This window comes from Bacillus coreaensis, from assembly GCF_050586445.1.
In the GTDB taxonomy this organism is placed as follows: Bacteria; Bacillota; Bacilli; order Bacillales; family Cytobacillaceae; genus Robertmurraya_A; species Robertmurraya_A coreaensis.
The window spans coordinates 57672-115342 of the sequence record NZ_JBOCCY010000013.1; the positions used below are offsets into that span (position 1 = coordinate 57672).

Annotated in this window: 45 protein-coding genes, 1 pseudogene and 1 riboswitch (2 of these 47 cut by a window edge); of the genes and pseudogenes, 7 read left to right on the plus strand and 39 right to left on the minus strand. The window is 39.4% G+C overall.

Annotated elements, in window-relative coordinates:
* The 18 genes and pseudogenes from ACQ5H4_RS17615 to ACQ5H4_RS17700 form a co-directional block, all read right to left on the minus strand.
* A protein-coding gene (locus ACQ5H4_RS17615; protein ID WP_430776299.1) for a tRNA dihydrouridine synthase crosses the window boundary here: on the minus strand, positions 1–582 show its 5' portion. 384 nt of this gene lie to the left of the window's left edge; only the first 582 of its 966 coding nucleotides appear in the window; its start codon is at positions 580–582; its stop codon lies beyond the left edge, outside the window.
* Between the two features lie 758 nt (positions 583–1340).
* Positions 1341–3578 carry an alpha-galactosidase gene (locus ACQ5H4_RS17620; RefSeq protein ID WP_430776300.1) on the minus strand — a complete coding sequence of 746 codons (2238 nt, stop codon included), beginning with the start codon at positions 3576–3578 and terminating at the stop codon, positions 1341–1343.
* Positions 3579–3676: 98 nt separating this feature from the next.
* Positions 3677–6703, minus strand: a complete 3027-nt coding sequence (lacZ, locus tag ACQ5H4_RS17625) for a beta-galactosidase, LacZ type (RefSeq protein WP_430776301.1) — start codon at positions 6701–6703, stop codon at positions 3677–3679.
* A 34-nt stretch (positions 6704–6737) separates the two neighbouring features.
* Positions 6738–7556, minus strand: a complete 819-nt coding sequence (locus ACQ5H4_RS17630) for a carbohydrate ABC transporter permease (RefSeq protein ID WP_430776302.1) — start codon at positions 7554–7556, stop codon at positions 6738–6740.
* Entirely contained in the window at positions 7549–8445 is an 897-nt protein-coding gene (locus ACQ5H4_RS17635; protein WP_430776352.1) for a carbohydrate ABC transporter permease, read from the minus strand. Before ACQ5H4_RS17635 ends, ACQ5H4_RS17630 begins: the two co-directional genes overlap by 8 nt.
* Before the next feature lie 134 nt (positions 8446–8579).
* Complete coding sequence (locus tag ACQ5H4_RS17640) at positions 8580–9869, minus strand: ABC transporter substrate-binding protein (RefSeq protein ID WP_430776303.1); 1290 nt, start codon at positions 9867–9869, stop codon at positions 8580–8582.
* A gap of 179 nt (positions 9870–10048) precedes the next feature.
* Positions 10049–11806 (minus strand): sensor histidine kinase, encoded by a 1758-nt coding sequence (locus ACQ5H4_RS17645; protein ID WP_430776304.1) that lies wholly within the window; start codon positions 11804–11806, stop codon positions 10049–10051.
* 14 nt (positions 11807–11820) lie between these two features.
* A complete protein-coding gene (locus tag ACQ5H4_RS17650) occupies positions 11821–13335 on the minus strand; it encodes a response regulator (protein WP_430776305.1) in 1515 nt (504 codons plus the stop codon).
* Positions 13336–13710: 375 nt separating this feature from the next.
* Positions 13711–13806, minus strand: a pseudogene (locus ACQ5H4_RS17655) (hypothetical protein); the annotation flags it as partial.
* Positions 13807–13885: 79 nt separating this feature from the next.
* Positions 13886–15838, minus strand: a complete 1953-nt coding sequence (locus ACQ5H4_RS17660) for a DNA/RNA helicase domain-containing protein (RefSeq protein WP_430776306.1) — start codon at positions 15836–15838, stop codon at positions 13886–13888.
* A 118-nt stretch (positions 15839–15956) separates the two neighbouring features.
* Positions 15957–17534 carry a restriction endonuclease gene (locus tag ACQ5H4_RS17665; RefSeq protein ID WP_430776307.1) on the minus strand — a complete coding sequence of 526 codons (1578 nt, stop codon included), beginning with the start codon at positions 17532–17534 and terminating at the stop codon, positions 15957–15959.
* Between the two features lie 304 nt (positions 17535–17838).
* Positions 17839–18048 (minus strand): hypothetical protein, encoded by a 210-nt coding sequence (locus ACQ5H4_RS17670; RefSeq protein ID WP_430776308.1) that lies wholly within the window; start codon positions 18046–18048, stop codon positions 17839–17841.
* Positions 18049–18092: 44 nt separating this feature from the next.
* The gene (locus ACQ5H4_RS17675) at positions 18093–18218 is read right to left on the minus strand and encodes a hypothetical protein (protein ID WP_430776309.1); all 126 of its coding nucleotides are present in this window, start codon (positions 18216–18218) and stop codon (positions 18093–18095) included.
* A 212-nt stretch (positions 18219–18430) separates the two neighbouring features.
* Positions 18431–19438 carry an HD-GYP domain-containing protein gene (locus tag ACQ5H4_RS17680; protein WP_430776310.1) on the minus strand — a complete coding sequence of 336 codons (1008 nt, stop codon included), beginning with the start codon at positions 19436–19438 and terminating at the stop codon, positions 18431–18433.
* 93 nt (positions 19439–19531) lie between these two features.
* Entirely contained in the window at positions 19532–21223 is a 1692-nt protein-coding gene (locus ACQ5H4_RS17685; protein ID WP_430776311.1) for a methyl-accepting chemotaxis protein, read from the minus strand.
* Between the two features lie 289 nt (positions 21224–21512).
* Positions 21513–21600, minus strand: a riboswitch (cyclic di-GMP riboswitch).
* Positions 21601–21748: 148 nt separating this feature from the next.
* Positions 21749–22171 carry an ATP-binding protein gene (locus tag ACQ5H4_RS17690; protein ID WP_430776312.1) on the minus strand — a complete coding sequence of 141 codons (423 nt, stop codon included), beginning with the start codon at positions 22169–22171 and terminating at the stop codon, positions 21749–21751.
* Positions 22172–23399: 1228 nt separating this feature from the next.
* Complete coding sequence (rlmD, locus tag ACQ5H4_RS17695) at positions 23400–24773, minus strand: 23S rRNA (uracil(1939)-C(5))-methyltransferase RlmD (protein WP_430776313.1); 1374 nt, start codon at positions 24771–24773, stop codon at positions 23400–23402.
* Between the two features lie 98 nt (positions 24774–24871).
* The gene (locus ACQ5H4_RS17700; RefSeq protein WP_430776314.1) at positions 24872–25810 is read right to left on the minus strand and encodes a diacylglycerol kinase; all 939 of its coding nucleotides are present in this window, start codon (positions 25808–25810) and stop codon (positions 24872–24874) included.
* A gap of 232 nt (positions 25811–26042) precedes the next feature.
* Here ACQ5H4_RS17700 and plsY point away from each other — a divergent pair, with 232 nt between their 5' ends.
* The 4 genes from plsY to ACQ5H4_RS17720 all read left to right on the plus strand — a co-directional run bounded on the left by plsY (position 26043) and on the right by ACQ5H4_RS17720 (position 29792).
* Positions 26043–26660: a glycerol-3-phosphate 1-O-acyltransferase PlsY gene (gene plsY / locus ACQ5H4_RS17705; RefSeq protein WP_430776315.1), complete on the plus strand. Its 618-nt coding sequence runs from the start codon at positions 26043–26045 to the stop codon at positions 26658–26660.
* A 225-nt stretch (positions 26661–26885) separates the two neighbouring features.
* Positions 26886–28370 carry a sodium/proline symporter PutP gene (gene putP / locus ACQ5H4_RS17710; RefSeq protein ID WP_430776316.1) on the plus strand — a complete coding sequence of 495 codons (1485 nt, stop codon included), beginning with the start codon at positions 26886–26888 and terminating at the stop codon, positions 28368–28370.
* A gap of 255 nt (positions 28371–28625) precedes the next feature.
* Entirely contained in the window at positions 28626–29135 is a 510-nt protein-coding gene (locus ACQ5H4_RS17715) for a DoxX family protein (RefSeq protein WP_430776317.1), read from the plus strand.
* A gap of 147 nt (positions 29136–29282) precedes the next feature.
* A complete protein-coding gene (locus ACQ5H4_RS17720) occupies positions 29283–29792 on the plus strand; it encodes a DoxX family membrane protein (protein WP_430776318.1) in 510 nt (169 codons plus the stop codon).
* A 47-nt stretch (positions 29793–29839) separates the two neighbouring features.
* Here ACQ5H4_RS17720 and gatB read toward each other — a convergent pair whose 3' ends face one another.
* The 5 genes from gatB to aceA all read right to left on the minus strand — a co-directional run bounded on the left by gatB (position 29840) and on the right by aceA (position 35032).
* Complete coding sequence (gatB, locus tag ACQ5H4_RS17725; protein WP_430776319.1) at positions 29840–31267, minus strand: Asp-tRNA(Asn)/Glu-tRNA(Gln) amidotransferase subunit GatB; 1428 nt, start codon at positions 31265–31267, stop codon at positions 29840–29842.
* 11 nt (positions 31268–31278) lie between these two features.
* The gene (gene gatA, locus ACQ5H4_RS17730; protein WP_430776320.1) at positions 31279–32736 is read right to left on the minus strand and encodes an Asp-tRNA(Asn)/Glu-tRNA(Gln) amidotransferase subunit GatA; all 1458 of its coding nucleotides are present in this window, start codon (positions 32734–32736) and stop codon (positions 31279–31281) included.
* An 11-nt stretch (positions 32737–32747) separates the two neighbouring features.
* Complete coding sequence (gatC, locus tag ACQ5H4_RS17735) at positions 32748–33038, minus strand: Asp-tRNA(Asn)/Glu-tRNA(Gln) amidotransferase subunit GatC (protein ID WP_251522473.1); 291 nt, start codon at positions 33036–33038, stop codon at positions 32748–32750.
* 121 nt (positions 33039–33159) lie between these two features.
* Positions 33160–33585, minus strand: coding sequence for a YueI family protein (locus tag ACQ5H4_RS17740; protein ID WP_430776321.1), 426 nt, complete (start codon positions 33583–33585; stop codon positions 33160–33162).
* A gap of 163 nt (positions 33586–33748) precedes the next feature.
* Positions 33749–35032 (minus strand): isocitrate lyase, encoded by a 1284-nt coding sequence (gene aceA, locus ACQ5H4_RS17745; protein WP_430776322.1) that lies wholly within the window; start codon positions 35030–35032, stop codon positions 33749–33751.
* Positions 35033–35251: 219 nt separating this feature from the next.
* Between aceA and ACQ5H4_RS17750 the strand changes: the two genes are divergently transcribed.
* Positions 35252–35497 (plus strand): hypothetical protein, encoded by a 246-nt coding sequence (locus ACQ5H4_RS17750; RefSeq protein WP_430776323.1) that lies wholly within the window; start codon positions 35252–35254, stop codon positions 35495–35497.
* A gap of 494 nt (positions 35498–35991) precedes the next feature.
* On the opposite strand, the gene ACQ5H4_RS17755 is transcribed toward ACQ5H4_RS17750, so the two are convergent.
* From ACQ5H4_RS17755 to ACQ5H4_RS17805, 11 genes are all read right to left on the minus strand, one after another.
* A complete protein-coding gene (locus tag ACQ5H4_RS17755) occupies positions 35992–36645 on the minus strand; it encodes a DUF4352 domain-containing protein (protein WP_430776324.1) in 654 nt (217 codons plus the stop codon).
* A 63-nt stretch (positions 36646–36708) separates the two neighbouring features.
* Positions 36709–38109 (minus strand): alkaline phosphatase, encoded by a 1401-nt coding sequence (locus ACQ5H4_RS17760; protein ID WP_430776325.1) that lies wholly within the window; start codon positions 38107–38109, stop codon positions 36709–36711.
* Positions 38110–38374: 265 nt separating this feature from the next.
* Positions 38375–39880, minus strand: a complete 1506-nt coding sequence (gene putP / locus ACQ5H4_RS17765; protein ID WP_430776326.1) for a sodium/proline symporter PutP — start codon at positions 39878–39880, stop codon at positions 38375–38377.
* A 529-nt stretch (positions 39881–40409) separates the two neighbouring features.
* Complete coding sequence (pruA, locus tag ACQ5H4_RS17770) at positions 40410–41957, minus strand: L-glutamate gamma-semialdehyde dehydrogenase (protein ID WP_430776327.1); 1548 nt, start codon at positions 41955–41957, stop codon at positions 40410–40412.
* 299 nt (positions 41958–42256) lie between these two features.
* Entirely contained in the window at positions 42257–43426 is a 1170-nt protein-coding gene (locus ACQ5H4_RS17775) for a CamS family sex pheromone protein (RefSeq protein ID WP_430776328.1), read from the minus strand.
* Between the two features lie 10 nt (positions 43427–43436).
* On the minus strand, positions 43437–45443 hold the full coding sequence (gene ligA, locus ACQ5H4_RS17780) for an NAD-dependent DNA ligase LigA (RefSeq protein ID WP_430776329.1): 2007 nt from the start codon (positions 45441–45443) through the stop codon (positions 43437–43439).
* 135 nt (positions 45444–45578) lie between these two features.
* Positions 45579–47801, minus strand: a complete 2223-nt coding sequence (gene pcrA / locus ACQ5H4_RS17785) for a DNA helicase PcrA (protein ID WP_430776330.1) — start codon at positions 47799–47801, stop codon at positions 45579–45581.
* A gap of 52 nt (positions 47802–47853) precedes the next feature.
* Positions 47854–48546: a heptaprenylglyceryl phosphate synthase gene (gene pcrB / locus ACQ5H4_RS17790; RefSeq protein ID WP_430776331.1), complete on the minus strand. Its 693-nt coding sequence runs from the start codon at positions 48544–48546 to the stop codon at positions 47854–47856.
* Positions 48547–48998: 452 nt separating this feature from the next.
* A complete protein-coding gene (locus ACQ5H4_RS17795) occupies positions 48999–49313 on the minus strand; it encodes a YerC/YecD family TrpR-related protein (protein WP_066057816.1) in 315 nt (104 codons plus the stop codon).
* Between the two features lie 13 nt (positions 49314–49326).
* Positions 49327–50367, minus strand: coding sequence for a DUF3048 domain-containing protein (locus ACQ5H4_RS17800; RefSeq protein ID WP_430776332.1), 1041 nt, complete (start codon positions 50365–50367; stop codon positions 49327–49329).
* A 55-nt stretch (positions 50368–50422) separates the two neighbouring features.
* Positions 50423–52165 carry an adenine deaminase C-terminal domain-containing protein gene (locus ACQ5H4_RS17805; protein ID WP_430776333.1) on the minus strand — a complete coding sequence of 581 codons (1743 nt, stop codon included), beginning with the start codon at positions 52163–52165 and terminating at the stop codon, positions 50423–50425.
* A gap of 267 nt (positions 52166–52432) precedes the next feature.
* Between ACQ5H4_RS17805 and ACQ5H4_RS17810 the strand changes: the two genes are divergently transcribed.
* On the plus strand, positions 52433–52714 hold the full coding sequence (locus ACQ5H4_RS17810; RefSeq protein ID WP_430776334.1) for a YgaP family membrane protein: 282 nt from the start codon (positions 52433–52435) through the stop codon (positions 52712–52714).
* A 78-nt stretch (positions 52715–52792) separates the two neighbouring features.
* Positions 52793–52879: an EYxxD motif small membrane protein gene (locus tag ACQ5H4_RS17815; protein WP_377058742.1), complete on the plus strand. Its 87-nt coding sequence runs from the start codon at positions 52793–52795 to the stop codon at positions 52877–52879.
* Here ACQ5H4_RS17815 and purD read toward each other — a convergent pair.
* The 5 genes from purD to purF form a co-directional block, all read right to left on the minus strand.
* Positions 52851–54128, minus strand: coding sequence for a phosphoribosylamine--glycine ligase (gene purD / locus ACQ5H4_RS17820; protein ID WP_430776335.1), 1278 nt, complete (start codon positions 54126–54128; stop codon positions 52851–52853). The genes ACQ5H4_RS17815 and purD overlap by 29 nt on opposite strands.
* 23 nt (positions 54129–54151) lie before the next feature.
* A complete protein-coding gene (gene purH / locus ACQ5H4_RS17825; protein WP_430776336.1) occupies positions 54152–55687 on the minus strand; it encodes a bifunctional phosphoribosylaminoimidazolecarboxamide formyltransferase/IMP cyclohydrolase in 1536 nt (511 codons plus the stop codon).
* Positions 55665–56267 carry a phosphoribosylglycinamide formyltransferase gene (purN, locus tag ACQ5H4_RS17830; RefSeq protein ID WP_430776337.1) on the minus strand — a complete coding sequence of 201 codons (603 nt, stop codon included), beginning with the start codon at positions 56265–56267 and terminating at the stop codon, positions 55665–55667. The genes purH and purN overlap by 23 nt, the downstream gene beginning before the upstream one ends.
* Before the next feature lie 12 nt (positions 56268–56279).
* Positions 56280–57305, minus strand: a complete 1026-nt coding sequence (gene purM, locus ACQ5H4_RS17835; protein WP_430776338.1) for a phosphoribosylformylglycinamidine cyclo-ligase — start codon at positions 57303–57305, stop codon at positions 56280–56282.
* Between the two features lie 104 nt (positions 57306–57409).
* Positions 57410–57671: the final stretch of an amidophosphoribosyltransferase gene (purF, locus tag ACQ5H4_RS17840; protein WP_430776339.1), read on the minus strand. 1151 nt of this gene lie beyond the right edge of the window; only the last 262 of its 1413 coding nucleotides appear in the window; its start codon lies beyond the right edge, outside the window — the gene reads right to left on this strand; the stop codon is at positions 57410–57412.

Here is a 57671-nt window from a genome sequence, read left to right on the forward strand (position 1 = left end):
TTTTTTAATTTCCGGAATAAGCTCCCAATGCGCATCTACTTGGCTCATTTCTTTTCTTGTACGCAAGTGAATAGAAAGGTTCGCAATATCCTGTTTGAAAATATGCGGAAGCCACTCCTCCCACTCAGAAACCTCCTTATCGCCAAGTCGTGTCTTCACGCTGACAGGCAGACCGCCCGCTTTTGCTGCTTGAATCAGTTCTGCTGCCACGTCTGGACGCAGGATCAGGCCACTTCCCTTCCCTCTTGATGCCACATTCGGTACCGGGCAGCCCATATTAATATCGATGCCTTTAAATCCTAGCTCTGCCATGCCAATACTCATTTGACGGAAATATTCGGGATTATCTCCCCAAATATGTGCCACCATTGGTTGTTCATCTTCTGTAAAAGTCAAACGGCCACGCACACTTTTCATACCCTCTGGATGACAATAGCTATCCGAATTTGTAAACTCTGTGAAAAATACATCTGGTCGACCGGCCGCACTTACTACATGACGGAAAACAACATCTGTCACATCTTCCATCGGTGCAAGTACAAAAAATGGTCGTGGTAATTCACGCCAAAAATTATCTATCATTTTAAACTCAAATCCTCTCACTATAAATACACATTAAAATCTCGGTATAAACTCCAATGTTCTACTTCTTTTACACTTATATTTTGCTTAATTACTTATGATCAAACACAAGTACCTTTTGATAAAAAATCGGCCATGTATATTTTAACGAAAATCGGCCCTAAATGGTATTTTTATAAACAAAAAAGCAGCTGGTAGATTTTTTCTATATCAACTGCTATTCTATTATACCAACTACACTACCTTCTTCTTATTAATCAACATGTTCTCTCAATAGGATTTTAATGGTACGGTGGGTGAAACTTTAATCCTGAGTTTGCGCACGGACTGTACGCAACTTTATGCTGTTATGAGTTAGTGGTTCTTCCGATACTAATGGCGGTTTACCGCGACGCATCAAAATGAGGGTCTCAGCCAAGCAAAGGTAAAATAAACGGAGATTTTCCGGTTAAAGACAAAATGAAGCTCGTTTCGGGGCATATAAGGGGAGATTTTCCGGTTACGCAAAGAACCCCCGCCCATTTTCACGTTTTTCGAGCCAATAGGCGGAATTTTTACGTCTATTAAGACTATTTTTAATTTTATTTTCTACTTAAACGGAATTTTTACGTCTATTTTTTCATTAACAAACTCAACGAAAACGCCATTTCCTTACCATGCTTGTTAGGAATGTAGGAAAATTACAAATTCAACTTACTAATGCAGCAAAAAATCCCTCAAACTATGGTACGAGGGATTTTCCACCTTTAATCATTCCTTTAAAAATGATTGTTTTCTGTCCTTTTTAAGTAAAACACACAGGATTGGAAGTCTCCTCCGCGTTTGGCTGCCTGCCTATTAATACCATTAAATTCTGTTGGCAGTTGAAAACCGACTTGCATCAGTTCATCTCCAAAATACATCTGCCCCTCTACTTCATACACCCCATCTTCTACTAACCCTCTTAGCAATAAGGTCTGATGCTTTCGAGAATTCGGTGTGGCCAATACCTTATAGTATCCTACCAGTGCCTCTGATTGATCTGTACTCACCACCATCCAGGCAGTTTCATTTCCATCAAAAGGGCTCAGTAGCCTATAAAAATTCCCATCACGAATCAAACGTCGATGTTCTTTATAAAAGATCACCTGGTTCTTTATTTCATCCTTTTCTTCCTCCGTTAACGTTAGGGGATCCAATTCATAGCCAAACGTCCCAAAATAAGCGGTATTCGCCCTTGTTTCTATTGGTGTTACTCTTAATGTCTGATGATTTGGTGCAGCTGATACATGGGATCCCATACTGTACAATGGATAAGCAAAGGAGGTTCCATACTGTATCTTCAACCTTTCGACGGCATCCGTATCATCACTTGTCCATGCCTGTGGTGCATAATATATCATCCCAGGGTCAAATCGCCCACCTCCACCTGCGCAGGATTCAAACAATACATGCGGAAACTCCTTCGTTAACTTTTCATAAAGAGAATACACCCCTAAAATATACCGATGGAAAAACTCTCCCTGTTGGTTCGTAACTAATTTTTGTGAAAAAGCCTCCGTGATATTACGATTCATATCCCATTTACTATACGAAAGGTTAGTTTGCTTGATAATTCCAGCCATTTTCTCATAAATATCATCAACAATCTCCGGTCTTGAAAAATCAAGAACGAGCTGGTTCCTCCCCAATGTACGAGGCTGATTAAGCATTCCAACTGCCCAATCTGGATGCTCCCTATATAACTCACTGTTCGGGCTAATCATTTCGGGTTCAAACCAAAGACCAAACTTCATACCCGTTTCGGTAATTTTTTTGGACAAGCTTTCCAATCCATTGGGAAGTTTATTCAAGTCCACCTGCCAATCTCCTAGTGAAGAGGTATCGTCATTTCTTTTTCCAAACCAGCCATCATCGAGAACGAACAGTTCAATTCCTAATTCACTGGCTGATTTAGCAATGTTCACGAGCTTTTCTTCATCAAAATCGAAATACGTGGCTTCCCAGTTATTAATTAAAATCGGACGCTCTTCCCTTTTCCATCGCTCAGGTATTAGATTGTCACGGTAAAGATGATGGAAGGCCTGACTCATTCCATTTAGACCCTGGTCGGAGTATACCATCACCACTTCCGGTGTTTGAAAATGATCCTCAGGCGGAAGACTCCAGTTAAACCCAAATGGATGAATCCCGATGGTTACTCTCGCCATATCGTAGTGATCCACTTCTACCTGCATAATGAAATTGCTGCTATAAACAAAGTTAAAACCGTAAACTTCCCCAGTATGCTCTGTCGTATACGGTCTTCTTAATGCTAGGAAAGGATTATGATGGTGTGAGCTTGCCCCGCGTAAACTTGAAATCGACTGAATTCCCATTTCTAGCTCGCGCTCCTTAACATGCCTCTCGCGTGACCAAGTCCCTCCTAGATGGGTCATCATGAAATCTTTATCTGGTAGGTCAAGTACTGCTCCCATGAGCTGATCAATCATCAGATTTTCGCTGCCCTTATTTTTCAAGGTCGCACTTCTAGTAATAACGGGTTTGTCTCGGAAAATGGTGTAAGTAAGTGTCAATTCCGCTTCAAGAAACTCATCCTTTAGAAAAATTTGAAGGGTGCTGGCATCCTGGTGATCATTTGCATAGGTGGCCGGAAGTCCTTTTAGCTTTGGCTTTCCTTCTAAGATTTTAAAAGAGTCATAGGTGAAATTTGGTATATGGGGCTCTGATTCTTTCCTAACGATGATCGCTGGTTCCCTGAAGTCTGAGTTTCCGTACGCAGGATACTCTTGTCTTAATGTTTCTAAACTAAAGGCCGGATCATCCTCATACACATGACAACTGGCAGCGGTTGGGACATCATAGGTTTGTAAATGGGTAAAATCCTTCCTGTTCCGTAATGCCTTGCCGTAATAAAGATGACCTAACTGCCCATTTTTCATCACATGAAAAATATAGCTTATTTGCCCATTCGTTAAATGAAATTGCTGTTTTTCTAGATTTGTATGTATGAACATAATCTCACCTTCTCTTCTCCTAGTTCTAAGAATTCCTATGAAAGAAGGGAAGCTAAAAAAGCTCCCCTAATTTTGTTATACTACTACCTATTCATCTATTACACTCGTTGAATCATAAATTCAAATTCTAGATCCTGGTCTCCCTTGATCAAGTGCTCGTCATGAACTGGAGCACCCCAGCTGTCGTCTCCACCGACCCCCATTTGCTTGGCGGCGACTGTTACAACCGTATAGTGGACATTGGGCAATTCATAGATATGCTGTGCATTCTCCAGTTCCAATGCCGTATATGGAGAAAAATTACACTCCAACGGCTCAGTTACCGAAGAAATCTTTATTCCCTGACCGTTACGACTGGTCACGTTCACACGACGGACACCGGTTCGATTACCAGATTCCTGTGGCATAACATAATCTGATAGATTGTCAGATACCTGGTTTTTAAAGGTAGTTAGTTTTGTACCCATCGCACGGTCTGAGTAATTTTCTTCCGGTCCCATTGCATACCAGTCAAGCTGGTCATAATCCGCTGGCAGCTTGAAAGAAACTGCAAAAATCGGCATTTGTGGTAGATTTTCAGCTCCCTTATAGGCAGACTTCACACGAACGCTTCCATCTGGATAAACCGTGTAAATCGTCTTCACCTCAATGTCTTGGTTAATGGAGAATTTATAAGTAAAAGCAATGCTCACTTGGTTGCTATCTTCTTCAAGTTCAATATTTACACACTTTCGCGCAAGACTTGCCGCAAACCATAGCCCCGAATGGAAGCTTTGAGAAAAGCCACGGTCATTATCCGTTGTGGCTCTCCAGAACAATGGTGCAGGAGGCATGGAGATCATTTCTTTCCCCGCATAGTTTAGTGATACTAAGCTTCCGGCCTGCTTCGAGAACATCACGGAGAAGTCTCGACCATGAACGCCAATATTCACATCACCACGGACAACACGTAAATCCCCGCTTCCTAATATTATTTCTCTAGAACCCAACTGATACACATATTGACCAAAGGCAATCTCATATCCTACTTCAGCCCAAACGGTGCTTTGCTTCAATTTTAGTGAGGCTTGAATACAATACTCACCCGATTCATGAGTAACTTCCTCAGGGAATGTAAACTCAATTCGTCCCTCACTTTGCGGTTCAATGGCTGCTAGAAGAGTGTTTTTGTACAATTCCTTTCCTTCACGATATAACACATACTCGAGTTTGTAATCTGCTGCATTAGAGAACAAGCTTTCATTTTTTATCGTGACACCTGTCTGGTCTGGTACTAGTTTAAAATCTTGATATAAAAATTTCACTTCCTGCATTTTTGGAGAGAGCTCACGGTTTGCGTAGACAATCCCATTTGTACAGAACCCATAATCCGTTGGACGGTCGCCAAAATCACCGCCATAGGCTAGATATTCATTTCCATAACGATCCTTCTTATAAATGGATTGATCAATATAATCCCAAATAAATCCGCCCTGATACATCGGATACTTCTGCTCTAGTTCTGTATATTTGTACATCCCGCCAAGTGAGTTCCCCATTGCATGCATGTACTCGCAGCTAATGTACGGCTTCTCAGGGTTGTCATTTAAATACTTCTCAATATCGGCAGGCTTTGCATACATACGGCTTTCCATATCACTGGTGTCATTATAATTACGATTGTGGAACACACCTTCATAATGAACGAGTCTGCTAGGATCAGCCTGTTTGAAATATTTCGAGACATTCAAAATAACTTCACCCGCGTATGATTCATTCCCACAGGACCAAATTAAGATGGACGGGTGATTTTTATCTCGTTCCACCATGGATATCGCACGGTCCATGACAATCGGTTCCCATTCTGGCTTATTACCTGGAATATTCCATGAAGGCTCAACCGCCCCCATTTTTTGCCACGATCCATGGGTTTCAAGGTTCATCTCATCAATGACATACACACCATATTCATCACATAATTCATACCAATAGGTTTGGTTCGGATAATGTGACGTACGAACGGCATTGATGTTATGCTGTTTCAAGGTTTTAATATCCCAAAGCATGTCTTCCTTTGTAATCGCACGACCATGACGAGGATTGAATTCATGACGGTTCACACCCTTGAATACAATACGCTCTCCGTTAAGATGCATGATTTTATTCACGAGTTCAAATCTTCTAAACCCAACCTTCTGGGGAACAACCTCTACTAAACTTCCAGACTGGTTATAGATTTGAAGAAAACATTTATACAAATAAGGATTCTCTGCACTCCATAGGGTTGGATGCTCAACAGGCATCGAAATCAACCACTTGCCATCGAAATATGTAGCACTTGCTGTTTGAACTAGGCTCCCTTTTGCATCGACCAATTCAGCAGTTATTTTTGAAGGCTTCTCCCCTTGAAGCTTTAAATCAATCGAAAGTGTCCCTTTTGTAAAAGATGAATCTAGTTCAGGACGAACATGAAGGTCAGCGACATGAATTTCTGGAATGGTATAAAGATAGACATCACGGAAGATTCCTGAAAATCTCCAAAAGTCCTGATCCTCAAGCCAACTGCCGGTACTCCGTTGATAGACCTCCACCGCGAGTTTGTTCTCCCCCTCTTGTAAATAGGGAGTTAACTCAAATTCCGCAGGTGTAAAAGAATCCTCACTATAGCCAACAAACTTACCATTTACCCATACATAGAAGGCAGATTCTACTCCTTGGAAAGAAATATATACCGGCTTTTCCTGCATCGTAGCTGGAACATGGAAATACTTCACATAGCTTCCAACTGGATTATGATCCGTAGGAATTTCCGGTGGACGAAGTTCATGGTGTCCATCCCACGGATACATCGTATTCACATATTGAGGCTGTCCGTAGCCCTGGAGTTGAATATGCCCTGGAACGATAATGTCTCCCCAGCCAGCACAGAGATCATCTTTTTCAAAAAAGTTTACTGGGCGATGTTCGGGATTCATACTGTAGGTAAACTTCCAATTTCCGTTTAATTCGTGTCGCAATTTCATTGGTGACCCTTTACTTGCTTCTTCCATGGTTGTGTAGTACACATGGTCGGAATGAGCAGGAACACGATTAACCGCATACACATTTACATCTGTAAGCCAGCTTAAACTTGGTGTAGTTGTCATATCTATTACACTTCCTATCTATATTTTTAATTTCCTATTTAACAGAGCCCATCATTCCAGCAACAAAATGCTTTTGCATAATAAAGAAGATCAGTGCTGCCGGTAAAGTCGCAATAACAATAGCCGTCATAATCACGCCAAAGTCAGGAGAATAACTAGAACCAAGTACCGATATCAACAATGGAATGGTTTGATTTTCTGGTGACTGAAGCACAACTAGCGGCCAAAGGTAGCTATTCCAGCTGGCCATAAACGTAATAATGGCCGCCGCTGCATACGTGGTTTTCATCGTTGGAATATAAATTCTAAGAAAAACGCCTAGCTCCGTTAACCCGTCAATTCTTCCTGCCTCAAGAATGTCCTTTGGAAACATTTTCGTACTTTGTCGGAAGAAGAAGATGAGAAAAGCAGTTGTTACGGTTGGTAAAATAACCGCGGAAATGGTATCAATTCCAATCATCGGTGCCGTTTGCGAAATCGTTCCAAACATCCTGAATAACGGAACCATTAATGCGGCAAATGGAATCATCATGGAAAGGAGCAAGAAATTAAATAAATAGTCCTTTGCCTTGCTTTGGAAAATCTCAAACCCATAGCCAGCCAATGAAGCGATGAGCATTCCAAGTACAGTAGTAATAATTGAGATTTTCGCAGAATTAACTAGGGCAGGAATAAGATCAACTGTATTAAGAAGATTGGTTACATTTTCTATTAAATGACTTCCTGGTAATAATCTCCCTTTTGTGACATCCACTGATTTATTCGTTGCACTGATGATCATCCATAAAAATGGAAAGATAGAGACAATTGAAGCGATCGTAAGAAACCCATACCCGAAGACTTTTTTAAGCATTTTTATCACCTGCCACTTTAAACTGAATGATGGAGAAAATAACGATCAAAATAACAATTGCATAGGAAACCGTAGCTGCATACCCAAAGTCCGGCGTATATTTAAAGGACAGATTGTAAATATACTGAGAGATGGTCATCGTCGCATTCCCTGGTCCACCCACCGTTATATTCATGACTTCATCGAACAGTTGAAGCGTTCCAATCGTAGAGGTAATGCTAGTAAACAAAATGATTGGTTTTAACATAGGAATCGTAATTTTGAAAAAGGTTTGAATCGGTGAAGCACCATCGATTTTGGCTGCTTCATAAATAGAATGATCGATGTTTTGAAGGGCTGATAGATAGAAAATCATGTTATAGCCAGTCCAGCGCCAGGTAATGGCGATAATGATCGTGATTTTCGCCCAAAATGGATCCGTCAACCATTGAACCGGCTCTGAAATGAACGATAGCTTCATTAACATAATATTAATCAGACCATCTTGACCAAATAGATATTTGAAAATAACAGAATAGGCAACAAGCGAGGTGACACACGGTAAGAATATGGCCGTTCGGAAAAAGCCCTTAAATTTCAAAGCCTTATCATTCAGTAAAACCGATATAAACAATGCAAGAATAATCATCAATGGGACTTGAATGATTAAGTAAATCACTGTATTTTTTACCGTGGTTAGAAATACAGGGTCTTTTAATAAACGTGCATAATTTTCGAAGCCGACAAAGGTTAAGTTTGTTCCCCTACCGGATTGTAATGACATAATAAAAGCCTGAACCATCGGGTAAAAATAAAATAAGCAAATCAACACGGCGGCAATCGTTACAAACGACCAGCCAATGACTGTGTTTTTCAATCGATGCCCGCGAGTGGACTTTACTGTCTGGATGGATGGGTTGGCTTTTGCAGGTATCACATCAAGTCATCTCCTTATCTAGTTTTTTAAAAATAAAAGCCCCGACAATCTCGCCTGACACTAAATCGCTGAAGCCGACGAGTTACGAGGCTTTTACCCTATTTAAATTATTTCACCTGAGTTTCAGCTTGACCTTGAGCATCTTCTAATGCTTTATCAAGCTCTTTACCTTTAATAAAGTTTTGTGCTTCCACTGCAAGAATGTCCTCGATTGCGTATGTGTGTAAGCCAAAGTTTACTTGTGGAATCTCTGCTGTCCATTTTGCGAAATCAGCAATGATTTGTTGACCGCCAAAGAACTCGTCTGCTGCTTGGTATGCTTCACCTTCAGAAGCTGGCTTATACGTACCGATTGCGCCAATTTCTTTATTGATCGTCTGGTAGAACTCAACGTTTGAACCGAAAGTTTTTCCAAGGAACTCAGCCGCTTTTTCTTTACCTGGTACGTTAAGAACATACCAAGAGCTTCCGCCTAAGTTTGAAGCGTTTACAGAATCAGCTACACCTGGAAGTTTCGGGAATGGAACAACTGCCCATTTGCCAGATTGTGAAGCTTCCGCCTTCACAGATGGAGTAATCCAGTTACCTGTTGGTACAGTTGCCACATCACCGCTGTTAAATCCTGCTAAGAATTGACTCCAGTCAGATACTGGTTTCACTAAATCGGCATCTAATAGCTTCTTATAGCTTTCAAATGCCACTTTAAGTGCTTCATTATCAGCCAAGTTAGGTGTGACACCATCTTCTTCTAAGTACCATGAACCAGCTGTTTGAATCATCATACGAATTAATCCAAGGTCATTAGGATCTTGTGTTAACATTTGTTTCCCAGTTGCTTCTTTTACTTTTTTACCGATTTCAATGTACTTATCCCAATCGATGTTTTGTAGATCTTCAACTTTATAACCAGCTTGCTCTAAATAATCGGTTCTTACATATAGACCTGTAACGCCCGTATCAAATGGCAGACCGTAGTTCTTTCCATCTAAGCTTGTTGGAGCAATTTTATAATCAGCAAAATCTTCGGCTTTAAATGTGCCTGTTAGTTCGTGGAACATATCTGGATATGCCTGTAGGAAGCCTTGTGCACGATAATCTTCAATAAGAACAATATTCGGCATCCCTTTCGTTGTACCAGAACTTAAGCTCGTATTTAACTTTTGAATAATGTCATCTTGTGCGTTTTCGATAATATTAATCTTTAGTTCCGAATCCTCTGAAGCATAAGTTTCTTTTGCAAGTTCCATTGCTTTAATGTTAAAATTCGGGTCCCAAGCCCAAACCGTTATTTCATTTGTATCCTTTGCCTCACTAGAAGTCTCTTCTGTTTTAGAGCCTGAGGAACAAGCCGTCAGTAACAGAAAACTTGCTAAAAATAATACAAGAAGCTTTTTCATCGATATCCCCCCAATTTTGATTTCTTTCTCTTTTGTAAGCGTTATCTAAACCTTACATTCCTTATATTAGCAACATTCCGGAGTTATTAGTTAGGACGATATTTTTAATACCTTGTAAAATTTTCAGTTAATTGGATACGCTTACAATCTACTTATTGTAATTTTTTTAGATTCTAAGACTATTTTTGACTCGGAAGGGTAATCCTCACCTTTGTCCCTTCTCCTAGCTTACTAGATATCGTTACACCATAATCCTCCCCATAGATAAGTTGGATTCGCTCATGCACATTCCTTACCCCAATTCCAGAGAAGTGCTGTTGTTTACGTTTCGTATCAGGGAGATCACATTCTGCAGAAACCTCCATCCCATTCCCATTATCAACAACCTCACAAATTAACGTATTGTCATCCTCCCAAACCAAGACATTGATATATCCCTCATGCTTTTGAATAAATCCATGAAAAAAGGAGTTTTCCATAAAAGGCTGTAAAATCAGCTTGGGGATTTGCATTTCTTCGCATCCAGGAGAAACAAAATAGTTTACTTTTATCCGTTCACCATAGCGTTTTTGATTGATGAGAACGTAATTCTTGAGATTATCTATTTCCTGCCTTAACGTAATGGTTTCACTAACATTGCCAATGGTATTTTGTAGTAGGGAAATGAGTGCATTAATGATTGCATCAGACTCTTCTTTTCCACCTTGCTGGACCATGAACTTGATTGATGTTAGTGTATTGTATAAAAAATGGGGGTTAATTTGCTGCTGCAAGGCCGCCAATTCAGCATTCCGCTTCTGTTTTTGAGACACGACCAGTTGATCAACATACTCATGAAGCTCATCAAGCATGGAATTAAAAGCATGTCCGATTTGTCTCGTTTCATATGTTCCCGATACGGTTACATACTGGTCAAAGTCATGCTTGGAAGTACTTTCAATTTGCTTTACTAACTTTGACAATGAATTGGTCATTCTTCTTGAAGCTAGAAACACAAATAGGAGTGCAACAAAAACAATTCCCATTGAAATAAGCACCATTTTCTTTTTATCAATCAGATTGCCAAAGGCGGTTTTTTTATCAATGATATTAAACATATACATTTCATAAGATGGAAGGTATTTCGTCAAAATGATATGTTCTTTTCCTAAGAAGTCCCCAATGATGTAATCCTTCGATTCAGTTTTTATTTCTTGAGCATAGTGAAGTAATTCCTCTGATTTTTTGCCGATAAGCTCTGACTGATCGCTCGACATAATGACTCCCGATTTGTTTACTAAGAACACATGGTTCCCTGGACTTGTATAGCTTGAGTAAAATTTTCTAAACTCACTTTCTTGTATAGCAAAGTACATAGAGCCGTAAATGTTTCCAGAAGTTCTTTCCATCAACGCTTTTGATGTAACCATGTAGCTTCCCCCTGTACTAGCAGGGCGTTGGTCCAATTGGTACATCAGCTTCTTCGGCTGACTAACCGTATTACGATCAATCACACCCTTCTTTAGCTCCTCATCAGTTATTGGCCAGTACGTACGATCAGTGGAAAAAATAATACCATTAGTGCCTGTGATAATAATCTCGGTTTCATACGTATCGACACTAGATTTTATCCTTCTCATTTGCTGCTCCAACGTAAATAAATCATGGTATCTCTCTACATTTGAACCTTTCTTTGTAAGAATTTCCTTTATCGTACCGCTTTGAAGTAAGTTGTTTGATGCAACGACAACCGAATAATGGTACTTTTCGAAGCTTTCCTCTACTTGATCCATTACTTTCGCATTGGTGATACTGAACTTATCAAAAAAGAATTCCTCTGACATCCGAATCGTCGTCCACGTAATGGTTATAGACACCGTAATGATGATGATGACACTTATTAAAAACATGGTGATAAACAAGTTGTTATGTCTAAATCGTTCGGGAATATATCTCATGTGAATACCATCTCTTATCTCGTGTTATGTTTTCTTCTAAATTGACTTGGTGACAGACCAGTAAATTTTTTAAACACTTTGCAAAAATAACTGTGGTCAGAGTAACCCACTATTCCACTAATTTCTGAGATCGTAGCCTTCCCCTCGATTAGCTGTTTAGAGGCTTCCTCAATTCGAATCCGATTCAAATATTCAATAAAACCCTCATCATTATGTGACGAGAAGTAACTTGATAAATAGGATGGATTGAAATGAAAATGCTTGGCAACGTCCGTCAGGGTTAACGGCTCCGCATAATGATCCTTGATATAATCTAGCAGCCTTTTCATATTCAGGTTGTCGTACTGAATGGAGGACGACTGGATACATTCTTTTGCCTCTGAAATAAACTGTGCTAGTAGATCGACAGCCTCTTTAGCCGTCTTCGTCTCATCAATTGACTTAAAATACGTGTATTTCGCTTGATCCAATTCCTTTACTTGATAATCCATGTTCCCAAGCAGAACGGTGATATTAAAAATGATGTTTCCGAAAAATGCCTTGTATTCATATACATCCAATGTATAGCAAGTGGAAAGGGCTGTTACATGATTATCGAGATAATTGAAAGCACTTTCAAAATTTTTCCGCTTAAATTCACTTGTAAACCAATCTAAGTTAAAGCTCTCTCGATTACCCTCTTGCATGGGAAGAGTTTGTTTCATTAAAAGTGGATGTTCAGCGAAATAAAAACGGTAACTTAATAATTTCGTCAGGCTCTCTTTGTACATCCTTCCTAACGATGAAAAATCAGTAAAAGATTCGCTCAAGGCAAAAACATAATCAGTAGTTGATTCACCCACTGTTTTTAGGTACTTTATTAGCTTTGAAAAATGGCCTCCATTGACTAGAACAATATTTTTATCATAAAAAAAAGAATACTCTTCACCTAACTCTGTCTCCATATGTCCCTTAAGAGTGGGAGACAACTCCGTTTTTCCATTTCTAAAAACAACACCTAATAAACAAAAATTACGATAAGGGAAGGTGTCAAAAATCTTCTCCTTAGCAAGAGGTACTTCATATCCAGCAATCAGTTTTTGGATCATTTGCTCAATGGAAAGGTCAACCGCTGCAGGATTCTCCGTTAATTGTAATTTAGGAATTCTAGCAGCAGCCGATTTTAAGGCTTTTAAAAGTCCCTTCGCCTCTAGCTTCGGCTTAAGAATATAATCAACCACTCCGCTTTGGAAGGTTGAGCGGACATAGTCAAATTCTCCAAAACTGCTTAGGATAATGATTTCAATCTGTGGATAACGTTCCTTGATAATTCTCGTTAATTCTTCTCCATCCATCATCGGCATCACAATATCAGTAATGACAATATGTGGATGGGCCGCTTCAATGATTTGAAGTGCTTCATGACCATTCGATGCTTCTCCGACAATTTCAAATCCTTCCTGTTCCCAGTTCAGATAATGCTTAACCCCTTGTCTAATCAATATTTCATCATCAACGATTAACACTCTGCCACGTTCGCCAACGGTCACTTCTATCCCTCCAGATGGTGAGAATTTCATATATTAGTAATATTTTATTATATAAAGTAGACTTTTGGGGGAATTTGAAGATAATAACTACAAGTTCTTCATTATAAAAAAACACGTAAACTCCCTAATTGGGGGTTATACGTGCTTTCTTTTAACAATATAGGCAAAGAAATAAATCTGCAACAGAGTTATAAAAATTAAAAATACCTTGTTTTCTATTATAATGCTTATACATTATCAAGCATTTCTACAATGATTTTTCATGATCGTTTTTAAGTTTCTAAAAACAAATAATGCAGGAACCTATACAGGCTCCTGCTTCTAACGGAACTATTAGCGCACAGCATCAAATTTGGCGAGAATATTGCCTACAGACTATTTAAGAATAAGTTGCGATACGCACTCAACGTGCGTCGTATGCGGAAACATATCAACAGGCTGAACTTCAACCGTGCGATACCCACCTTCTTTAGCTTCATCTCAAGAAGACGCACCTTGACGGTTCCTTTGGTTCATTTATCATTTACACTAAGAGTGCTAAGCTGGTGTATTAGTTTTTATATATTTCTTTCTCTTCAGCGACTCTTGAGTTCGATTTAAAGAATTCATTTTCAACATATTCTTCTTCAAGACTATTAACCCGTTGTTTAAAATACTCTCCTAACTCTTTATCTGTACAATAAATGAAACACCCCTTCTGCCCTCTTGTCATAAGGGTTCGATAAGTATTCCTTATAATCTCATCAGCTAATCTCTCCGCCTCATCTGGAGATTCCTTAAGCATTTTTTTCAATCCCTTTAGGGAATTATCTGTTTTAGCTCTTTCTGTATGATCGGTTAGGACTTTTCCATCTCGATAGATGAGATCATTACCGATAATTACTCCAACATAATCAAATTCAAGTCCCTGACAGGTATGTATACATCCCACTTCTTGGACAGAAGTCTCATCTATCGCCCAAGTCTCCGAGTTATTTAGATTCCAACTCATCCCGAATGAATGCTCAGGGATGGTTATATCATGAACATTCGTGTTTGATTTCCCCTCTTTTAGCCAGTTCCAACAATAACCCGCCACTAATCGTGACTTGTTAGCACTTTTATTTAATCTACTTATCTCGTCTCTTAGCTCATTAGGGTCTGAATAAATTCTGAAATCGTATTTTATCCCTAGATAATTACTATTTGCAGTCTCACGAATCTGTAGAACATCGTCTAACCAGCTAATATAACCATCCGAACCATTGCAGCGAAACTGCGAATCCAGCTTCACACGAGTAATACTTGCAGATTGTTCTCTTGCATATTTCTCTATTTCTCCGATACTTCCTATGTCCTTAAGGGTTACTCTTTGACGCTCGTCTATAAAGAAGACTGAGAGTTTAGAGGCATTCATGATTTCTTTAATTTGGTTTTCACCAAGATTACTAAAAAGGCCTGATTTTTCATTTAATCGATGAGCCTCATCCACAATGAGCACATCAAACTCATTCTTAGGAGCATTTATGTAACTACCTGAACCTGTAAATAAGTTATCAATATGTCCCTTTCTAAAGTTCTGCTTTAACTTAGTTGCATAGACATTCCTAGGAGCCGCATTTTTAGTAACATATTGTGCCACATAGCTACGGTTTGTTGCCTCTACTAATAAGTTAATCGCAAGTACAGACTTCCCAGTGCCTGGCCCACCTTGCACAACAAGAACTTGCTTCGTATTCGTACGAAGTGCAGTGTTTGCTAGCTGAAGGGCTGTCTCGTATACCACCTTCTGATCATCAATCATGATAAATTCTTGATTTCCCTGCAGCATGCTATTAAGCGTATCCTGTAACGACTTCGACGGACGAATTCTACCATTTTCAATCTTATAGAGATTTTTTTTATCGTCACCATATTTAATATACTTCTTTATAAAACTTCTAAGATTCCCTGCATCTCCCTTAACAAATACAGGTGCCTGCTCCACATAATAACTATAAATAGAATCTGTTAACGGGTCTTCTTCCCCTTGGTTAATATAGTTATGTAAGTATGCACAAGGATACAATCCCATATTTTCTTCTTGGGCACTTTCATTGTAATCTTTGATAAGAGCAGCGTACGACCATGCCTGATACGATGGGTGAGTGGTTTCAACAATTCCTCTATTCATTGCCGTCCTTACGATTGCTTCCTTGCCTTCCACCTTTTCAATGCTTTCCCATTGCTTCAGCTCAACGATTACAACAGATTGACGAGAGTCCTGATCAGATCCGGTGATCAAAAAGTCGACTCTTCTTGAGGTATGTGGAATCTTAAACTCAATGGCTACCCCAGCATTAGTAGGAATTTCAGCATCGCTTAAAACTCGATACATATATTGCATCGAGTTATCCCAAGCTCGGACTTCTCTTTCATTAATTCGACCAATCTTTTCATTGTAGTTATTACATATGTTGGTTACTAACTGGTCTTCGAACACGTCTTTTAAGAACTCTTGTTTTGTAGATTCGTAGACAATCATATTAGGTCTCCTTTTTGGAGTTTTTATTTTATTATAATGGGAAAATTTGTAGTTAACTACACAATAAAAAGGAGTTCGATACTGAGGAACTCCTTTTTAGCTGATTTACATTAATTGATTATTTATTGTTCATTAACATTTTAGCTTCTTTTAAATCAATTTTTGCTTTGTGTCCATGTTTCTGAAGTAGATGTAAAAGGTTGTTACCATTTAATAATGTTAATGGTTTATCCTTTGCAAAATTATATGCATCAGGACCATAGTCAGCAGTTGAAACTAATATCCCCTTCGTCGCACCTTCATTCATTACAGTACCATATAAATCACGAACAGATGAAACTCCGACCACATTTGTATATCGTTTTGCCTGAATTACTATTTTTCCACCTCTAATGGGATCTGGATCAAAGGCTACTGCGTCAACCCCACCATCCTTGCTAGCCCTTGTAATTTTCACTTCCCCACCTGAATTATTGAACTCTTTTTCAAATATCTCTCTTATTAAATGTTCAAAATCTTGCCAATCCATTGCTGCTAAATTAGTTTCTTCATCTACGTTTTCTGCTACGTTGTAGGAATCAATAAAACGTCCATCTTCTCTATTAATTCGTATTATAGGTGCAATAGGGGTAAGACTAAATAACTTACTACTTCCTACACCTTTTAGGTTCTTAAAACATGTTTTTGATTCTACATTTCTTAAGTTAATTTCCATAAACTCTTCTTTAGTTGTCTGAACAGATAAGATACATATATTTTCATGTTTCCCTGTTGCCTTATTTATTGTATTAACCCAACCATTAAATACAATCGAATCTATAGCATTTATAGCATCCGCTTCAAAAAGTTCATGGATAGAACGTAAGGTGATGTCATAAAGCAGCTTATCATACATTTTTCTAGCGGCAGCTTCGGTTATATGGCTTTCCTTATAATCATCTTTTGTAGCGATATATTTCACTTCTTTTAATGTTGGTAAATCAGAGATATCCAGGAGCATATAATCAACAATTAAAGTTCGGTTGATAGAGCTATAATCTATATCAAACTCTTGAGGAAAGTAGTCCGGATACACGGAATTAGAAAGTACCATATCACTGTATTCGATAATAGACTCACTTTCACCAGCCAAATACAGTTCTTTTTTCTGCTCAATTGCTTCATTTTTTTCCTTCTGCTCTAGCTCAAACGTTTCTTTCTTATTACTCCACTTCGCTAATTGTTCCTCATACTTTTCAACTTCTTTTTCGTACTTTTCTTTTAGACTATCTGTTGATTGTTCCCAGTCTTTTATTGCTTCTTCAAATAATTTATTTGATACTTCAATTTTTTTCTGTTTATTTGAAGAAAAGACTTTGTCCAAAATACCAAACTTCGGTTCAAATGACTTTATATCGGGTTTTACGGGATAAGATGGTTCCTTTGGTTTCTTTGGTTTTGGATCTAGGAATTTTGAGTTATCCTTTAGTGAATCCCAGTTTATATTGTCGTCTACACCTAAAGTATGTAACAACGTGTTGTCTATCTCTTCAAGATGATTAATTGCTTCGAGAGTTAACTGTTCTGCCATTGATTTCTTTTGAGCTTTTTCCATAGCGTTCTGTTCACGATTAAGTTTCTTTCTTTCAGCTTCTTGCTTTCTTTCCCACATTTCATCCCATTGCTTTTTTTGTAAATATGCTTTTTGTTCAACCACATATTTATCATTGCCTTTTATAACCCGATACTTATGTAACCCTTCATGTTTAATTTCGATCCAATACATTAGAACCCCTCATTCTATAATATTTTTATCATTTGGAATATTATTCTTATTGATAGTATATTATAACTACTTTCCTTTTTTCGACAATATATGTAATAAAATGTGATATTTAATTAAACTTTTAAAAGAAAAGACCTTCATTCAAATAGAGCCTTTTCCATGTTCATTATGAGACTTTTAGAGCTCGTTTAGCCTATATCTTTTCTTCAGATTTTACCTCCTGTTTTTATACTACTTACTTACTAACCCTATATATAGAATGTGCCCAAGCTGACGCAATCAAAAAACAGGTTCCCTTTTTAGGAAACCTGCTAGCCTTTTGGACTGCCACAAAAATCCCTTCCGAAATCACACCCGCCAAACCCGCATTCCACCGTTTACGAGTTCGAAAAAAGTCCACATCACTTGCTTGCCACTCACAAAGTGTCATCTCGATATTACGCATTAGATATTATTCCTTAGCTGTTTCTATTGATGAAATGTCATCTTCTATGCTTGAAATCCATTTTCTATTTTACTTATTGCATCTTCCATTGCTTCTCCTCGTTCTGATACTTGAAGCCCTTCTGGAAAATTATCGAATGCATCCTGCTCCTCGTCTTTGACGCTCTCCAATTCTGAACTACATTCATTAGCTTTTATTTATTATTGATTGCAATAATTTTCTACGAGTCTTGTTCATATTTAATCCCTCCTCTTTCAATGTTTAGGCTTTATATTACTAAAATCCCTATCTCTTATCCTTCAAATTGTTCCCACAAAAAAAATGATGTTTTTATAACTACTTCGAAACAAGAGTTTATTTCTTCTATAATTATACAACCAAATTAGTTTTTATACACTCCAAACATATCTAAAAAAGCATCTGTAATCTCTGGATCAAAGTGCTTGCCCCGTTCTTTATATATGTAATGTAGGGCATCCTGCTCTGCCCAAGCATCCTTATATGCTCTTCTACTGGTTAATGCATCAAAGACATCAACTATTCCTACTACTCTTGCTTCAAAAGGAATTTGCATTCCCTTATACCTAAATGGATAACCTGATCCATCCCACTTCTCGTGATGATACATTATTATATTTTTTGCAATTTCAAGACTTTTTGTAAAGCTATTATTTATATCAATTGAAATTTTACTCAATATTTCCACACCAAATTTTGGATGAAACTCAATAATATCTCTTTCATAACTATTTAAACTCCGAGGCTTATATAAGATACTCTCTGGAATACCAGCCTTTCCAATATCATGCAATATACTTGTATAAACAATATCTGTGAAATATGAAGGATCATAATGTGCTTGGACATTTCTTTCTTGTATTTTTTGTAGAAGGGATTCACAGAGTTTTTGTACTCTTAATAGATGATTTTCAATTCCAGGATCGTGTATTTCGCATGAGATAGCCATTGTTTTTAATATTTCTCTTTTGGTTTTTAACCTTTGACTTTCACTAAGATATGTACCTTGATTTAATTGTTCTAATTCCCTAAAAACTCCAATAAAATATACACGATTCTCTATCTCTATCGGAGAAATAGTAATATGAGAATGCCATAAATTACCACATTTCTTTTTATTAACAAATACTCCTGACCAAGATTTTAGCTGTTTTAACGTATCCTTTACTTCCCTATAAATAGATGGAGAAGTTAAATTCGATTTTAAAAAACCAGCATTACGCCCCCTTACCTCCTCCTTCGTATATCCTGTCATAGTGAGATATTTATTATTTACTTCTAAAATAGTATGATCAATATCCGTAATGCAAACTGCATCAGCCAATTTCAAGAAATAGCTAAACTGATCAGGTGTTATATATTTGACCTCCATTTAATTCTTCTCCTAACCTTTTTTCGTCTGGCTGGGGGAAGATTGATTATCTTCTAAAATCCCCCCTATACTATTACATTTATTACTATAAAACTATATCTTAAAGCCCCTTATCAATTCTCTTAAATCCTCAGCCATATTTGATAAGTTTGAAGCTGACGATGTTACTTCTTCCACCGTTGCTAATTGTTCTTCTGATACAGAGGCTATTTCAGCAGTATTATCAATGGATTGTTTTGAAATTTGGATGACCTGATCAATGGATGCATTTACTTGTTCCATACTTGTAGACATTTGTTCAGATACATTAGATAGTTCCTGTATTTCAGCACTCACATTTTCAATAGCAGTTATAATCATTCCAAATGCTTTTCCTGTATCTTCAACTAAAACCCTTCCTTTAGTTACTTCACTCGTTCCATTATTCATCATATCTACTGCCCGCACAACATCGCTTTGAATAAGCTGAACTAAGTTTGCAATTTGGCTTGCTGAAAGTCTTGATTGTTCTGCTAATTTCCTAACTTCATTTGCTACAACTGCAAATCCCTTCCCATGTTCTCCTGCCCTCGCCGATTCAATGGCCGCATTCAATGCCAACAGGTTTGTTTGGTCAGCTATACCTGTAATCACACCAATAATATCTCCTATTTGCTTAGAGTTACTATCTAATTCCCTAATCACTTTATTTGTTTCGTTTGTTGAATTATTTATAGACTCCATTTGTACTACTACTTTTTGTAGCATCTCATTTCCTGTATTTGCTTGAATTGCTGTTTCTGAAGTTGAATCTGCAACATTTGTAGAAGTAACTGATAGACGCTTGACTCCATTTAACATTTCGGACACTAATTTCGCACTTTCTCTTGTAGAACTCCCCTGTACTTCCGCTCCACTTGCCACTTCTTGTATAGCAGTTGTGATTGAAGTTATAGCTGAACTTGTTTGTTCAGCACTTGCCATTAACTCTTCAGCAGATGACGCTACAGTTTCCGATGTGTTGCTAACTTTGAAAATTAGCTCTCTTAAATTATTTACCATCAGATTAAAGGAATCTGTCAGATCCCCTATTTCATCTCTATTTCTAACCCTTATTTCATCAATTAGTAGATCACCATCTGCAATTTTTTTTGCAGATTTTGAGATTTTTTGAACAGGTAAAGATATATTTCTACTAATGTATAAAGCTATGAAAAGACCTGAAACAAGAGCTATACTGCTTATAATAACAATAAGCATTTTACTCGTTTTTGTGTCCTCTGAAAGTTTGTTGCTTGTCTCTGTCGTACTTGTCTCTTGAAATAAACGTGCTTTATCTCCAACCTCCGTAATTTTAGTTGCTAATCCATTTCCCTTTTCTACCATTAATTGTGTAATTTCATCATTCTTATTCTCATCTTTTAAAACAATTAGTTCATTAGCTAATTGAGTGTATTCCTTTTCTACGGCTACAAACTCATTAACTATTTCCTTCGCTTCGTTACTTACATTAAAACTTAGAAATTCTTCTACTACTTCGGAAAAATTTTGTGATGATTCCTGAAATTTTTGGAGAGTTTCTGTATTACTGTTTACTAAATAACCACGTAAGTATATCTGCTCTTTAAGTATGGTATTTTCCATTTCACTGATCAGCTTTGTCTTCTTGAAGCTATCCTCGATAACATTTTTATAATTTTTATCAACTATTGTAAATTGTACATACGCTATTATTGAAACTGTTGCCAGTAATAATAAGACAGTAGAAAATCCTAATATTAATTTCCTGCTTATATTAATTTTCATTTCTTTCTCTCCATTTCAGTACCTTCAGAGTGATAGCATTCATCACATAACTCAAATAACCTCAGATAGTTTTTCGTGATCCAATATTGTTATTAAATTACCTCTTCCTTCAGATACAACTAACATAATTAGGCGTACCAACTATCTCAGTTATATCTTTAATTTTTTCAATCGAATATTATTGGTTATATTAAAATCATAGTTACCTTTACCAACATTGAATATATATAAACTTCACAACATATCTCCTTTATAAAAAACCCTTCTTTTAATAATAAAAGAAGGGTTTTTTTGCAACTGGCTGACTTAGACTATTTATGCCCTTAACCCCTATAGTTTTGCGTCTCTATTTTTCAATAGATTTGCCCCTTTATTACTTTGAAAAATATATAGTATTATTTTACTATTTTCAAGTGGATATTCTGTGACATTTTTTCCACTGTGTACAAAAGACACCAATACTTTCCATTGTTTATTATAAACATATTTCAAATAAAGGATGTGATTTACAACACATTACTAATTTCAATTTAGAGGTTCAATTTTCTGAAATAATACAGTTATCGAGTTCCCTTTTTTGTTATAAATTACCCTATTTGCAATCTTATATATCATATAAATCCCTCTACCTCGTTCTTCATATAGACAGTCTGTTAGAAGAATATCTAACCCCTTATCATTAATTAGTTTTATCTTCTCCTCTATAAGAAAACCTCGACCATTGTCACTGACTTTAAAACCAAACTCCTTTTTACTGGTAAGAAACTGTATGTTTACAGGAAAACCGCCATGTTCAACTGCATTATTTACAGCCTCAATCATGGCATACTTAATTAAGTATGAAGACTTCAATTCAGTATGATTGTCTACCTCTTTTTCTATTACACATAGTATATTCTCATACTCACTCCTCTCTAAGAACTCATAATTAGAGATTACAAAAAGCATTAATATTTGAATGTATCAGAATCAATACTTGTCTTAAAAAATATTAGCCACTGAGCCCCAAAAAGAAGCAAAGAAAGAAGTATTATACATTTCTAAAAGCGAAATACGTATAGGAATTAGCAAAAACACTTACGATTCAAGCTACAGTGGTTATTATCAATAAAATCATATGTTAATCCTTGATCATCAAGTAAATAAAAGAGAGTGATGTTCTGCTCTATCTAAACCATGGTTTGGAACATCAAATACATTCCATAAAAATAAAATAAATAGAAAACATATTAGCCATGCAATCCATCACATAAAGTAATTGATATTCCTTCTTCTTACCTTCTGGGAACTTAGATAAAAAGATTATGGTAGTAGAAGGATATTTTATAAGCATTACAGACTAAAGAATAATAAACGTTCCTGCTTTTTTCATGCATTTTCCTCATTTGTGTATAAGCTGTGCATAGATTTTGAAAAAAAATAACGGGGAGTAGAGTTAAGGTTTACATATCGTTTTACCCGCTTCCTTTCCCACTTTTGCTCATGCTTTCCCTTCCTTCTTTTCCGTTGCGAAACCCTGTTTTATCTTGCTTTCCTCACACCTTTCTTCATGACATTTCTCTTGTTTCCCCTCTCCCTGTTCTCCCTTTCTTTTTCAGAAAAAAAGACCGAAGGTCTTCTGAATCGGATCAGGAAACCTTCGGTTTTGGGATGCTATTTTTATTTAAGGTACGTTATTTTGTTTAAAAGTCGGTATTTTTTTATAGAGACACAAATATACTCTTTGTCTCATTCAACTATACTACAATAACTCTTTTTCAAAAGTTTTTCATGGCATATCAAAGAGGAATAATTCAAACCTTAACCCTTAATAAAAAATCAAAAAATGATGAATTTTCCTTATTTTTATTTCTACTATGTGCAGTTAAAAATTACCTTTCATTTCCCACTCAATTTCCCGCTATTCCTTCGTTCGCTGGTTATAATAAAGTCTTTCTATTTCCCCACTTTTCCCTCGTTTCCACAAGAAAAGAACCCGTTTTTTCGGGCTTTTCTCACGCTTTTTTCCACGTTTTTATTCGAGTTAGAATAAAGTTTTTCTCTCACACTTTTTTCACGATTGTTGATATGTCGGGGATAACAGGCGTTTTTCTCTCACTTTTTTGTACAACTTTTTTCCTACTGTTGATAAGGTGTGGAAAAAGTTTATTATGCTTTGAAAATTTCTAAAAGTTAGTTACACTTTCCAAACAATCTTCGCCACCGCTTCACAATGAGTCGTATGCGGAAACATATCAACAGGCTGAACTTCAACCGTGCGATACCCACCATCCTCAAGCACTCTCAAATCCCGCGCCAAAGTAGCCGGATTACAAGAAACATAAACAACCTTCTTCGGCTTCATCTCAATAATGGTCTGCAGCAAGGCATCATCGCAGCCTTTTCTTGGTGGATCCACAACAAGTACATCCGCCACGATCCCTTCTTTGTACCAATTAGGAATCACGACCTCTGCCTCACCTACCGCGAACTCTACATTATCAATCCCATTTAAATCAGCATTCCGATTCGCATCCGCAATGGCTTCAGGGACAATTTCAACTCCGTACACCTTCTGGGCTTTTTGCGCTAGAAACAGTGAAATCGTTCCAATGCCACAATAAGCATCGATCACCGTTTCCTGACCACTCAATTCAGCATAAGTTAGGGCTTGGTCATAAAGCACCTTCGTTTGTTCCGGATTTACTTGGTAAAACGATCTTGAACTAATCGCGAATTTGACGTTGCCGATTAAGTCATAGATGACCTCTTCTCCCCATAACACACGGGTTTCGTCACCAAGAATAACATTGGTTTTCTTCGAGTTGACATTCTGGATAATCGATTTAACTCCTTCAACACTTTCAACGATTTCCTTAACGATCTTCTCCTTGTTTGGAAGCTCCGAGGTACGAGTGACAAGAACGACCATGACTTCCTTTGTGACTTGTCCATGGCGAGCCATGATATGTCGTAATGTTCCTTTATGACGCTGCTCGTTGTAGGCCGTGACTCCGTATTTCGTACAGATTCTCTTTACTGCTTGTACGACCTCGTCATTTTTTTCCTGCTGAATCATACAAGCTTCCATGTCGATGATTTCATGGCTGCGCTGTTGATAAAAACCGGCAATCAAGCCACCTTCACGTTCACCTACAGGAACCTGTGCTTTGTTTCGGTATCTCCAAGGCTCACTCATGCCTAATACAGGATGAACCTTTACATTTTCTAGTTTGCCGATACGGGTAAGGACATCTCTTACTTGCTTTTCCTTCGCTAACAGTTGTCCTTCATAGCTTAAATGCTGAAGCTGGCAGCCTCCACACTCCTTGTAAATCGGGCACGGGGCATCCACACGGTACGGACTTTGTTCAAGGATTTCCTCTAAACGGCCGAATCCATATCCCTTATTGACCTTAATCACCTTGATTTTTGCTTTTTCACCAGGCAGAGCATTTTTGACGAATAAAGGATAACCCTCTACTTTGGCTACGCCTGCACCGTCATGGGTTAAGTCTTCAAATACAACTTCTATATAATCATTTTTTTGAACAGGTATTGTTTTTGTCATTGGTTACTTCCTTTTATCATTTTTCGATATGAAAAATTGTATCATAACTCCCTCACGGATACGAAATCACAAAAAGAAACTAACCACCTGTATCGTGATTAGTTTCCTGAAACATTCCAACCTTCCACTGGTCGGTCCTGCTCACGTATTTGGTCAATCGGTACAAACACTTCTAAATGTCGGTATAAATTCACGAACTCTGCAGGTAAAAGACCTCCGAATTCTCCATCGAGATTCAGCTGAACCTTTTCCTCAGAGTGGACTTTGATCCGGTTTGCCTTTGTATAAATAACATGCGGATCGTTAACATGCTCTCCGCGAACAGCTAATGTAGCGATGCGGATAAATTCTGCAAGGTTTGTCTTTTTTAAAATTAATAAAGTAAACATTCCATCATTAATCGACGCATCCGGAGCTAGTCGCTCAAAGCCGCCCACTGAATTGGTAAGCCCAACAAGAAACAGCATGACCTCTCCTTCAAAAAGCTTTCCATCATACTCGATACTTAAATCTGTTGCACGAATGGAAGGGAGCATTTCAATGCCTTTTAAGTAATAAGCCAGTTGCCCAAGCATCGTTTTCAGTTTGCTTGGTACCTCGTACGTTAACTCTGTTAAACGGCCGCCACCAGCAATATTAATAAAATACTTGTCATTGATTCGGCCGATATCAACAGGAATCGTATCTCCCTTAACGATAATATCAGCTGCCGCTTCAATATCCCGCGGAATATGAAGAGCTCTTGCGAAATCATTGGTGGTTCCAACTGGAATGACTCCAAGCTTTGGACGATACTCTTGCTCAGCAAGTCCGTTCACCACTTCATTGATCGTCCCGTCTCCACCTGCTGCTACAACCAGATCGTATTTTCGAGCAACGGCAATTTTAGCCGCCTCTGTTGCGTCACCTGCACCCGTTGTTGCATGACAAGAAGTCTCATAACCGGCCATTTCTAGCTTTTGCAGTACCTCTGGCAGTTGCTTTTTAAAGGCTTCTCTTCCTGAGGTAGGATTATAAATAATTCTTGCTCTTTTCATTTTCATCATCCTATTTCAAAAAATAAGGTTCTTTTTATATTCGTATGTATACTTCGATGCCGATTCCATCATTTAACATTAATATCATATCTCACTGCTTACATTCCTGCAAATCTGTTGACAATCTATCATATCATGGAGATAGGTAAAAGTAAAAATCTCAACTCTACAGCATCACTAAGAATATGGTAATATTTAGACATAATAACAATTAAATGTAAGGAGGAATTCTATGGAGTATGGACTACTTATCATAGCCTATTTACTCGGATCCATTCCAACCGCATTACTTGTTGGAAAATGGCTCTTTCAAGTGGATATTCGAACGCTTGGTAGTAACAATCCAGGTGCTACGAATACGATCAGAGTTCTGGGAAAAAAGGCAGGAATCATTGTTCTTCTCGTTGATGTTGGCAAAGGAGCCCTTGCGACGTATTTACCTCTGTTGCTGCATTCCAATATTGATCCTTTGTATACGGGATTACTAGCAGTAATCGGTCATTGCTTTCCGATCTTTGCAGGGTTTCGTGGGGGGAAAGCCATAGCGACCACAGCTGGATTTTTAATCATTTATAACCCTATATTATTTCTAATAACCTTTCTTACCTTTTTCTTCGTTATTTTTGTATCAAAATATGTTTTTTTTGGTTCGATATCTGTTGGCTTTGCCATGCTGATATATTCTTTTTTTGAGGAAGGCTATCATACCGATCTTATCTTTTTCTTATTCTTACTTCTCCTTTTCTTTTTACACCGTTCCAATATCCGTAATTTCTTGAATCATACGGAGTTGAAAATTAATGATAAAAAGCTTAAGGATGACCGAATCCCTCCTAAGCCTATAAAATGAGGACTAAAAAATTCAATCAAACGTTTGATTGAATTTTTTTAAGTATTTTCAACTAATGAATTATTATTCGAAAAATGGATCCAATACTTTCTAAGAAAAGCTTTTTTGTTACCACTTTCACGATTTATTTCGGGTAAAAAAATATCGTCACGTTTGCATAATAATGATAGAATATTGCATATATTTTTATAATTAGTTTTTCACTATAATAAAGGGGGAAGGTATATGTCGAATGAATTTTACCAAGCGATCTCCATTGCGATCTACATGGCGGGTATGCTACTAATTGGTTGGTACTCTTACAGAAAAACTAGTAATCTGACGGACTATATGTTAGGCGGCCGCTCATTAGGTCCTGCGGTAACCGCACTCAGTGCAGGTGCAGCCGACATGAGTGGCTGGCTTTTAATGGGGTTACCTGGAGCCATTTATGTCAATGGAATGGTCGATGCATGGATTGCCATCGGACTTACCATAGGTGCCTACCTCAACTGGGTTCTTGTTGCTCCAAGACTTCGTTCCTATACTCAGGTGGCAAATGACTCAATCACAATTCCTGGTTACTTAGAGAACCGATTTAAAGATCGTACGATGCTTCTTCGAATTGTTTCTGGAATTGTTATTCTTGTTTTCTTTACCTTTTATGTTTCTTCCGGAATGGTCTCAGGGGGCGTATTTTTTCAGAGCTCTTTCGGTGTTAGCTATCATACGGGTTTATTGATCGTATCTGCTGTTGTTGTTGCCTATACTTTATTTGGTGGGTTCTTGGCCGTAAGTTATACCGACTTTATTCAAGGACTTATGATGCTACTCGCACTTATTTTTGTCCCTATTATTGGTGTATTTGCAACAGGTGGACCTTCTGAAACGTTTGAAACCGTTCGACTTGTGAATCCAACCTTTTTGGATTTATTAAAAGGTGCTAGCTTCATCGGAGTCGTCTCGGCTATGGCGTGGGGGTTAGGATACTTTGGCCAGCCACATATCATCGTACGTTTTATGGCCATCACGACCGTTAAAGAAATAAAAAGTGCCCGCCGCATCGGGATGACCTGGATGATATTTTCTCTTATTGGAACCATCCTTACAGCGATGATTGGGATTGCGTATTTCAAGAAAAATCCTGATTTAACCCTTTCTAATCCAGAAGCTGTCTTTATTGAACTTGGGCAATATTTGTTCCATCCGATCATTGCAGGGTTCTTACTAGCCGCTGTCTTAGCTGCGATCATGAGCACCATTTCATCTCAGCTCATTGTTACATCGAGTGCTCTTATTGAAGATTTATACAAAGTACTATTAAAGAAAGAAGCGACCGACAAGCATTATGTATTAATGGGGAGATTAGCTGTATTAACAGTGGCTGTTATTGCCCTCTTATTAGCACTCGATCAAGATAATACGATTCTGTCACTCGTTGCTTACGCTTGGGCAGGTTTTGGAGCGTCCTTTGGTCCGGTGATTATCCTCAGTCTCTTCTGGAAAAAGATGACGAACTGGGGAGCTATTTCAGGGATAATCACAGGTGCCATTACGGTGATTTTATGGAAACAAGCTGAGGGTGGAATTTTTGACTTATACGAAATTGTTCCTGGCTTCATCCTCAATGCGATCGTTGCGATTATTGTCAGCATCCTCACATTTAAACACAATGATCAAATTGAAAAAGAATTTAATGAATCTATCGCATTATTAAAGGAAGAGAAATAATCCTTACTGAACAACTCATTCGACAACGAATGGGTTGTTTTTTTGTCGGAAATACTCTTTTCCTGGGAAATACATACTTATTTCCACCAAACTTGTCTATTCCTGTTGTTCATAAAAGTGACATAGTTCACACTTCGGTCAATAAGCTTTTAACAAACTGTGAACTAACGTATATCCCTGTGGTTATTACTATGGTCGCGTCGTATATTATGAGTGTAATCGTTAATTAAATATTTTTGAAAGGCGGAATCATTTATGTTTAATCAATTTTTAAGAGAAAACAAGATTTCTGCAGCTCTTCTTACATTATTACGTGTGTATCTCGGGTACGCTTGGATGACAGCAGGCTGGGGCAAAATAACTGGTGGATTTGATGCTGCTGGATTTTTAAAAGGTTCTATCGCAAACCCTGTCGCTGGTCCAGATGGAATTGTGTATAGCTGGTATGTATCTTTCCTTGAAGGTGTAGCACTGCCGAACGTGGGTCTATTTAATTTCCTTGTACCTTGGGGCGAGTTTCTAGTCGGATTAGGATTAATTCTTGGTTGTTTTACAAGTGCAGCGATGTTCTTCGGTTTAGTCATGAACTTCTCTTTCATGCTTGCTGGTACCGTATCTCATAACCCTACAGACATTCTAATGGGGGTAATTATTCTTACTGCCGGATTCAATGCAGGACTTTACGGTTTAGACTATTGGGTTGTTCCTTTCCTTCGTAAAACGATTATTAAGAAGGATACAAACATTCTTTCGAACAAGGCTTAAGTCAAAAATGGACTTTGTTAACAATTCGTTCAAAAGATTTCGATCAATTTGTGAACTGTTTCACAAAACGATTCTTTTCACTATCACAACATTGTATATTATGAGTGTAATCATTTATTAAATAACTTTTGAAAGGCGGAATCATTTATGTTTAATCAATTTTTAAGAGAAAACAAGATTTCTGCAGCACTTCTTACTGTATTACGGGTATATCTCGGTTATGCTTGGATGACAGGAGGCTGGGGCAAAATAACTGGCGGGTTTGATGCTGCTGGATTCTTAAAAGGTTCTATTGCAAACCCTGTCGCTGGTCCAGATGGCATTGTTTATGGCTGGTATGTATCTTTCCTTGAAGGTGTGGCACTACCGAACGTGGATCTATTTAACTTCCTCGTACCTTGGGGCGAGTTTCTAGTAGGTTTAGGATTAATTCTTGGTTGCTTTACAAGTGCAGCAATGTTCTTTGGATTAGTAATGAACTTCTCTTTCATGCTAGCTGGTACGGTTTCTCATAACCCTACAGACATTCTAATGGGTGTCATCATTCTTACTGCCGGATTCAATGCAGGACGTTACGGCTTAGACTATTGGGTTGTTCCTTTCCTTCGCAAAACAGTTTTCAAAAAAGGCGCAGACCTACTTCAACAAAAAGCCTAACAATAAAGAAATTCCCTTGCTACTTCCTAAGCAAGGGAATTTCTTTTTTAACGTTTTCTGATTTCTTGTTGCAATAACTTATTTACTAGTGGTGGGTTAGCTTGGCCCTTTGTTGCTTTCATGATCTGACCAACAAGGAAACCAATCGCCTTTTCCTTACCATTTTTAAAATCGTCAATGGATTGTGGATTGGCATCAAGAACTTCAGCGATTACTGTTAGTAGAGCACCTTCATCAGAAATTTGTACTAGACCTTGGTCTTTGACAATTTTCTCAGCACTTCCGCCTTTTTCAACAAGCTCTTTAAACACCTTCTTCGCAATCTTAGAAGAAATGGTTCCGTCAGTAATAAGCTTAATCATTCCCGCAAGACCTTCTGGTGTTAGGACTACATCAGCCAGTTCCTTTTGTTCGGAATTTAAATAGGCCGATAATTCACCCATAATCCAGTTGGATGCTTGTTTCGGATCCGCCCCAGCTGCAACCGTTGCTTCAAAAAAGTCAGCTGTTTCCTTTACCACTGTTAAAACAGCCGCATCGTACGCAGGTAATCCCCACTCTTCGGTATAACGCTTTTGTCTTGAATCTGGAAGCTCTGGAATTTCAGCACGAATGCGAGCCTTCCAATCTTCATCAATGTAAAGATCCGTTAAATCTGGTTCAGGGAAATAACGATAATCTTCAGAACCTTCTTTGACCCTCATTAATAAAGTCGTATTGGATGCCTCATCGTAACGACGTGTTTCCTGCTGAATCTCTCCACCCGCACGAACCACTTCTTCCTGACGCTTCGCTTCATATTCGATACCTTTGCGAACAAAGTTAAAGGAGTTTAAATTCTTTAACTCCGTCTTTGTCCCAAATTCCTCTTGTCCCACTGGACGAATCGAAATATTCGCATCACAACGTAAGGAGCCTTCCTCCATCTTACAATCAGAAACTCCAGTATATTGAATAATCGATTTTAATTTTTCTAAATACGCATAGGCTTCATTCGCTGTACGAATATCCGGCTCTGATACAATCTCAATCAAAGGTGTTCCCTGACGATTGTAGTCACATAGAGAGTATCCATTTTCATGATTCAGCTTCCCAGCATCCTCTTCTAAATGAATTCTTGTGATGCCGATTTTTTTCTTATAGCCATCGACTTCAATTTCGATAAACCCGTGTTCACCAATCGGCTGGTCAAATTGAGAAATCTGGTACGCCTTTGGGTTATCTGGATAAAAGTAGTTTTTTCGATCAAACTTCGTATGAGTTGCGACGTTACAGTTTAAGGCCATACAAGCCTTCATCCCGTAGTCGACTACCTTTTTATTTAATACCGGCAACACCCCTGGGTATCCAAGGTCGATTACCGTCGTATTGGTATTTGGTTCCGCACCAAAATGGTTGGGACTTGCAGAGAAGATTTTTGACTCTGTTTTTAACTCTACATGGACTTCAAGTCCAATTACCGTTTCGAATTCCATTCTTATCCCCCTTACAGACCTGGCTTTTGCTTGTGGAAGTCTGTCGCCTGCTCAAATGCATGAGCTACACGGTAGACAGTTGCTTCGTCAAAGTGCTTACCGATAATTTGTAAACCTAATGGCAGTCCTTGATCAAAACCACATGGAACAGAAATTCCAGGTACCCCAGCAAGATTAACTGGAATGGTTAAAATATCGTTAGCATACATTGTTAATGGATCGCTTGTTTTTTCACCGATTTTAAAAGCAGGTGTTGGTGTCGTTGGTCCAACAATCACATCATACTTCGCAAATACATCTTCGAAATCCTTTTTAATCAATGTACGTGCCTTTTGTGCTTTTTTATAATACGCATCATAATACCCTGAGCTTAATGCAAAGGTACCAAGCATGATTCTGCGTTTCACTTCATCTCCAAAGCCCTCTGCTCTAGAGTTTTTATACAGATCCATTAAGTTGTTCGAATTCGGAGAACGATAGCCATATCTGACTCCGTCAAAGCGCGCTAGGTTAGCAGACGCTTCGGAAGAACTTAGTAGGTAATACGTTGAAAGTGCATACTTTGAGTGAGGTAAAGAAACTTCCTCCCAAGAGGCTCCTAACTTTTCAAGTGTCGCAAGAGCTTTCAGGACTGATTCACGAACCTCTGGGTTCACACCTTCTCCAATATATTCCTTCGGTACCCCAATCTTTAACCCTTTTACATCACCTGTTAAGGCATTCACATATGAAGGAACTTCAACATTGGCAGACGTTGAATCCATTGGATCCACACCGGCAATGGCCTGTAATACATATGCGTTGTCTTCAACGGTTCTAGTAATTGGACCAATTTGGTCTAGCGAAGAAGCAAAGGCAATTAACCCAAAACGAGATACTCGTCCATATGTAGGCTTTAACCCAACCACTCCACAAAAACTTGCTGGCTGACGAATAGACCCACCCGTATCCGATCCTAATGAGAATGGAACCTCACCTGCTGCTACAGCTGCTGCTGAACCACCTGAAGATCCTCCAGGAACGGTCTCAATATTCCAAGGATTTTTCGTCTTTTTAAAACTGGAGTTTTCCGTGGATGATCCCATGGCGAACTCGTCCATATTTAATTTCCCAATCGTAATCGTTTCTGCTTCCTGAAGCTTTTTCACAACAGTAGCATCATAGATGGGATCAAAATTATGTAGAATTTGACTTGCTGCTGTTGTACGCAAATCCTTCGTGACAATATTGTCTTTAACCCCTACCGGCATACCGAACAGCAAACCTTTTACTTCATCGGTTCCTAGTTTTTCATCTAGTTTTTTGGCTTGGCTTCGTGCTCGCTCTTCATCTAATGTTAAAAATGCGGCTACCTGGTCGTCGACTTGTGCTATTCTTTTATACGACTCATCTACAAGATCTGAAACACTAATTTCTTTTTTATGTAACTGTTCATGAAGATCAGATACTTTTTGATCGAATAAGCTCATATGGTCCCTCCTTACTCAATAATCGGCGGAACTTTGATTTGTCCGTCCTGTTGATCTGGTGCATTTTTTAAGACAAGCTCTTGTGGCAAGCCTTCTTTTGAAACATCTTCTCTTAAAACATTCTTAATATCTAAAACATGGGATGTCGGTTCCACATTTTCTGTATCAAGCTCGTTCAATTGCTCCGAGAATGTAATGATGGCATCAAGCTGTTTTTGAAAATTCACAGCTTCTTCTTCAGTAATCGCAAGTCTCGCTAAATGCGCCACATGCTTTACCTCTTCGATGGATATTCTTGACATCCTCTCACCTCCATAAATTTTTTTGAACTTTTCACACAATAATACACTGATGATATCAAAGTTTTAGGCTTTGGGCAAAGTATTCCACAGAAAAAGCAGTACACTTTTCGTGACTGCCAAGTTAATTGCCAAATAGCTTTTCAAAGAAGCCCTTTTTCTTTGGAGTTGGTTCTATGCTTACTTTCTTTTCGACATAGATGCTTTCCTTATCTATTGCGTAATCATAGGCTAGAACAAGCCCGAGTTCCGAGTCATATTCTTTGTTTGTCACAAGCGTATATTCAACATCATACTGATCGGCTATTTTTTTATACTTAGACAAAAACTCGTAACTCATATTGCCATTCAAATAGAGATGGGCTTTTTTATTTTCTTTTAAAGCGGTCTCCACCTCTGGATAGATGCCTAGCTCTATCAACTGTGGTTGTTTTAGGGCAATGACGACACGTTCTCGTAAGGTTCCTAAAAATCGGCGTCTTTCATCCGGATTGGTTTCCTTTTTCCCGTGAATCCCTTGTTGAAGATATTCATCAATATCAGGTCGCATATATCATTCCTCCTCCTTAAATTTGTATGATGATCCCCTTATAATTGTTCGTATATAAAGTATAACCCAATCGTAAGGCCAAAAAAATTCCTTCCCTTTCATTAGAAAGAGAAGGACAAAATGGAGGTTTACAAATAAAGGTGTAAAACAAGTTTGAAGCCTCTTACTTTGATGCTGTAAACTGCTCTTCTTCCGTTGACCCCTTTAAAGCAGTGGTGGAAGAAGTACCACCAGAAATCACCATTGAGACTTGGTCAAAGTAACCTGTACCCACTTCTCGTTGATGTCTTGTAGCCGTATAGCCTTTTTCTTCGCTAGCAAACTCTGCTTGCTGAAGCTCTGAATACGCTGCCATTCCACGATCTTTATAACCACGAGCAAGTTCAAACATGCTGTGGTTTAGCGCATGGAAACCAGCTAGAGTGACAAACTGGAATTTGTAGCCCATTTTACCAAGCTCAATTTGGAACTTTGCAATCGTGTCATCATCGAGCTTCTTTTTCCAGTTAAACGATGGAGAACAATTATATGCTAAAAGCTTTCCAGGGAACTTCTCATGGATCGCTTCGGCAAATCGACGTGCTTCTTCAATATTAGGCTCCGAAGTTTCGCACCAAATCAGATCGGCGTATGGTGCGTATGCTAACCCTCTAGCAATGGCTTGGTCGAGTCCAGCATTCGTTCGGAAAAATCCTTCTGGTGTTCTTTCACCTGTTATAAACGGAGCATCAACCGGATCCACATCACTTGTAATAAGGTCAGCCGCATTGGCATCCGTTCTTGCCACTAGTACAGTTGGAACACCCATTACATCAGCAGCAAGACGTGCCGCAATTAAGTTGCGTACAGCCGTTTGAGTCGGAAGTAGTACTTTTCCTCCTAAATGACCACATTTTTTCTCTGAAGACAGTTGATCTTCGAAGTGCACACCAGCAGCACCCGCTTCAATCATACCTTTCATCAATTCAAAACAGTTTAATTGGCCACCAAATCCAGCCTCCGCATCAGCCACAATCGGTGCAAACCAATCGATCGAATCGTCCCCTTCCGAGTGAGTAATTTGGTCCGCGCGTTGTAATGCTTGATTAATCCTCTTTACCACACTTGGTACAGAGTTAGCTGGATACAAGCTTTGATCTGGATACATATGTCCAGAGAGGTTAGCATCTGCTGCCACTTGCCATCCGCTTAAGTATATCGCCTTCAAGCCCGCCTTCACCTGTTGAACCGCTTGATTCCCCGTTAATGCGCCAAGTGCATTGACGAAGTCTTCTTCCTTCACAAGCTTCCACAGTTTTTCTGCTCCCCGACGAGCCAGTGTATGTTCAATATCAATCGAACCTCTTAATTTAATAACCTCTTCGGCAGAATACGGTCTTTCAATCCCCTGCCAACGCGCATCCATTTCCCAGCTTTCCTGTAACTCTCTTACTCTTTCATTTGTCATTGTAAAAACCTCTCCCTTCATTTTTTGTCCCAGTTGTTATAATACAGTTATATTTACATGTTGTATTATATAACAGAGTTTTGGAGATAGGAACCACTTTTTCTAAAATTTTCAGATTATTTTTTCGACAAAATCTCCAAAGCGGAAGCGGCTTGGTCAGGGGCGACAGGTATAAGACGAAGACCGCAAGAGGTCCTGACCTCTGGAGGGCTTTGGCTTATGACCCCGAGCCCCGAGCCGCTGGAGCTAGACGAATCCCAAAGCGGAAGCGGCTTGAACAGCCCCGACAAGCGTAAGGCAAGCGTAAGGCAAGCCGATGGAACTAGACGAATCCAAAAATGGAGGCGGATGATCGGAGATGATTCAAAATCAGAAGTTAATCAACAAAAAACTGGCCGAATCAGCATTCAGCCAGCACTTTTTGATGCTCGAGAGGATATTTCAACGGAACTCGATCAATTTTGAAGATGATTATCTACGATTTCCAGGATATATTTGCGATTCTGAATTTTTATTTGCGATTCCAGAGATTTATTTGCGATTCTGAATTTTTATTTGCGATTCTCAAACTTTATTTGCGATCCGACACTCTTATTTGCGATTTTCAAACTTTATTTGCGATCCAACACTCTTATTTGCGATTCTCAAACTTTATTTGCGATCCTACACTTTTACTTGCGATTCTCAAACTTTATTTGCGATCCGCCACTCTTATTTGCGATTCTCAAACTTTATTTGCGATCCGCCCTCTCTTATTTGCGATTCTCAAACTTTATTTGCGATCCGCCACTCTTATTTGCGATTCTCAAACTTTATTTGCGATCCGCCCTCTCTTATTTGCGATTCTCAAAGTTTGCGAGCCAACACCCTCACTTACCATCTCTTCACCCTTTTATTATCTTCAGCTATTTAATCTCCTAAACAACATAAAACCACTCCAAAGAGTGGCACACACATCATTATTCACTAAACGTATACTCAAGCTCCGTAGCCTTTTGGATTAGCTTTTCGTTCACATCGTAGACATCACTAGTTAGTACTTTTACTGATTGGATATTAGAGTTCTCTAAAATAAATCCAACATTCCCCTGCTTCTTTTCACCAGGAGCATACACACCGTGCAACCCGTCTAAGTAAATATCCTTTTCCCATGTGACCTTTTCTCCTTCACTTGTTTCAACAAGTGCAACAGGACCAAAGTTCATTTCTTCGTTGGATGTGTTTGTTACTTCAAAATACACCTTAACAAAATCAAATTCTTCATCATGAGTTAACATATGAAAATAATCAATCATTCCATAATCCGGACGTAGATGAATGGTCTTTACATCTTTTACAACCAATTGAATAGGTCCAAGCTTTACCACTTCATTTGGTGTCAGCTGGCTAAGGAGCGTAATTTCTCCTTTACGATCAGTAAGAACCTCCCCTACTTCATCCAGTTCACGATCATCTGGTACTTGTGGGTTTGGAACATACTCGGTTGTGCCTTTTGTTGGTTCTTTAGCAGTAGCTGTTGCTGATACCTTTTCCCCGCTTAGCTTATCTTCATTATTGCAAGCTGTAACAACAGATAAAAGTAAGAGAATAAGTGCTATAGAAATTCTTTTCATAGTTAGTTAGCCTCCTTTTAAGAAAAAGAACCCGCTGCTTTCCAACGGGATTCTTCTTGCTTCTTACTTATCATTAATAACCGTCTTATTTTTCCCTTTTTCTAATAAGTCAAAGATGATTTTCGCATGATCGGTGTTGTCGATTTGACCAGCAAAACGATCACTAGCAGGACCGTATGCATATACAGGTACGTCTTCTCCTGTATGTCCACCCGTTGTCCACCCAGTGTGAGAACGCTCGTTAAAAATTTCCTCAATGGCATTATCAATATCCACAGCTTTCTTAGAAGCTACTTCCTCTACTGAAGCAATTTCAGCATCGGTTAAGGCAAGGATACTTTGGTCGATATATTTGGTTAGTGTTTCTCTTACGTTTGCTCCTGCTACGATTTCAGCTGCCATAAAGTCAGGTGTGCGCTTTGCTGCTTTAATTGGCTCACCGAACCAGTTATAGACTCCATCCGCACCAATTGAGTATCCACCCGTTGAATGGTCAGCTGTTGCAACGACTAACGTGTGCTTATCCTTCTTAGCAAACTCAATAGCTGCTTTAAATGCCTTTTCAAAGTCTTCCATTTCACTCATGGCACCAACAATGTCATTATCATGGCCAGCCCAGTCAATTTGGCTACCCTCAATCATTAAGAAGAAGCCATCTTTATCTTTTGATAAACGATCAATTGCTGTATTTGTCATATCTTCTAATGAAGGAACATCCTCCGTGCGGTCAATCATCTTTGGAAGTCCACCTTCCGCAAACAATCCTAGAATCCGATCATTTGTATCATTTAGCAGATCTTCTTTATTTGTTACATAGCTATATCCAGCTTCCTGAAATTCTGCTGTTAAATCACGATCTGCACGATCAAATAGGCTTGTACCACCACCAAGTAGAACATCTACCTTTTGCTTGCCATTAATTACATCATCAAAATAATCATCTGCGATGGCATTCATGTTTTTTCTGCTTTCATCATGTGAACCGAATGATGCTGGTGTTGCATGCGTAATTTCAGAAGTTGCCACTAATCCAGTCGCTTTGCCTCTTTCTTTCGCTGCTTCTAAGACCGTTTTTACTTCTGAACCGTCATTATCCACTGCGATTGCATTGTTGTATGTTTTAATACCAGCTGACATAGCCGTAGCTGCAGACGCTGAATCTGTTACGTTTTGCTTAGGATCTTCAGGATAGGTCATTTGTTGACCAACAAGGTAATTATCAAATTCAGATTTCCCTACGAACTTCGAGTTATCACTATCCGTCATATAACGGTAGGCTGAAGTATAGGAAACTCCCATTCCATCTCCAATAAGGAAGATAACATTTTTGATTTCTGCATTGTTGCTTTTACTAGATTTCGCTTCTACCTCTGTAGTAGAGAATGATCCTACTAAGCTTGTTAAAGCCAATGTTGTGACTGCTGCAAATGGAATGATCTTCTTTTTGAAAGATTTATTAAACATTGAATTTCCCCCTCATAACTTTTTCTCACAAGGAATATGTTATGAAAAAAGTATGAAGCTATCATTAAGCTAGTTTTCTAGTTTTGTAAATTTACAATTTCAGTAAAAAAGTACTATTTTTCGACAAATAAAGTAATTCACTAACCGAAATATTCCTTTTTCTGTGTCATCAGACCTAAAATTCGCCCTATTCTCTGGTTTTTAACCTTTACAAATTATTAATATATGTAAAAACCACTCGCTAAACTCGCGAGTGGCCGTTCTATTATTTCTCGTTATCATTCTCAACCGCTTCAACAAATTCTTCTTTAATGTTTTTTCGCGGTTCGTTTCCTGTTAAACTGAACACGATAATGGCAATCGTCGCTAAGATAAACCCAGGCACAATTTCATACAACTCAAATGGGATAATGCCAGCCACAGTTAACTGCTTCCACACAACCACGGTAACAGCACCTGTAATCATACCCGCTAGAGCACCATTTCGGTTCATTCGCTTCCAATAAAGAGACAGAATGATTACCGGACCGAATGCCGCTCCAAATCCACCCCAAGCATAACTAACAAGGTCTAATATAGACGCTCCTCCATTTTCAGGATTGCCTGTATAAGCAAGTGCAATGGCAACAAGGGCAATAACAATGACTCCTGCTCTACCAACCCACACCAATTCTGCATCACTAGCATTCTTTCGGAACAGTGCTTTGTAAAAGTCTTCGGCTAACGCACTGGAAGATACTAATAGCTGTGAATCAATGGTACTCATAATGGCCGAAAGAATGGCAGCAAGCAGAATTCCTGATACCCAAGGATTAAACAAGATGTCTGAGAAAAAGATAAACACTTTCTCGCTATTATTTACATCCGCTGTAATTAGTGGATTATCAGCAAAATAAGCGATTCCGACCAACCCAACAATGATCGCTCCAACTACTGAAATGGTCATCCAGCCCATCCCAATCCATCTGGCTTTTCTTACTTCCTCCGTGGAACGAATACCCATAAAGCGGGTGATAATATGCGGTTGACCGAAGTAGCCTAATCCCCATGCAAGTAATGAGATCGTCCCCATTGCCGTCACTGAATCAAATGCATTGAGATAGGAAGGATCAATACTGCGGATGGCGTCCATCGATTCACCCCAACCACCTAATTTAAATATAGCGACAATCGGAACAATCACCAATGCTAAGAACATTAACAATCCTTGGAAAAAGTCCGTCCAACTGACCGCTAAGTAGCCTCCTAAGAAAGTATACGAAATAATAACAATGGCTCCGATAAAGAGAGCTGTATTATAAGACATTCCAAACGTTTCTTGGAATAACAGTGCTCCTCCTACTAAACCTGAGGACGCGTAAAAGGTGAAAAAGATTAATATGACTAACGCGGAGATAACTCGTAGTAAACGTGATTGATCTTTGAAGCGATTTTCAAAAAAATCGGGGACCGTAATCGAATCATTCGCCACCTCAGTGTACGATCTTAATCTTGATGCAACAAATTTCCAGTTTAAATACGCACCAATAATTAAACCCACACACATCCAAATGGAATCTAATCCAGTGGCATAAGCAAGCCCAGGTAATCCAAGTAGCAGCCATGAACTCATATCAGAGGCACCAGCACTTAAAGCTGTTACACCTGGTCCAAGACTTCTTCCTCCTAAGACATAATCCGATAGATTGCTAGTTAGCTTAAATGAGATCAAACCAATGATCAGCATGCCAACTAGATACACAATAAAAGTAACTAACGTAGCAGTTTCCATATTTTTTTCACATTTCCCCTCTCAATGATTTTATTGGCTCATACAATTTCTTTGTAAAATTATACACATGATTTCTTACCGTGACCGAACCAATATAACAAGCGTAGCATACATACTGGGTTCTATCTAACTGAATTATCTGAAAATAAACCTGTTAATTTATAAATATTCATAGTATTGATATGTTTATAGGGCTCAACCCACCATTTACTGATATGTATACACTGAAATTTATAAAATTAAGTTGGAAAAGTGGGCTTTTTTGGGTGAATTCTAGTGAACTAGCACCTACATTTTCTTGTTGTTATGACTTCTCGAGTTGTGTTTTCCTTGGTCTGATGTCATAATTCTGATTTTATGACCTCTTGTACTCGTTTCCCCTTGCTTTTATGTCATAAACCGCTTCTTATGACTCCTCTCCTCCCTTCAACCTTCACTCTCGCGTCATAATCACCACCACCACCTTTGCTCCAGAGCATTCATTCACAAAAAACACCACCCCAAACCTGGAGTGGTGCTAGCAAACTAATTAATACAATTCAGATGTTGTTTTTGCCTGCAAATGGAGCAATAAATAATCAGGGCCACCCGCTTTTGAGTCGGTTCCTGACATATTAAAGCCTCCGAATGGCTGGTATCCGACAATTGCTCCTGTACAGCCGCGGTTAAAGTATAGATTTCCTACGTGGAAATCTTCGCGGGCTTGTTGCATATGTTCACGGTTGGTGGTGATAACAGCTCCTGTTAATCCATATTCCGTGTTATTGGCTATCTCAATCGCTTCTGTAAAGTCCTTAGCTTTTGTAAAACCAACAACCGGGCCAAAGATTTCTTCTTGCATGAGTCGAGCATTTGGAGCTAAATCAGCGAATACGGTAGGTTTGATGAAAAAGCCTTTAGAGTTATCTCCCCCTCCTCCAGCGACTAGACGGCCTTCCTGCTTTCCAATATCAATATAACTCATGATTTTATTAAAAGCACTTTGATCAATCACTGGTCCCATATACGTACTTTGCTCTTCAGGATTGCCAAGAGTTAACTGATTCGTTAGTTCCACTACTCGCTTTAATACGGTATCGTAAACATCCTCCACGATGACTGCACGGGAGCATGCCGAACATTTTTGACCAGAGAAGCCAAATGCTGAGGCAACAATGGACTGTGCCGCTAATTCAAGATCCGCTTCCTGATCAACGACGATCGTGTCTTTTCCACCCATCTCAGCTATCACACGCTTTAACCAGATTTGGCCTTCATTTAATTTAGAGGCACGCTCGAAAATTCGAAGTCCAACATCTCTTGATCCTGTAAAGGAGATAAAACGTGTATCCTTGTGATCTACCAAGTAGTCACCCACCTCAGCTCCACTTCCAGGTACAAAGTTCAATACACCCTTTGGTAATCCCGCTTCCTCCATCACTTCCACAAACTTCGCTGCTACAACAGGAGTGGTTGAAGCTGGTTTTAAAAGAACCGTATTTCCAGTAATGATCGCGGCTACGGTTGTTCCAGCCATGATGGCAAGCGGGAAATTCCAAGGAGAGATGATAATTCCGACACCCAATGGAATATAGTCATACCGGTTAAATTCATTTGGACGGCTATTTACCGGCACACCGTCCTTAAGGTCCAGCATTTGACGTGCGTAATATTCTAAGAAGTCGATCGCTTCTGCTGTATCCGCATCTGCTTCTCTCCAAGGTTTCCCCGCTTCTTTTGTTAACAAGGCGGAGAATTCGTGCTTGCGACGGCGTATGATGGCAGCTGCTTTAAAGAGCACATCTGCACGTAATTCTGGCTTTGCTTTTCTCCACGTTTTAAATGCCTCCACTGCCGCTTGAATCGCTTTTTCTGCTAATTCACGATTCGCCTTAGAGACGCGTCCAACGACTTCTATTTTATGTGATGGATTGTATGATACTATTTTATCTTCTGTTGAAATTCGCTCGCCACCAATGATTAAGTCATAGTCTTGGCCAAGATATCCTTCTACTGTTTGTAAGCCTAATAAAAATCCTTCGCGTTCATGATCATGAGAAAAGTCTGTGAATGGTTCATGTTTATACGGTTGTACCATCTCTTCCGCCTCCTTATGATGAAAACGTTCCACATCCCATTTTAGCACGACAACAAACGGACCTTCAAATGAACAGAAAAAAGACAAGGCATCCACCTTGTCTTTAGACTATGGCTGTTTTGGTAAAGATTGTTGTTAAAATCTTAAAGCCGATTTTAACGTGGAAATAGCTATTTTGCGCTTAAGAATTTAGTTTGCAGGCTCTTTTCTTATTAATTAATGCTGTTTTCTGCGGAAACTTAGCACAATCGTCACAATTATGTTCCAAAAAGCAACAAAGTTTAAGAAAAGAACCTTAATTATTGATAAATATGAACAAACGGTTCTTTGTCTCCCGCCTCTTTTACGATGAGGCCTTCTTGTCCATTGACGGAAGTGATGTTCACCTCTACTGAATAATAGTCAGGGAAATGTTCCATCACTAACCCTGTTACGTATTGTGTAAAGCCAACTGCCTCTGCTTTTCCGTAAAACTGGATCGGGATATCGATTTTCAACTCTTGAAGCTGATCTCCAACATAAAATGCCTGACCAATAACACCGTTAAAGTTCGGAAAATACGTTTCCACATCCTGTTTAAAATTCAAGAAGAAAGTCACATCGTCACGATGGGCATTTGTCGCTTCTGTGGACGGAAACAGGAAATAATTTTCGTTTACGCTTTGCCAAGCTCCCAATTTTGAACTTCCTTTATCTGCTGAGGCGTAAGCGATAAAATTCCCTGGAACAACAGAAGATCGACTTTTCTGTTTAAAAAGTGCAATCGTAATGGGGACATTCGCTAAGCTCTTCATCCCACGAAGTCTAGTCAGTACTTCACCAGCGATTCTTTTTCCTTCTTCTTCAAGTTTGGCTTGTGAAATTTCGGATTCAAATGTGGCACCGTAAGCTTCTTTTTGGTAATAGTGGACAGAGTTTAATGCCAGTCCGATCACCACTCCTCCGAGACGAACCGTACCGTCTTCATCTTTAAGAAGATAGTTATGCTCTAAAAGATGCGCTAAATAAATCGGGTTTTGTTCATTATTCGCTGCTATATCTCCGCCTTCAGGAATTTGCGGATTCAAACCAATGTTTTCCTCTTCTTTTAAACCAGCATCTTGTAGCTGCGTCTCCGTCATTTTCCGGTTCAGCCATAAACCAACCGTTTCCCGGTCAAGATTTTGCCCTTCCTTAAAAAGGTACTTATCTGGCCCAAAGGACGTTTGCGCAAGCCTCATTAACCCTGTTTCAAACTCACTAATATCGTATCTTGTGTTTAAGTTATTTACGATTAATCCCCTTGCTTGCGAAGGCTCGAAAGGTAGGATCGTCCGATAGTATTGATCAGAAATCTGATACTTCGGGATAATGGCCTTTTCCTTTGTATCATCGTTTTCCTGTACCACCTCTTCTTGCTTCTGAAGGTTAGGAGCACAGGCCGTTAAACTCAAGAGAACGGCAAGAGCAACCATTAGAATCTTCCTCATGGTATCACCTCTATTTCTTCAATTCTTCCACTAATCTCTCTTCATTCCACACTTCAATTCCAAGCTGTTCTGCTTTAGTTAATTTGGATCCAGCCTCTTCCCCAGCGATAACTAAATCTGTTTTTTTACTTACACTTCCTGCGACTTTCCCGCCAAACGCTTCTATTCTTTCCTTCGCTTCATTACGAGATAGCTGCTCTAGCTTACCTGTTAGGACAATCGTTTTTCCAGCAAAGAAATGATCAATGTTTTCCACAGCAACCTTTTTCGGTCCATTATAAATCGTGTTAACTCCGGCTTCTTTTAGCTCTTCAATTAACTCTTTCACTTCTTCGAGCTCAAAATAAGCGACCACCGATTCGGCCATTTTTTCTCCGATTTCGTTGATGGCTGTTAATTCTTCAGCAGTTGCCAACGCTAATCGGTCAATCGTTTCAAATTCTTGAGCAAGAGTTTTTGCCGCTTTGGCTCCCACATGACGAATGCCTAATCCGAACAGCAACTTTTCAAGAGAATTGGCTTTTGATGCTTCAATGGCATCAATCAGATTGTTAACGGACTTTTCTCCCATTCTCTCTAATTGAATCAACTGATCAAACGTAAGTTTATAAATATCCGCCACATCTTCAATCAATTGTTCGGCAAACAACTGACTGATCACCTTTTCACCAAGACCATCAATATTCATAGCGGTTCTAGATACGAAGTGAATCAATCCTTCTCTGATTTGTGCCGGACATTTTGGATTAATACAACGCAGCGCCACTTCCTCTTCAAGCCTCACCAGCTCGCTTTCACATTCTGGACAATGTGTTGGCATACGGAATTCTTCCTCTGCTCCTGTTCGTTTCTCAACGAGAACATTTACGACCTCTGGAATAATATCTCCTGCTTTTTTGACAACCACCTGATCGCCAATTTTGATATCTTTTTCACGAATCAAATCTTCGTTATGTAAAGAGGCACGTTGTACGGTTGTTCCAGCTACACGGACAGGTTCTAAAATAGCCGTTGGTGTAACGACCCCTGTACGTCCTACACTTAATTCAATCGATTTTAATGTCGTGACCACTTCCTCAGCAGGAAATTTGTATGCGATGGCCCAGCGTGGACTTTTGGCCGTTGTACCAAGCTCCTCCTGCTGTGAAAGAGAGTCTACCTTAATAACGATACCGTCAATATCATACGGGAGGTTCGGGCGCTGTTCCGTCCACTCATTGACGTAAGAAATGACTTCCTCGATAGAAGCACATCTTCTTCTTTCCTTATTCGTCTTAAATCCAAGACTTTCTAACAAATCTAGACCTGCACTGTGCGAAACCACACCAGTCTCCCCTACATCCGCAATATTGTAGAGAAAAATATCGAGATTTCGAGAAGCTGCTATTCTCGGATCTAGCTGTCTGAGTGAACCAGCCGCTGCATTACGAGGGTTTGCTGCCAGCTCTTCCCCACGTTCTGTCTTCAATAAGTTTAATGCTTCAAACGATTTCCGAGGCATGAACACTTCTCCACGAACTTCAATTGAGACAGGTTCTTTTAATCTTAGAGGAATGGATTTGATTGTACGTAAATTAGACGTAATATCCTCTCCAATGGTTCCATCTCCTCTAGTCGCTCCTCGAATAAATAAACCATTCTCGTAACGAAGCGAAACCGCTAGGCCATCAATTTTCAATTCACACACATAAGAAATTTGGTCTCCTACGGCTTGGCGTACACGTCGGTCAAAATCCAATAAATCCTGTTCTCCAAAGGCATTACCGAGACTAAGCATAGGCGATTGATGCTGTACCTTTTCAAACATATCTAAGACGGCTCCACCTACGCGTTGTGTAGGGGAGTCCGGACTTTTTAGTTCAGGAAACGTTTCTTCCAAATTGATTAATTCTCTTAATAATCGATCATATTCAGCATCTGAAGCGGTTGGTTGGTCTAATACGTGATATTCGTAGTTTAACTGATTTAACTGGACATGCAGCTCTTGTACCCTTTTTTCCGCAGCTTGTTGATCCATGTACTCAACCCTTCCATCAGAATTATTTCAAAATAGAAATATCATTTTCAATCAAACGTTTGATTGAATTGCCTTCGCGCCTCTTGATAAAGGTTTCAAGCAATTTCAATCAATCGTTTGATTGATTGAAATACCTTACCCTTTTGTTATAGGAGCAAACTTCGCTAACAGTCGTTTGATCCCAACTGGTTTAGGAAATGCGATATCAAGTTCAATTCCTTCTCCTTCACCTTTTACGCTAACAACTGTACCTGTGCCCCATTTTCCGTGAACGGCTTTGTCGCCGACCTTCCATCCATGCTCTTCTCCACCCGTTGAGTTCGTCATTGGACGGAGTACTGGTTTGCGTACAGCGGCTGCTTGTCTAGCGGCGAAAGGACTAGCTGACTGTGATTGTAGTGGCGACTTCCTTGGCTCTAGACCATCGATCAGATCGGCTGGAATCTCTCCTATAAATCGAGAAGGAGGGTTCATGTTTGTACGCCCAAATAAGGTCCTCATTTGCGCATTCGTGATAAACAATTCTTCCTCCGCTCTTGTGATTCCCACATAAGCAAGGCGACGCTCTTCCTCCATCTCCGCTTCTTCCATAAGAGATCGACTATGTGGGAAGACCCCTTCTTCTAGTCCTAATAGGAACACGACAGGAAATTCAAGACCTTTTGCCGAGTGCAACGTCATCAACACGACCGTATCGACTTGCTTCCCATCTTCATCCAACTTATCGATATCGGCAACGAGGGCAAGATCCGTCAAGAAGGCAATCAGACTTTTATCATCATTTCCTTCTTCAAAGTTTTTTGTAACAGACAAGAATTCGTCCAAGTTTTCTAGTCGACTTTGTGCTTCAATCGATTTTTCTGCTTTTAACATTTCATAATAGCCTGTTTTCTCTAACACTTCTTCTACAAGCTCTGTTACTGATAAATACTCTTGCATATGTGTATAGTTATTAATCAAATCGTAAAACTCGCGACAAGCCTTTGTGATTTTCGGGCTTAAGCCAATTAACTCTATCGATCCAAGTGCTTGGAACATGGACATATCATGCATGTCGGCAAAATTAGCAATTTTATCAACTGAGCTAGACCCGACTCCTCTTTTTGGAACGTTGATGACACGTGTTAAGCTGATATCATCATCAGGGTTTGCAATCAAGCGTAAGTAAGCAAGTGTATCTTTGATTTCTTTTCTGTCATAGAACTTCACCCCACCGACGATGGAGTATTCAATGTTCGACTTTAGTAACACTTCCTCCATTACACGGGACTGGGCATTCGTTCGATACAGAATGGCAAAGTCGGAGTATTTTCGTTTCCCGCTTTGAACAGCTTCCTTAATTTTCCCTGCTACAAACTGAGCTTCACTTTGCTCACTGTCCGCACGATAATAGAAGATTTTATTACCCTCTGCATTTTCGGTCCAAAGATTCTTGTCTCTACGGTTTAGATTGTTTTTAATCACTTCATTTGCGGCAAATAGAATTCTCTTCGTAGAGCGGTAGTTTTGTTCTAGAAGAATAACCTCTGAACGCGGATAATCCTTTTCAAAAGAAAGGATATTGGCGATATCTGCCCCACGCCAGCGATAAATCGACTGATCCGAGTCACCGACCACACATAGATTTTGGAATCGTTGTGCCAACAATTTGACCAGCATATATTGAGCACGGTTTGTATCTTGGTACTCATCCACATGAATGTATTGAAACTTTCGTTGATAGAAAGTTAGTACTTCTGGAACACGCTGAAACAGCTGAATTGCCGTCATGATCAAATCATCAAAATCAAGGGCTTGATTTTTGCGCAGTCGCTTCTGATAAAGCTCGTACACATCAGCAACAATTTGATCCATATGACCGCCCGCATTTTTCGCAAATTCTTCTGGACCAATCAGTTCGTTTTTCGCTGAACTAATAGCCCCAAGAATCGCACGTGGATCATACTTTTTCGGATCAAGGTTTTTCTCTTTTAAAATCGTCTTTACCACGGATTGTTGGTCCGTTGTATCAAGAATCGTAAAATTCCGATTGTATCCTAGTCGGTCAATATCTCTTCTTAAAATACGTACACACATCGAGTGAAAGGTAGATACCCAGATTTCATCGGCCACTCCACCCATCATGGAGTAAATACGTTCCTTCATTTCACGCGCTGCTTTATTCGTAAACGTGATCGCCAAAATATTGTACGGATTCACTTGTTTCTCTACCATTAAATAGGCAATACGATGCGTAAGTACTCTCGTCTTGCCACTACCCGCACCAGCCATCAATAACAGAGGACCATCCGTCGTTTTCACCGCTCGCTGTTGTTCAGGATTTAAACCATTTAATAATTTATCTGTTAAGTATTGCACTATATTTTCACCACCATACAAACATATGTTCTTATTCTATTTTACCTTTATACTATCGTTTTATCAATTTAATTTCGACCGTTTGAAGGGCTTCTTCTAAATTTTCATAAACTGCATTTCCCACAACAATCACATCAGCTAGCTCAGCCATTTCCTTCGCCTGCTCTAATGAATGAATACCTCCACCGTAAAACACGGTTATCTCCTGCGTTGCTTGGCTAACGGCCTTCACGATCTCAGGGTCCCCATAGGTTCCACTGTATTCTAAATAAAAAATAGGCAAATGAAACATCTTTTCAGCAATTTGCGCATAAGCAACCACATCTTCCTTTGTTAAAGATGTTTGGGCATGGGTTAGTTTCGCTGCTTTACAATTTTCGTTCAAGATACAATATCCTGCAACAAGAATTTCATCCCAATTCATAATCTCCCCATATTCCTTCACTGCTTGATGATGTAAATCAACAATCCATCTCGCATCAGGACTATTTAAGACCGTAGGGATAAAATAAAGATCAAAGCCTGGTGTAATCGACTCAAGGTTTGAGATTTCCAGCACACAAGGCACCGTGTATCTTCTAATTCTTGCCATCAGATCAAGTACCTTTTCATCCGTTACTCCATCCGTCCCACCAACAATGACGGCATCAGTGCCTGACTCACATATTCTTTCTAGCGCTTCATCAGAGATTTCCTTATCAGGATCTAATTTAAAAGCATGACGCCATTCTCTTGCATCGTACATGCTGTAACCTCCCATCTACTATCACATTACACCATTATAGCACTAGCGAAAGTTTCTAAAAAATAAAACCGAAGATTTCTTATGAAAAAGCAATTGAATTCACGTTATCATTCATAGTGCGTTTTTTATTGTCATTTTGGCAATTTTAATTGAAATAAGGTTCATCTCGGAAACCAGTAATAAGCGGAGGTTTTCCGGTTAGACTCCAGAATACTGCTTGTTTTGGGGTATATAAGCGGAGATTTTCCGATTAAGCAAAGCAAAATTGACCATTTTCTCGCTTTTTGAGTCAATAGACGGATTCTCTCCGTCTATCTAAGCTATTTTCAGTGCAATTTCCTAATTAAGAGAAATTTCTCCGCTTATTTTTCAAACTCGCATTATTGCTTTTGTAAAAGAAAAAAGGATTAGAGATATTGGCATCTCTAATCCTTTTATATACACGAAAGTTATTATTCCGAAATCGTCCCAGCTTCTTCTTCCTTCACGCGCTCTAGGGCCATTTCATACGCATCGTTGCCATAATTCAAGCAACGCTTTACACGTGAAATGGTTGCAGTACTAGCACCTGTTTCTGTTTCGATTTTATGGTAGGTTTTCCCTTCACGTAGCATACGGGCTACTTCTAACCGTTGAGCTAATGATTGGATTTCATTGACCGTACATAAATCATCAAAAAACTTATAGCACTCTTCTAAATCCTTTAATGTTAAAACCGCCTTAAATAGCTGGTCGAGCTCTTTGCCCCTTAATTTATCAATTTGCATGATCTAGACTCCTTTATGATTGTATCGTAACGGTTTGTTCCAATCCTGGATTTGTTGGAACGATGTTGATCCATGTTTTTCCTGGAACAAACTTGACTTCTTCACCATTTAAGAAAGGAAGGATTCTTCCATCTACATTTTTCCACTCTACCTGAAGAAGCTTTCCTTGCTGCAATAAATACCCTTTTCCACCAGAGGTTAAATCAATCTCTCTTCTTCCAGAGTCATCTAATACGGTGTGCTCCATCTCAGCAATAAAGATATTGTCGAGTAGAACAGGCTCCTCTGAATCTAAATCTATCGTTTGTTCATCATTTGAATATCTAGCATATTTTTTGCTACTGTTATCGTATTTGTAGTCGACCTTAAACAGATTACTCTTTAAATAAGCAACTGTCACATGCTCAGCAGCGTCACCTGCGATACTGGCTAACTCTTCTTCCTCATAAAAAGGTAGAGCCTCTGGAGCTTCTGTCATGTCATAACCGACTTGTTCTGCTCCCTTTGCAATATTTTCGTATGAAATATAGCTGTTATGTGGTGCCTGTCTAAAGCTTGCACGTTTAAAAAGCGTACCATCATACTGCATTCCATTTAAATTATCGATGACACCACTCGTAAGCATTTGCTGTGCCTCAGGACTGTACCCATGAGCGATATATAATGAATCATACCCGCTGGCAAGGTCGATATAATAATCCCTTGCACTTCTTACTGGACCCATATTTTCAGGATGTTCGCTTTGAAAAATGGCCAGAAATCTCGTTACATTGCCTTCTGCTAACACTTCGTAAACGATATCTGCCTGGTTTAGTGCGGACTGCGGTCTTGCTTTTGGATCATTGTTGATCATCACACCAAACGCTCGACCAGTTGGTTCTTCTGATAGTTCCACACCAGTTAAAGGAGCTTCAAAAGTTTGGGATACTTCTTCTACGACTGTATCTTCCTCTTCCACTGGTTTTTCACTTTCCTTTTGAACCTCTTCTACTTTATTACAGCCAGTTAATAATAAGGCAGATGCCAGCCCGACTGTTATCCATTTCCTAAGCATCATTACACCCCTAATAATCTTTTTATATGTTCATTCTATAATGTCCTTTTATATTTTAACGCATTATCGTTGGAAAGAGTATCATTTTGTTCATCACATCGTACATCCCTTGCTGTGTGATTCGGATATACGGCAGATGAGTGGATGAGAAGAAAAGCAAGGTATAAAATGGATCAGCGTACGCGTATCCTTTTGTTTTCAAATAAGCAAGTAATTCCTTATCTTCCTCCACCAGTCTCTCTATGGAGTGATCACTCATCACGCCACTTAATGGCAGTGGAATTTCCAACACGATTCTTCTTTCCTCACTGATGACAATTCCTCCACCTAACTCGACCATTCGATGAAAAGCGTTCATCATTTCATATTTGTTTTTTCCAATTAAAATAATATCTCCTGTAGTCGAGTACGAGCTAGCTAGGCCCTGCACCTTGTTAGAGAATCCCTTTAACATCGTGTTGATTCTCCATTTGCCATGTTTATCAATTAGCATGAAGAAGCACTCATCATGATCACATGAAAGCTCATCATAATTGGCATCAATAGATACAGAATATGGCTTGGTAATAACCGCATTCTCCATTTTAATTCCAAAAGGCATCGAGAACTGAAAATCATCCATAGTTAGTTCCCAGTCTAACTTTAACGGTTCAAACCCCATGTCCACCCAATTGAGCGACTCATAGGCATTGGTGTCTTCTCCGTCTCTTTTTACCCACTGTCCTTTGGCAAGAACAGATACAGGAGTTGGATTACGTTCATCTGTTAAAAAGTTAATATTCGCTACTCTTCCTGTCGCGATATTTCCATGAAGATGTTCTACATTATAGTAGCGTGCAACATTAATCGTTCCCATATTGTAGGCATCCATGACTGGTACGCCTTTTTCAATGGCAATACGAATCATTTCATCAATGATTCCATTTTCGTAAAAGTGAGCAGATGACCCGTCCGTAGTAAACATAAATTTATCGTACATCGTGATTCCTAGCTGATGAATTTCATCTAGTAGGACAGGTAAATCCGGACGAATAGATGAATGTCTTAGAGAAACCATATACCCCTGCATCAGACGATTATAAATTTCTTCTCCTGTCATCGCTTCATGGTCACAGTCCGCACCAAATAACATCATTTTCGCTAATGTTTTTTCAGATGCGCCTGGAAAATGACCTTCGACTTTCTTTCTCATTCGTTTGGCTTCTTGCATCCAATGAAGCATCATATCATCACCATCAAGAAGTTTCGGCCAACCGGTAAGCTCTCCTCCTTGAATGACCGCATCGTGTTCGAGCCAGGATTTCACATTGCTATGTGAAAAAATTTGTTCCTCGTCTCGGATCTCTGTTTGGGCATCAAAGCGGCACCACCAGTACATGGAGGTGGGCGATTTACGCATCTCCCTCATAAATGAGAACGCTTTATTTTTTTCCATTTGCAAAACAAGCACCATATTGTCATTTATGAGTGTGGTCGTTCCACCCTGCGATGCATAGTGTGCAAGCGAATGGGGATTATATATTTGAAAGGGATGGGCATGTGGCTCAATATAGCCTGGCACCAATAAAAGACCTGTGCAATCCACGATCTCACAATGCTCGACATTGTCCGGATATTTGTCGCCAACGTAAATAATACGGTCATCGTATATCCATATATTTGCAGTCATCCAAATACGAAACGTTTGATTTAAGTACTTGGCATTTGTTAATAAAATAGAGGGAGAAACATTTCCATCTAGAACGGAAATATGTTCTCTAATATGTTTATTTTTCCATCGATATCGCTGATCCAGCATGAATGTCCCTCCTTACGCAGTGTTGTTATCTTAGAAAAATTTTGTCATATTACCGGTAACAATAGATGAAATATCAAAAATCTACCATTAGTTTGTAAGATTCTTTCACATTGTTTTTAAATATCTTGTTAGAAATACAACCCTATCTACGCAAAATGAAAACCCTTACATTTTATAGGTTTGGTTTTTATAGTATCATATTTCACTGTTTAACGCAGTAAAGAAGTACTAAATTTTTAAAAAATATGTAAGAGGAGTGACAATTCCATGAATGTAAAGCCCAATATTGGAATCGTGAATGCCCTTGTTCGTATTACCATTGGTTTAAGCGTCTTAGCATGGAGTACAGCGAAACATACAAAAATGCCTTGGAGAGACTCTTATGTTTTGCTTGGAATTTTAGGTGCAATGAAGGTGGCAGAGGGGATTGTTCGTTTTTGTCCAGTCACTGCCCTTTATGAAAGAGAACAAAATTTGAGAAGCAATCAAAACCAATCGTCTAATGAAAAATCAATGCCGGAACAGTTTTTACCGTATAGCACTCAATAAGAAAATTCCCCCTCCGCTTAGAGGGGGAATCACTATAGAAAGGAGCATCACATGATGTTTTGGGAATATGTTAGCGATATGTCCTTCGTTCTAATTGCTTTAATTGGAAGTATTATTGCCCTTCTATTTGTCTATATTAAGAAGTCTGGCAAGCGGCAAACGTAATGGCTTTATGTCCAATATCTTTTCTGTAGAAAAGTCCATCGCTCGTCACATTTGATAACTCGGCATACACACGCTCTTGTGCCGCTTGAAGAGTGTCTGCCTTAGCAGCTGCAAGCAATACACGTCCACCTGCCGTAACAATTTTCCCATCTTCGTTCTGCTCTGTTCCTGCATGGAAGACAAGTGCTTCCTTCACAGAATCAAGTCCTTCGATGACGCTGCCCTTTCCAGGCTGTTCCGGGTAGCCTTTTGCTGCGCAAACGACACCCACCACGGCATTTGATGACCACTCGATAGTTGGCTGTTCTCCGTTTAACACGGAAAGAATTACCTCTACTAAGTCAGATTCCATTCTTGGAAGAACCACTTGTGTTTCTGGATCACCGAATCGAGCATTGAACTCAATGACCTTTGGACCAGCAGTTGTTTGAATCAGACCCGCATAAAGAATTCCACAGAAGCTTCTTCCTTCTTCTATCATCGCGTTTGCTGCAGGCTTTAACACCGTTTCAACAGCTGTTTGAACAGCTTCACTGCTGATTTGCGGAACTGGAGAATAAGCCCCCATTCCACCCGTGTTTGGTCCTTGATCGCCATCGTATGCACGCTTATGATCTTGAGCAATTTCCATTGGCACCACAACGTCACCATTCACAAATGCCATTAGAGAGAATTCTTCTCCCTCTAAAAACTCCTCAATAACGACTTTCGCCGAAGCTGCACCAAACTTGCTGTTCACAAGCATTTCTTTCAGGCTGTCAATCGCTTCTTCTAATGTTAAAGCAACGGTCACTCCTTTGCCTGCAGCAAGACCATCCGCCTTGATGACAATAGGAGCTCCTTTTTCCTCCACATACGCTTTCGCTTCTTCAAAGTTTGTGAAGGATTGATAAGCAGCTGTTGGAATTTGGTACTTTTCCATTAGCTCTTTCGCAAATGATTTGCTGCCTTCAATTACTGCTGCTTTTTGGTCTGGACCAAAAACGGCTAGTCCTTCCGCACGAATTCGATCAGCAAGTCCCGCTTGTAATGGTGCTTCAGGTCCAATGATCGTAAGACCGATCTTTTCTTTTTTTATAAAATCAATCAGCTTGTCTTGTTCCTCTTCAGAAATATCCACACGCACGGCTACGTCTGTCATTCCTACATTCCCAGGAGCGACGAACACCTTTTTCACAGAAGGACTTTGGCTTACCTTCCAGCAAATAGCATGCTCTCGTCCTCCACGACCTACGACTAGAACGTTCATGGTTTGTACCCCCATCCTGAAAATTAGTGTTTAAAATGTCTAACTCCAGTGAATACCATCGCAATTCCGTACTCATCTGCTTTTTTCACTGAATCTTCATCACGAATCGATCCACCCGGTTGAATAATCGCTGTAATTCCAGCCTTTGCCGCTGCTTCAACGGTGTCATCCATTGGGAAGAATGCATCCGAAGCAAGTACCGCACCTGTTGCCTTTTCTCCTGCTTGTTCTAAAGCAATTTTCGCTGCACCTACACGGTTCATCTGACCAGCACCAATTCCAAGGGTCATGTCAGCATCGTTCACCACGATCGCATTTGATTTCACATGCTTAACAACCTTCCAACCAAGCTTAAGTGCCTTCCATTCCTCTTCACTTGGCTCACGCTTCGTTGCTACCGATACAGTCGCATCTTCTAGTGTAAAACGGTCTTGATCTTGAACAAGTAATCCGCCTTCAATCGACACATGCTTGTTTTCTACCTTTGCTTTTTCATCAAACGGAATCGTTAACAAGCGTAGATTCTTTTTGCTAGTTAATACCTCTAAAGCTTCCTTTGAATAAGAAGGAGCAATGATAATTTCTAAGAAGATTTCATGAAGCTTTTCAGCGGTTTGTTTATCCACTTCACGATTCAAGGCAATAATTCCACCAAAGATCGATACAGGGTCAGCAGCAAACGCCTTTGTGAATGCATCATAAACATCCGTTCCTGTTCCAACACCACAAGGGTTCATATGCTTAACGGCAACAGCTGCAGGCTCCGTAAATTCTTTTACGATTTGTAGAGCTGCATCCGCATCATTAATATTGTTATATGATAACTCTTTGCCATGAAGCTGAGTGGCATTAGCAATCGAGAAAACAGAGCCAAGTGGCTTACGATAAAAAGCTGCCTTTTGATGTGGATTCTCTCCATAACGAAGGCTTTGCTTTAATTCATAAGTAACCGTCATTTTTTCTGGATTTTCTTCACCAGCAAGATCTGTCATATATTCAGCGATCATCGCATCATATGCAGCTGTATGTCTAAATACCTTGGCAGCAAGCTTACGACGTGTCGCTTTCTCTACATCACCAGAAGCTTTTAGCTCTTCTAGTACCACTTCGTAATCAGTAGGGTCAACAACTACAGTTACAAACTCGTGATTTTTGGCTGAAGCACGAAGCATCGTTGGTCCACCGATATCAATGTTTTCGATTGCATCTTCTACTGTTACATCCAGTTTTGCAATCGTTTGTTGGAACGGATAAAGGTTCACACATACGATTTGGATTGGATCAATTTTATGCTCAGCTAGTTGCTTTTGGTGGTTTTCATCTGAAAACTTGGCTAAAAGGCCTCCGTGAATGTATGGGTTAAGTGTTTTTACCCGGCCCTCAAGAATCTCTGGAAACCCTGTTACATCGCTTACGCTAATAACCGGAACACCCGCTGCCTGTAAAGCATTCTTTGTTCCTCCAGTAGAAATTAATTCATATCCTAATTCACTTAAATGACGGGCAAACTCAACAACCCCAGTTTTATCAGATACACTAATTAATGCTCGTTTTTTCACTTTCCGTTCTCCTTTCACCCTTTAAAAGCTCGCTGATTACTGCTGGATAGAGCTTGTGCTCCACCTCATGTATTTTTTTCTGTAAACTTTCCTTTGTTTCTCCCTCATCAACAACAACTGCCTGCTGAGCGATAATAGGACCCGTATCCATCCCTGCATCCACGTAATGTACCGTTACTCCGCTCTCTTTCACATTGGCTGCCAACGCTTGACCGATCGCATCTTTACCTGGAAAAGCTGGCAACATCGATGGATGGATATTGATGATTTTTCCTTCAAAATCAGTTAACAAGGTAGGACCAATTAATCTCATATATCCCGCTAATACCACAAGATCAATGTTTTTCTCTGTAAGAAGAGCACAAATCTCTTGCTCATACTCCGTTTTTGAAGGATAGTCCTTCGCCCGAAACACAAACGTCGGAACGCCTGCCTCTTCTGCTCTTTGAATGGTGTACGCACTCGGTTGGTCACATACTAACAGCTGCACCTTTGCGACGAGCTCGCCACATTGAACCGCTTCTAAAATCGCACCAAAATTACTGCCCGAGCCTGATGCAAATACAGCAATATTTTTCATACTGTCCCTCGCTTACCTAATGTGTATTCCCTCTTGGCTTGATACCGTTCCGATTGCATAAGCTTTTTCTCCACTTTCGTTAAAGAAACGAATCACGTCGTCTGCAATCTCCTTATCCACTGCTACTACCATACCCGTACCCATATTAAAAATATTATACATTTCCTTGCGATCAAGCTCACCATACTTTTCAAGCAAATTAAAAATCGCTGGTACCGTCCAGTTTGACTCTTCTAAGTCTGCTCCTAATCCTTCTGGAAGCATACGCGGGATATTTTCTACAAAACCACCGCCAGTTATATGAGCCATTCCCTTAATCTCAAACTTCTTCAATGCAGCTAAAAGGGGCTTTACATAGATTTTTGTTGGCTGTAGCAATTCTTCACCAAGGGTAGACCCGAGCTCATCTACGTACTGAGTAAGGTCAAGTCCTGCTTTTTCTAACAATACTTTACGAACTAATGAAAAGCCATTGCTGTGTAGACCGCTTGATGCAAGGCCGATTAGAACATCACCAGATTTGATCGACGCACCGTTTACTAATGCCGACTTTTCGCAAGCACCGACTGAGAATCCAGCAAGGTCATATTCTTCTTCACTGTACATACCAGGCATTTCCGCTGTTTCTCCACCAACAAGTGCGCAACCAGCTTGTTCACAACCGTCCGCAATTCCCTTAACAATTGCTTCAATCTTACTAGGCTCTGCTTTTCCGCAAGCAATATAATCTAAAAAGTAAAGTGGCTCTGCCCCTTGAACAACAATATCGTTCACACACATGGCCACAGCATCAATCCCAATTGTGTCATGCTTATCGAGCATGAACGCAAGCATTAATTTCGTTCCAACGCCATCCGTTCCAGAGACGAGCACCGGCTCCTTCAGGTTTAGACTCGAAAGATCGAACATACCGCCAAACCCACCTAAGCCTCCAAGCACGCCTGGACGAATGGTACGCTCTACATGCTTTTTCATACGGGAAACAGCTTCGTATCCAGCCTCAATATCTACCCCAGCTTGTTTATAAGCATTTGCCATTGTAAAAACCCTCCATAGAAAAGCGCAAGCGTCTTATTTAGACGCCGGTGCTAGTTTCGAATTAAAAATATGTTCCAAAGAAAAGGCAGCATGTGCTGCTGCCATTATTTGACCGTTTCTAGTGTTAGTTCCGTTGGATAAATTTCCGTTGGGTATTTACCAGTAAAGCAAGCTAAGCACTGTCCGCATTGATCCTCTCGCGGATCCTTCCCGATCGCTCCAAGCATTCCCTCCACACTCAAGAATGTGAGCGAATCCGCACCAATCATCTCTCGAATTTCTTCAGGCGAAAGCTTAGAAGCAATTAACTCTTCTCTTGTAGATGTATCAATTCCATAGAAACACGGATTTTGAATCGGAGGAGAA

Coding starts and splice junctions, on each gene's coding strand:
- ACQ5H4_RS17800 (WP_430776332.1), bottom strand. CDS start 50,367: ATGCTTAGGAAATGGATAACAGTCGGGCTGGCATCTGCCTTATTATTA.
- purD (WP_430776335.1), bottom strand. CDS start 54,128: ATGAACGTTCTAGTCGTAGGTCGTGGAGGACGAGAGCATGCTATTTGC.
- ACQ5H4_RS17680 (WP_430776310.1), bottom strand. CDS start 19,438: ATGGAGGTCAAATATATAACACCTGATCAGTTTAGCTATTTCTTGAAA.
- purN (WP_430776337.1), bottom strand. CDS start 56,267: ATGAAAAATATTGCTGTATTTGCATCAGGCTCGGGCAGTAATTTTGGT.
- ligA (WP_430776329.1), bottom strand. CDS start 45,443: ATGGATCAACAAGCTGCGGAAAAAAGGGTACAAGAGCTGCATGTCCAG.
- ACQ5H4_RS17810 (WP_430776334.1), top strand. CDS start 52,433: ATGAATGTAAAGCCCAATATTGGAATCGTGAATGCCCTTGTTCGTATT.
- ACQ5H4_RS17720 (WP_430776318.1), top strand. CDS start 29,283: ATGTTTAATCAATTTTTAAGAGAAAACAAGATTTCTGCAGCACTTCTT.
- putP (WP_430776316.1), top strand. CDS start 26,886: ATGTCGAATGAATTTTACCAAGCGATCTCCATTGCGATCTACATGGCG.
- pruA (WP_430776327.1), bottom strand. CDS start 41,957: ATGGTACAACCGTATAAACATGAACCATTCACAGACTTTTCTCATGAT.
- ACQ5H4_RS17805 (WP_430776333.1), bottom strand. CDS start 52,165: ATGCTGGATCAGCGATATCGATGGAAAAATAAACATATTAGAGAACAT.
- purM (WP_430776338.1), bottom strand. CDS start 57,305: ATGGCAAATGCTTATAAACAAGCTGGGGTAGATATTGAGGCTGGATAC.
- gatB (WP_430776319.1), bottom strand. CDS start 31,267: ATGGAATTCGAAACGGTAATTGGACTTGAAGTCCATGTAGAGTTAAAA.
- pcrB (WP_430776331.1), bottom strand. CDS start 48,546: ATGTACGATGCAAGAGAATGGCGTCATGCTTTTAAATTAGATCCTGAT.
- ACQ5H4_RS17750 (WP_430776323.1), top strand. CDS start 35,252: ATGACCCCGAGCCCCGAGCCGCTGGAGCTAGACGAATCCCAAAGCGGA.
- ACQ5H4_RS17640 (WP_430776303.1), bottom strand. CDS start 9,869: ATGAAAAAGCTTCTTGTATTATTTTTAGCAAGTTTTCTGTTACTGACG.
- ACQ5H4_RS17755 (WP_430776324.1), bottom strand. CDS start 36,645: ATGAAAAGAATTTCTATAGCACTTATTCTCTTACTTTTATCTGTTGTT.
- ACQ5H4_RS17690 (WP_430776312.1), bottom strand. CDS start 22,171: ATGCTTTTTGTAATCTCTAATTATGAGTTCTTAGAGAGGAGTGAGTAT.
- ACQ5H4_RS17670 (WP_430776308.1), bottom strand. CDS start 18,048: ATGCGTAATATCGAGATGACACTTTGTGAGTGGCAAGCAAGTGATGTG.
- ACQ5H4_RS17630 (WP_430776302.1), bottom strand. CDS start 7,556: ATGCTTAAAAAAGTCTTCGGGTATGGGTTTCTTACGATCGCTTCAATT.
- ACQ5H4_RS17685 (WP_430776311.1), bottom strand. CDS start 21,223: ATGAAAATTAATATAAGCAGGAAATTAATATTAGGATTTTCTACTGTC.
- ACQ5H4_RS17620 (WP_430776300.1), bottom strand. CDS start 3,578: ATGTTCATACATACAAATCTAGAAAAACAGCAATTTCATTTAACGAAT.
- ACQ5H4_RS17715 (WP_430776317.1), top strand. CDS start 28,626: ATGTTTAATCAATTTTTAAGAGAAAACAAGATTTCTGCAGCTCTTCTT.
- putP (WP_430776326.1), bottom strand. CDS start 39,880: ATGGAAACTGCTACGTTAGTTACTTTTATTGTGTATCTAGTTGGCATG.
- ACQ5H4_RS17660 (WP_430776306.1), bottom strand. CDS start 15,838: ATGATTGTCTACGAATCTACAAAACAAGAGTTCTTAAAAGACGTGTTC.
- ACQ5H4_RS17775 (WP_430776328.1), bottom strand. CDS start 43,426: ATGAGGAAGATTCTAATGGTTGCTCTTGCCGTTCTCTTGAGTTTAACG.
- gatA (WP_430776320.1), bottom strand. CDS start 32,736: ATGAGCTTATTCGATCAAAAAGTATCTGATCTTCATGAACAGTTACAT.
- ACQ5H4_RS17795 (WP_066057816.1), bottom strand. CDS start 49,313: ATGCAAATTGATAAATTAAGGGGCAAAGAGCTCGACCAGCTATTTAAG.
- ACQ5H4_RS17740 (WP_430776321.1), bottom strand. CDS start 33,585: ATGCGACCTGATATTGATGAATATCTTCAACAAGGGATTCACGGGAAA.
- lacZ (WP_430776301.1), bottom strand. CDS start 6,703: ATGACAACTACACCAAGTTTAAGCTGGCTTACAGATGTAAATGTGTAT.
- ACQ5H4_RS17815 (WP_377058742.1), top strand. CDS start 52,793: ATGTCCTTCGTTCTAATTGCTTTAATTGGAAGTATTATTGCCCTTCTA.
- ACQ5H4_RS17760 (WP_430776325.1), bottom strand. CDS start 38,109: ATGTTTAATAAATCTTTCAAAAAGAAGATCATTCCATTTGCAGCAGTC.
- plsY (WP_430776315.1), top strand. CDS start 26,043: ATGGAGTATGGACTACTTATCATAGCCTATTTACTCGGATCCATTCCA.
- ACQ5H4_RS17645 (WP_430776304.1), bottom strand. CDS start 11,806: ATGAGATATATTCCCGAACGATTTAGACATAACAACTTGTTTATCACC.
- ACQ5H4_RS17700 (WP_430776314.1), bottom strand. CDS start 25,810: ATGAAAAGAGCAAGAATTATTTATAATCCTACCTCAGGAAGAGAAGCC.
- aceA (WP_430776322.1), bottom strand. CDS start 35,032: ATGACAAATGAAAGAGTAAGAGAGTTACAGGAAAGCTGGGAAATGGAT.
- gatC (WP_251522473.1), bottom strand. CDS start 33,038: ATGTCAAGAATATCCATCGAAGAGGTAAAGCATGTGGCGCATTTAGCG.
- rlmD (WP_430776313.1), bottom strand. CDS start 24,773: ATGACAAAAACAATACCTGTTCAAAAAAATGATTATATAGAAGTTGTA.